This window comes from Pseudomonas sp. NyZ201 (genome assembly GCF_049860765.1).
Classification (GTDB): domain Bacteria; phylum Pseudomonadota; class Gammaproteobacteria; order Pseudomonadales; family Pseudomonadaceae; genus Aquipseudomonas; species Aquipseudomonas bharatica.
In genome coordinates, this window is the sequence record NZ_CP187557.1 from 4,247,721 (window position 1) to 4,305,391 (window position 57,671).

Here is a 57,671-nt window from a genome sequence, read left to right on the forward strand (position 1 = left end):
CCCCGGCGGCCAGCGTCACCGGCGGCAGGTCCGCCGTTTCGTTACGCCGGTCGATTTGTGCCTTGCGGTAGTCCCTGCGCGCCTGCTCCGCGATTCGTTGCTGTTCTGACTGTGACATTGTGGTCACCCCTCTCCATGTGTCCAGCCATTCGCTGACACGGCGGATGCCGCTCCGGAACGAACAGCCGTGGGGCCATTTAATACCCCCGGATGGATTGGCGTAACTGACAGAATTAACAGGTGCGCCCGGCGCGCAGGGCAGAAAAAGGCCGCCCCGAAGGGCGGCCACGAAGTGAGGGTGTGGAGGTCAAGCCAGGCAGGCTCACGGGCTTGAATGTTGATATCAGGACTTCCGATGCCCAACGGGATCACGAATCTCATCGACACGTGGTCGCCCCGGCAGCGGTCTACCGTACTTATCGGTCAGCCCTTGCGTGTAGCTTTCCAGCCCCGACGACTTCGGCGACTGCTTATAGACATTCTCGAGAAGTGCTTCATGCCTCTCCCGGCTCTGATACAACTCGCTCGCCTCCTTCATCGACTGCAGTTCCTTGGCCTTCTGCTTGGCCGAAGTGTTGCTGCTGATACTCTGCTTGAGACTGCCGCTCTTGGCCTGGCCACCGGCCACCGGCGTGTCCGGAGCGTCGACGGGAGCCGGCGTATGTTTGCTGTTCCCCTTCGCCCTGTAGGCCGAGTACCCCAATCCCAAGGCCATCACGCCGGAAAATACAGCCACGATGATCCAGTCGGCCTGGGCACGCCCCTTCGCGGTGGCGGCCTTGATACTGGCATAGGCCGTGAAGACGCCCGCGAGCAGAGAACCGCCCAGGTACCAGACGTTGTGCCCCGTCGGATCACTCGCATTCACCGGATCGCCCTTGCAATAGGCATAGGCATTCGGGCCTCCGCGGCCAAACGGGCTCCATTCGTCAGGGCTGCAGAACTTCATCAGGACAGGTCGGTAGAACCGGTAGCCTTTCCCAGCAGTTGCCCACCCGCCTCCTCGTCCAGTTCGCCATTGAAGGCCAGGCGGGCCTGCACCCGGGTGCTGCGATGGCCGTGGGCGGTATAGGCCATGTCGGTGATGCCCTCGCCGGCCACGTGCTCGCTGAGCACGCTGTTCTTCTGGTCGCAGCCCAGCAGCAGGCTGATGTCGCCTGCCTGGTGCTCCGCCAGCAGGTTGCCTGCGCCGCGCATGAAGGTACTGCCCTGCTCGCCCTGGAGCAGGTTGGCCAGCTCCTCCTCGCGGTAGAAGCGCTGCTCGGCGCCCTGGGCGCCGGACAGGCTGGCCAGGCGGTCGAGTGGATCGTAGCGGTAGCTACCGGACAACGCGCCATTGCCATCGCCAACCCCGAGCAGGCGCCCGAGGGCGTCGTAGTTCAACTGCCGGGCCTGTTCGTCGCGCACCAGGTTGCCGTCCTCGTCGTACTCCAGATCGATACGCGGCGGATACGGTTCATCGCTGTTGATCACATGGGTCAGTTGGGTCGGATCGGCGGGGTTGTCATAGTGGTAGTCGGCACGGTTCTGACCGCCGGGGAACACCGTCATTACCCGGGTGATGTTGTCCATCCCGTCGAAGCGGAACAACTGCGCCTGCACCGCCTGGCCGTAGGCGTCCAGGGGCGGCGAGCCATCGCACTGGTAGTCGGTCAGGCGATTGCGCTCGTCGTATCCGTAGCGCTCCTCGCGCACCAGCGTCTCCCCCTCGTGGTGGATGCGCTTGGTCAGGCGATCCACCGCGTTCCACTCCTGGGTCAGCTGCTGGGTCAGGTCGCCGAAGTCGAAGCAGCGCGAGGTCTCCCGGGAGAAGTCGTCGTAGCCGATCTGCACATGCAGCTGCTCGCCGTTATCGTTGGTCTTGATCCACTCCAGTCGTCCCAGGCCGTCATAGTGGAAGGTCGAGGTGGTGGACCCCAGCACGGTACACGTCAGGCGGCCGGCCGTATCGTACTCGTAGGTCTGGGTCTGCCCGAATACATCGGTATAGCTCAGCAAGCGCCCGCGCAGGCTGTACGCGTAGTGCATGGCGTACTCCTGGCCATCCTCGCTGCGCGTCTCGCTTTTCAGCTCGCCAGTGCTGAAGTATTCGCGCACCAGCGACTGGCCCTGCTCCGTGCAACTGAGCAGGCGGGCGTTCTTCTTGTCGTACACATAGTCGGCCGCCACCTCCGGCGACAGTTCGCGACGCATTGGCTCATCGCCCAGTTGCGGCAGGTACTCGTAGGCGATCACCGCGCCGGCCGGGGTGGTCACCGTGGCCGGTTGCATGCGCCCCGGCTGGTAGGTGAACAGGCGTTCGCGGCCGCCGGTCACCGAGCGGGTCATCCGCGACAGGCCGTCGAAGTCCTGCTGGCCGAGCTCGACCTCATCGACACTGATGTGGGTCGGCAGGTCTTCATCACTGTGGGTGACGAAGCGCCGGCGAACCACCGCCAGGCCAGGCAGGACGTTCTCGACCAGACGGTCGAAGGCGTCGTAATGGTAGAGGGTGGTCTGGTCCCGACCGTCCACCTCGCGTCGGGTCCGGCCCAGGCCGTCGTAGAAATATTCGTGCAGGCTGATCCGCACCGGCTCGGCCTCGGTATCGAAGCGCTCGACCCGGGCCGGCTTGCCGAACAGGTTGACGCGGGTCACGGTCTGCCCGCTGACCTGCTCGCCGTCGATGCTTTCCCGCCAGGCCCGGCTGATCGGCCCGATCCACTCGGTACTGCCGATGGGGTCGTGCTCCTCGAACACCACCACCTTGTCCGGCCCTGTGTCGCTGCGCTGCTGCCCCCAATCGTCATAGGTAAAGTGGTGCACCAGCGGCAACTGCTCCTCCAGCAGCCAATCGAATTCGCACTCCTCGACCTTCTGCCCCAGGCCGTCGAAACGCGCGGTATAGGTGGTGCGCCAGGCAATGTCGGCACCGTCGGCGCCATCGACGTCCTGACGCTCCTCCAGTATCGGGCGGTTGAGGCCATCGACCGTGGTCCGGGTCTGCACGTTCTTGACATCGGTCATCACCTGGATCGCCCGCTGGCCGTCCAGCCGGGCCAGGGTGTAGGCATAGTGGCGGGTGGCTTCGTAGTCGCTATCCGGGGCCACGGTTTCGGACGTGACCCGGCGCAGGGTGTCATAGCTGTAGCGGATCACCACATCGTCATCGTCGTGGGTCTGCACCGGCTCGCCGATCAGCAAGGCATGCTGGAGCACCAGGGTCTTGCTGGTCTTATCGAAGCCGGTGAGGGTCTCGGTGGTCTGCAGCACACCCTCCGTGGCCAGCACCTGGTAGTGATAGTCGGTGAAGGTCGGCTGGCCATTGTAGGTTTCACTGTCGCTGGCGATGCGTCCGTGCAGGCTGGCATCGTCCGGCTTGTCGAAGTGTTCGTGGCGGGTTTCCTTGAGCACGGTCGCGCCCTCGCTCAGGGTTTCGCTCTCCAGCGCCAGCCAGGCGTTCTTCTGCACCGAGGCCAGGGGTTCGAGGCGAACGTAGCGGTATTGGGTGCGCAGCACCGGCGCATCGCAGGCGCCATCCGGCGCCGGAGTGACCACCTGCTCCTTGAGATGACGGACGAAGCCATCCGGATCCTCGGGGCAACCGTCCTCCCCTGCCGCCTTGTACCAGGTGCTGCTGGTGCTTACGCCATCGGGCCGGACCTCGAGGGTCGGGTTGCCATCGAGGTCGAATTCGCTGATCTGGGTCTCGGTGCGGTGGCGGTTCGGCTCGCCGTCGATCGACCAGCGGGTTTGCACCGAGCGTGGCAACTGGAAGTTCGCCGGCTGGTTGTCGAAGTCGGTGTCCAGGGCGTGGTAGGTGGTGCTAACGGTTTTCACGCAGCGCCCCTGGCGGGTTTCTTCCTCGGTCATCAGGTGGAACCGGTTGAAGGTGTACTTCACCGTGCGCACCACCTTGCCATCGAGCACGTGGCTGGCGACCGAGCCGTAGTCGTAGGTGTAGTCGACCTTGTACAACTGGTCGAGACCATCGTCCTGCCAGTTGATCGAGGAGCCGTTGCCGATGAAGTTCTCGGTGGTATAGGCGTAGGTGGTTTCCTGCGCCGTCAGGTCCGGCCCGGGCACTATGGTGTGGCGGGTCACCCGCGGCAGGTTGGGCCGTCCGGTGCTGCCCGGATAGGCATGGCCACCATCGAGGTATTCGAGGGTTTCGCTGCCGCCCAGCGGCGTGCCGACCGTCTTGACACAACTGATACCGCGAACCGTCTCGTAGGTCAGGCGCCAGCACGCCAGTTCCGGCACCGGCAGCACGATCTCGGTGACCCGGCCACCACTCAGCTTCATCACGAAGCGCGACAGCGGCTTGTCATCGAAAGGCGGCAACAGCAGCTTGACCTCCGCGCTGTCACGCACAAGGCGCAGCAACTCGCCGCTGGCGTCCGCGATGCTGGCCAGGCGATAGGTCGTCTCGAACACGGCGTAGCTCAGTTTGACCGCATGTCCGCTCGGCGCCAGGATCTCGCTAGGCAGGGCGATGCGCCGCGAGCCGCTGCCAAGCTCCTTGAGCACTTCCACCAGGCCGCTCTTGTGCACGATGCGCCAGACGCCGTTGCCCTCGTCGAAGAAGCGGAAGGTATCGAGCTTCTTCTCCTTGATCGACGGCTCCTTGCCATCGCCGGTGACCTTGTAGCTTTCCCCGGTATGCAGCGACAACATGTTGTTGACCGGGTTGAACTCGCTCAGGCGCAGGTTCCAGCCCAGGCCATAGCCGCTGTCGAGCAGGTTGAGCGGATTGAAGTCGAGCTTGATGGGCACGTTCGGGCCGATCAGGGCATTGGCCTTGAGCTCGGGCAGGTCGATGGACAGGGTGTACTGCCCGGTCCGCGGGTCGACGCTGTTGTTCATGAAACTCATGAAATTGAAGGCGTTGGAATGCACGGCGGAAGAAGTGGTCATGGTCTTTGGTCCCCAACGGAGAGAGATCAGGTAGCGCGGGCCCCGGTCGCTGGCCGGCGCCGCCTGGATTGCAGAGCGGTTACTGGATCTTGAGGACCAGCGTGTTGCGGCTGTCCTCCTTGGTCGGTGACTCGTAGCCCACCGCCAGCCGATGGCGATTGCCATACGCATCCAGCAGGACGAAGATCACCGGTTTGTCCAGCTTCTCGCGGAAGCGCTTGTTCGGATCGCCTTCGGCCATGTCGTCGTACCAGTACCGCATGTCCGCCACGCGGTGGTTGCTCACCAGCAACTGGCCCGGGGCCGGCGTGAAGTCAGCTTCGAACTCCTCGCGGATCGGCGTGCCCAACGCATCGCGTCCCAGCCTCTGGAAGTAGGCGTCGAAGGACAGCCGGGACGGCGGCGCGTTGTAGCCGGGGAATGGGTACGGATAAAAGGCGTAGCCGGTGTAGCTGAAGAAGGTCTCGGCCATCTGCTCGCTTTCCCACTGCATGGTCGAACAGTTTTCCTCGATCTGCAGGGTGGCGAAAGGTACCGGCCGGCCCAGGCTCTGGTAGTTGATGTACCAGTAGTCCAGCGAGTCCATGTAGTAGTCGAAATCGTCGTCGCTGTCGGGATCCTCACCGCCGGGAGGGCCCTGCCAGACCCGATCGCGCACGATGTCGAAGTCATGGCCCGGACCGACCACCGGGTCCACGAAGGGTGGCTCAACGCCGGTCAGCTCGATGCTGGTGTCCTCGTCGCCTTTATCCGTGGACTCCCAGACTCCGCCGAATTTGTCGGTAAAACGCACGAAGACCTTCTGCGTGTCCCGCACCGTCGTATGCAGGTACAACTCGCGATACCTCGTCCTGCCGTTGCGCGGCACCGGCACGGGCTGGCGCTGCAGTGGGCCGGCCGCCGTGGTGGGGAACAGGGCGAAGCGGTTGGCATTCTTGTGGGTGAAGCTCACTTGACCACTGCCGTACTCGATGCCTTCCTGCTCGTCAGCGAGAAATCCAATGTCGTCGCCGGTGTACATGTCTACCAGGCGGATCGACGCGACCTCGGCATCGTCCAGGGGGACCTCGTACTTGTCACCATCGAAATCGACGGTCGTGGTCTCCACCTCCACCACCAGGGGAATCTGCTGGTAGCCATTGGTATAGGCGCGGGTCAGGTTGTTGGGCGCCCTGATCTTGAAGGTCTCAAGCTTCGACCAGTGCGGCAGTTCCTTGCGGGCCGACAACTGCACCACCGCGTAGCCGGTGGCCAGGACCCTGTCCTCATAGACCAGCTGGCAGAGCACCAGGCTGATCACCGAGGTGGCCTGGTCTGGCGGGGTGAATACACCGTGGGCGTCCACGCTGCCTTCGCCGATCACGCTCCAGCGTTGGTACTGTGCCTCGATATCGGTGCTGAACGACGCCGTCTGGCCACGGGCGACGGACGGCACGAACACCGGTTCGACCAGCGCACCCGGGCTGCCGCCCAACACGATCATGGTCGACTCGATGGCCTCGCCGCTCAGTTTGTCGCGGCACTGGATCTTCTGCACGTTGATCAGCGTATCGACCTTGTCCGGCGGCGTGTAGATCGCATGGCCCGGGCCCTGCACCTGCAGGCTGCCGATGCCCGGTGCGAGCAGCGTCCACTCCAGTTCGCCGCCACTCTGGCTCGAGACATGGATGTCCACCGGCTCCCGCCCGCTGAGCAGGGACTGCGCCCGGGGCTGCACGCTCATCAGTTCGAAGCGGCCGAGGACCATGGCCGAGCTTTCATAGGGCGTGCCATCGATCATGTACTTGGCCGTGACCACGGCAGGCACGCTGTCCTGGCCCATGCGTTTTTCCGCTGGCGCGGTATACAGCCCGCTGCTGCTGATGCTGCCCGCGGAGATCGGGCTGCCCAGGCTGCGCGTGCTCCACTGCACATTCGTTACCAGGCTGCCATCGGCGGCGCGCACCTGGAACTGGCGTTCCTGGCCCGGCTTCACCGCCCCCAGCAACGGCTCGATCACCGCGCTCTGCTGCGCCGGCTGGATTTTGCCCAGCACCAGCAGGTCGTGCGGCTCGTGACGCCCGTCCGGGGTTTCGCTGAACTGGTTGCGCGCCGGGAAGCCCAGGCGCTCGAGCACCTCCAAAGGACGCTCGCCGACCCAGTCGCGCAGTTCCGCGTTCAGCACCAGCGTCGCGTTGTACAGGGGCTCGCCGCCCTTGCTCATGTCACTGGGGATCAGGTAGGGGAAATCGTCGTTGTGCGCCGGTTCGCCACCGTTGCTGTCGATGCCCTTGAGCCGGGTGAACAGCAGCAGCGCACCGTCACCGTCGGTGGAACCGGGCGCCGGCTGGGAGTACACATGGATTTCCCTGGGGCTCAAGGGGTTGTAGCCATTGAGGTCCATCAAGCCCATCTCGAAGATGCGCACGCTGCGCGGCTGCTGCTTGATGAAGTCGAGCAGCAGCGCGCCCATGGCTTTCTGTGCCCGTTCTTCGACCAGCACGTTGCACAGCGGTCTTTCACCCTTTTCCAGGTCGAGGACGAAGCGACCGCGGCGGTCGACATCGCCGACCAGCGTCGAGAGGTCAAGGTCCATGGCCAGGGTGAAGCCGTCGGCCTCGGTGAAATCGAAGCAGGTCAGCAGCCGCGGCATGCTGTCCATCAGGTTCTGCACCAGGCTGAAGCTGCCGCCGATCACCTCGACCGACAACCTGACCCGGGCCATGGGCAGCGCTGCCGGTTCGAAGGAAATCCGCGGCGCGCCGAAGGTCAGGTTGCGGAAGGTGGCTAGCATGCTTTGCTCTTCGGTCAGCGACACCGTGCCACTGAACGGCGGCATCAGGCGGAAATCGCTGAGCCCGCTGACGTATTGATGGCGCAGCAGGTGATTGATACGGTCGCGACTGAAGGCGGCGATGGCGCCCCAGCCGAGGGTGACCGGCTTGTCGCGCATGCGCGCCAGCAGTGCTTGCAGGGTATGTTCCGACATGATGGTGACTCCCTCTCAGGGCTTGCCTGGCTTGTGCTCCAGGCACTTGGCCTGGACTTCGAGCGCCTGTTTGATATCCAGAAACGGGATCGGCAGGATGATGTGGCCCCTGGCTTTGAAAATGCTGATCGAATACAGCGCCTCGACCACGGCGAACTTGTGCTTGCCGGCCGGGTCGATCTTGAACAATCCATCAGGAGTGACGGTTCCGGATCCGGCAACCACCGTAAGGGTCAGGTTTTCATCAGGTGGCAGATCGTCCATTTCATGCTTAAGGCGCAGTTGCACCTCGTCCGGATTGTCGGTCTTCTCGTAGCGAATGGTCAGGCTGCCGGGAACATGAGTCACCACGACGTAGCTGGAAACCTTGGAGCCCGTGCTCTTGTTCTCCACCACCACTTCCTCGACGAGGATATGGACGTCCTGCTTCGGCCCGGGCTTGAACGCCTTGTCACCGAACTCGACGTTGCTCGGCACGATCTGCGAACCGGAACTGGGATCGGCGATCGACCAGACCAGCTCGCCGTCACCCAGGGTCCCCGCCGACATTTCCCGGAGCACCGCGCTTTCCACGCCCATGGACACCACCAGCGGGTTGAGGGCGATGTCCCGGCTGACGATGCTGACCAGCGCACTCTGGCGGTAGTTACCCGCCGTGGCCGTGACCCTGACCCGGGTGAAGCTGCCGTCGAGCTCGCTCTTCTTCGGCGCGGTATACACCCCGCTGGTGCTGATGCTGCCGACCTTGTCGGACGAACCCGGGACCTTCTCCACCGACCAGGTAACACCGTTGACCGGCGGCACCGTCCTGAACGTCACCTGGCCTTCGGGGCCGACCTTCTCGTTCATGGGCGTGATGGAGAAGTGGGTAAGGGAGGGAGAAACATCGCCGATCAGGAACATATCGCGAGGCTGGTGCACGTCCTCGAGCACCACCACGTTGTCGCCCTTGAACAGGATGCTGTTGAGGCGGAACACATCGATGGCCGACGCTGGCTCGGAGAATCTCGCCAGGGTGTCGAACAGCCGCTGCGACAGCAGCGGCTCGAGGAAATCGGTGATTTCCCCGAAGTTTTCGATCAGCGGAGGATACCCATGCTCACCGGGACTCACCTTCAGGCGCTTCATCGGGGTCTCATTCAGGGCGACCAGGCTCACCATGCCCGTCGCACTGTCGAGCCGGGGCTCGAACGAGCGGATTATGTGCCAGGCCACATCGGCAGCCCAGTACTGTTGCTGACCGTTCTGAAATACGACCATCAGGTAGAACTGGGCAAAGCCCTTCCAGTCCAGCGTGATACGGCCGTCAGCGAACTTGCAGGTCATGGTCACGTCGTCGCTGGCCAGCGGGAAGGCGGGCTTGCGCGCGGTGATCTCCTTGAAGGTCACGCTGCTGCCGGTGATTTCCGGCCCGCTGGCAACACCCCGCAATACCCGCATATGATCGATGACGCCTTCCTGATAGCTGACCAGTTCGAAGTCATACTCGCTGCCTTCATCGGCCAGGGCCCGGCAGCCCTCGGAAAAGATCTTGGCCATCAGGAAGTCGTGGCCCAGCAACATGCTCGCCGAGAAACCATCCGGGATCAGGTACGGCTGGTCCTCGTCCTTGACCGCGATCTTGCCGTTGTCCTGGCCCAGGGTAGTGATGAACACCAGCACCGCCCCCGCCCCCCGGTTGGCGGAATGCACATCCTTGCCTCCGGGCGCCGCATGGGTGCGGATAAAGAACTCCTGGGGCACCAGGTACTGCCCGGGAACCACCTTGAGCTCGTTGAGCACGTGGATCTGCTCGTCCTCCGGCAGGCCCTTGAAATAGTCATTGAGGAATTCCCCGCCGATCTTGCGTTCACGGTCGGTCGCCGCGAAGGTCAGCATGATGACTTCGAAGTCATGGTTGAGGTCGAGGTAGATCTTGCCGTCCTCGCTGATTACCCCCTCGGTCCCCTTGAGCTCGATGTCCAGGTATACCAGCGGTCCCTGCAGGGCATCGATGGAACTGATCCCGGCCACCTTCAGCTGGCCGGAGTCCGACTCCTCCAGGGACACCTGCGAGCCACCGATGACATGCATGGTCAGCCGGGCTTTCGATTTGTCGATGCTGGCGTTCTCGAACGACAGCCGCCCGGCATCGAGGATGTAGTCGTAGGTCAGCTCGCGGGTCTTGCCCGAGGTCGGCACGTCCATGTTGATGGGTTTCAGGTAGGTACCGGCGGTGAAGCGCTCGATGTACTCCTGGAGCAGTACGGTATTGGTTCTGGTCCGATCGTAGGCGACGATGCAGTTGAAACCGCCGGTCCGCGAACCGCCGCGCAACCACTCCAGCATGTCGCCAAGGGAAGCTCTGGATTCCATGGTGTGTATCCTCTTTCAGTGCAGGGCTGCATAAGCAGGCGTTGGCCTGCGGTCAGGGTCTCAGGGGCAGGTTCAGGTCCTTGAAGGGGTAGTAGCTGCCGCCGCCGTCGAAACTCACCCTGGCGGTCAGGGTGAAGTTCTGCCCCATCTGCAAGGATTCGAGGAACATGCGGACCAGCCTCGCCTCGATCTGCTCCGCCGCCACTTCGGCGGCGGTCACAGGCGCGGCGTTGCGTACCATCAGGTTGACCGGCTGGCCCCCCGCGTCCACTCCGCTGGCCTCGATGCTCAGCAACTGGCCCACGGCCATGAAGTACCACCTGGCCAGGACCAGGTCGGCCCCGGCAGCGGGAACCCTGGCCAGTGACAGGGCCCCGGAATCGGCCTGGGCGATTTGCACATTGCCGTAGAGGCTGCGCGCGATCGGTTCGATCCGCAGGTTGAAAGGCACCGACTTGAGTGGCTCTTCGCCCTCTGGCGTCAGCTGGTAGAACACTTCGAAACGCTTGGTCTCGCCCGGGCCCATGTTGGCCGCGATGGCCGTGGACGGAATGCGGAAGCGGCGTTCCCGGCCGTCGACCGGGGTGTCGGCGATATGCTGCCCACCTGCCGGATGACCGTCCCAATGCACGGCCAGGCGATCGCCCGGGCCCAGCGGGAAGCTGTCCGGCACGTCGACGTAAGCGCCCGTGCGGGCATCGAAGGCCAGCAACACGCCCTTGTTTTCCCCGGCGCCGCCCTCGGCCGTGGCGTACTCGACGTTTGGCGGCAACAGGTTCAGCGGCGCGCGGATGTCCAGGGCCAGGTCTTCGCTGCTGTGGGCCACGCCCTCACGGGCATACTGGTGGAACACCCGCACCTGGCTGCCGATATTGGCCTGCAGCCAGTGAGCCTCGATCGGCACCTCGATCACCCCGCTGTCGATCACCGAAGTGTCGATGCGCAGCGACTTGATCACGCTGTCGGCCTCGCGTCCGCCAATCCAGTGCACCAGCAGGCGGTCGCCGTCCTGCATGTCCGGCCAGGGCGCGATGCGCAGGTACAGGCCATCGGGAAAATGCCCGGGATCGAGGCTGTCGTCGTCATGCCCCTCGACCTGCGGCGCCGGCAGGCGCGCGGAGTCCGCCAGGCGGATCTGGAAAGTCTGCACGGCCGAGTCACTGGCCTGCTCGCCTGACGCGTATTCGACCCGGTAGCTGACCTCGGCATGACCGCCCTCGATCCAGCTCAACTGGCTCTTGGGCACCTGCCAGGTCAGCGGTTTGCCGACATCGGCGGCGCTCAGCTCCTTGGGCTGCGACCAGGTCTCATCCAGCTCCCCGTCGTCGTAATAACCGGCAAAACTGAGGGTCACCTTGTCTCGCGGACGCATGGCCAGGTAAGGCGGGACCACCGCCGCGGTGGTGCTGCCGATGACGCTGTCGGGGTCCAGGGCCAGGTCATGGGAATCGCGCATCTGCGCCACCGGCAACACCGCTGCCTGCCGCGGGCGTACCCCGACGTAGCAGAACTGGCGCAGCGACTCCGGACCGCGCTCGCCGCCCAGGGGCGCGACCGAGTAGGAGTACATGGCCCAGCCCTGGTCCAGGGCGTTCAGCAGGCTGCCCCTGATGGCGACCGCCACGCCCATCTCCGGGTCGTAGTTGGAGTCGTCGACTTCGATCACTTCGCCGGCGTAGTCGTAGGCTACGCTGTCCTGGCCGCAGCCACGCCACACGGGAAAGACCTCGTCGCCCAGGGCGACCCCCGGGTACTTGATCCAGGTGGGCAGATTCCCCTCCAGGTCATTCAGGTCGATGGTGTCGTCCCGCAACAAAGGGATGGACGGTTTGGGTAAATCACTCATGAGTCATTCCTGTCAGTGGCCGGAATCAACCGGCAGGCATTCGCTTGCAGTGGAGTTTTTGTACACCCCGCTGCGCGTTGCCGGTACTGGCAGAACTATCAGGTTGCCAAATGCGCAACGGCAGTTACGCTTGATCGGCACGGCGCTCGCCAATACGCCCCGAACAGCGCCGGGAAAGTTATCGTTGCGCAGGCGGGCAAATGGAAAAGCCTTGCCAGGACGGCTTTGGAAGTTCAATGAAGGGAATCGGCAAGAGCATATAACCGTTCGACTTTATGGTTTCCGTCCAATGAACTTTGGCGATCACTATTGAATAGCGGAACGGCGATGTTGCACCGGGGGTAAATACGCCCGACGTTGCATCGACCGTGCCGGCACCCAGCAGTACTTGCCATTCCCGCGGATATTCGCCGGGTACTTCCTCGCCCTCGTGGAACGCCTTGAGTGCGATGGTCTTGCCATCGGCTGCCGGTGTCGCGGTGATCTGCAGGGTGGGGGAGATATGGGTCAGCAGAACGTGCACGGTTCGCGAGCGCCGGGTCGGGTCGTGGGTAACCTTGATCTCGTCGATCGACCAGATAACCCCGTCCTGTACCGGACCAGGAAAGTAGGTCTTGTCGCCATCCGCCATCTGGCTGGGCACGATGCGCGCGCCAGAGCCCGGGTTGACCAGGGTCCAGGTCAGCGAGCCCGGATCGCGGGCCCCGGCGACCATTTCCCGGCCCATGCTCGAGCCGGCGCTGTGCACCATCACCAGCGGGTTGACGCTGATCGCGCCGGGCAGCACGGTGACCAGCGCGCTGCTGGTGTAGCCGGCGGCCGAGGCGCTGATGCGCACCCGCAGAAACGGTCGGTCGAGCTCGCGCGGGGCGGTGTACAGGCCCAGGGCATTGATGCTGCCCACCGGACCGCTCTCCCCCGCCGGCCCTTCCACCGTCCAGGTCACGCTGCGCAGCGGCAGGGTGTAGAACATCCGCGTCTCGCCCGGGCCCATGAGCCGTTCCGCCGGCTGCACGAAGAACACCTGGGAGAACGGCGCTATGGTGCCGAACAGCGCCAGGTCGCGGGTAAAGCCGATCTTGTCGAAACTCAGGTGCTCGCTGCCGCGGAACAGTAGCCGGGTCATCTTGTCCAGGTCGATGGAGACGAACTTCGACTTCGCAAGGTCAAGCCAGGTCTTGAGGTGATCGAGCACGGCGTCGCGCATCTGTGCGCCCAGCTCCGCCTTGAACCTGTCGACGATCTCGGGCGCTACGCCGGTGCTCTTGATCGCGAACCCACAGGTATTTTGCGCAGCGCCACTCACTTCGACGATCTGCAACTGCCCTTCGCTCCTGATCAGGCTTAGCCGGTACTGGCGCTTGATCAGAAAATCGACCTTGCCGACCGCGACCAGCCGGGTGCCGGAGTCCAGTTCGAGACGGACGTCGGGGTTATATTCGCCCTGCCAGTGCAGGACGACATCGCTGTTGGAAAAGGTCAGCTTGAACTGACACTGCGCCGAAGCCAGCGGCACCCTGATCGTGCAGGTCGCGGAGGCGAAGCTCGCCGAGTGGCGACTGATATGGGAGCCCTTGGCAATGCCGGAGGCTGCGTGCAGGTAGAAGGCCGCCCCCTGCGGCGGCGACTCCAGGCGCGCGACAAATGGCGTGGCGGTGTCCGTGAGCACGGCGCATGCCGGAATGAACATCCGCTGCAGCAAGAACTGTTGACCCAGCAACATGGCAAAGGAATAACCGCCCTCCAGCAGGTAGCGCAGGTCCCGGTCGGTGGGCGGCTCGCCACCGTTGTCGTAGCCACGCATCCTGACCATGAACAGCACCGCTCCCGCCTCGGGATGGCCCGGCTTGCCATGGATGCGGATCTCGAAATACTCCGGCTGCAGGAACTCGCCCGGAGGTACCAGCAGCTCGCCGAGGACGAAGATCTTTTGGTCGTCGTCCAACTCCGCGAATTTCTCCTGGAAGAATTCGCCGCCGATCAAACGCTCCCGCGTCGTGTCGGCGAAACTCAGCTCGAATTCGCCACCCTCGGACAGGTCCAGCACCACCTGGCCCAGTGGATTGGTGGCTCCGGACGTGCTCCTGAGCGCCAGCTTCATGTACAGGGAGGGGCCGGCCAGCACATCGATCTCGGCGATCCTGGCGAGCTTCGGCGAACCGTCGTCGGCGGCCTCCACCGAGAGCTGCGAGCCACCCACCACCTTCATGCGCAAACGGGCCCTGGGGTCGCTGTAGGTCGACTGGTCGAACGACAGCCGCGGGCAATCGAGGGTGTAGTCGTAGATCAGTTCGCGGGTGAGCGGCGAGGTATCGATCTGCGCGGTAAACGGCGGCAGATAGCTGTCGCTGGTAAAGCGCGCCATGTATTCCCGTAGCAGCAGGGTATTGACCCACTTGCGGTCCCAGGCCAGCAGGCAACCCCAGTCGTAGGTGCGCGGTGCCTCGCGCAACCATTCGAGCAGTTCCAGGTAGGCATCGGACATGGTTCCTCCAGGCAGTCGCTGCCGGGTGCAGCGCTCTCAGTACAGCCCTGCCCGCCGCCCGCCGCAACCTAGCAGTTCTGCCAAGTAGGCAAGCACCCCCACCGGGTATTAACTGAACCGACCCATTTACCGGACGTTCCGGACTGCAAGGAGCCAGACATGAAACTACCAATCCACGCTGCCCGACCACTGGGCCAGGCTTTGCTGGCGCTGTCGCTGGCCACGGTACTGACGGCATGCGCCCAGGCCCCTGCGCAGCATGCGCCGAGGGCTCAGGTCACTGTGGAGCCGCTTGGGTGGTCTGAAGCGCAAGATGAATACAACAGCAAGTTTCACTGCCCCACAGATCAGTTCCTTATTGCCAGGTGGCACGAGGGCAGCGAGAGGGGACTTACCCAATACCGATGTGGCAAGGCGTTCCAATACCAGGCGATTCCGATCAAGGACCCCAAGTTGATCCAGGCGCTGCATGAGGCGGCCGGGATCGAGTTCATCTGCCCGAAGAACCAGGTCATGACCGGGCGCGAGCACGACGGCGACGAAAACGGTGAGACCCGGTATTACTGCGGCACCCCGATGGACTATTGGGACAGACCCCTCCAGGTCATACACGACGAATGGTTTTGGACACCGAAGGAGCACCTCGAGCATACCGCCGCATGCCCCGAGAATATGTTCATGGTCGGTCGCTATCACAAAGGTGACGAGGAAGAACCGACCCGGTACCTCTGCGCCAGGGTGTTCTGAGCATTTCTGCATACCTTTCAAAGGACACTTTCACCATGCCCCTGAAAACCTTGCTGTGCAGCCTGGTGCTCGGCCTGGCCCTGCCCGCCGCCGCTGCAGAGCCTCCGGCAGAAAACCCGGGCGACGATAGCGCGCCCCCCGTGGAGACCGCGACGCCCTCCCCGCAACCCGCGGCCACCAAATCCCTGACCGAAGGGATCGCCGGCTTCATCAGCGTCGTGGACGAGCATGAACAGTTGTGCTTTCTCCCCGTGCCCAGCGCCGGCAGTGGACTGACCCGCAGGTATGAGTTCACGGCGGACGGATCGCCCTGTTCCGGGCTCAATGACCGGGCCTGGTCCGTCATGTTCGAGGACCTGCCGTCGGCAACCGAAATACTCCTGACCGATAGCAGGACCTGCAAGACCACGGGGTCGAGCGAAACCATCGGCAAGTTCTGGGTCAAGCTCAGGACCACCAAGAAGGTGACCATTACCGAGGAGATACAGCTCCCGTTCTTCTTCCGTTTTGCCAACAACAAGCTCATCAAGCCTGGCCTGCTGCTGGTGGACAAACACCTGCAAGGCGACAGCGTCGATGCGCTGAATGCCCTGTCCTGCATCACCGTTACCACCTCCCGGGCCACCCTGCCCAAGCCGGTGCTGCCCATCACCTTTACCGACCAGCAGTGGCAGCAGTTGACCGAGTACGACTCGAAGTTCAAATGCGGTGAAAACCGCGTGATGCTCGGTCGTGAAGCCTCTGGCACCGAGAAACCGACGGTCAGGTACCTGTGCGGCGTACCGATGCAGGGCACCCGGGAAGTCGTGCTGAAGAACCAGAAGATGAGCCCCTCCGGCATGCATGGCGTAACCCACGAATACGTCTGCCCGCTCAACACCCTGATGACCGGTCGCGAGCAGGACGGCGACCATCTCGGCGAATCGCGCTACTGGTGCGCCGAGGCCTGGATCGGCGAAGAGCGCCTGGAAGTGCTGACCCTCGATCACTGGTGGGGGCCCCACACCGAGTCCGGCCACGCGTTCAGTTGCACTGGCAACACCGTCATGGCGGGCATGTCCAGGTACGGCCGGGAAGACACCAAGACCTGGTACCGCTGCGCCAGCCTGTTCCAGCTTTCTCCACCTTGAAACGCACGCGCCTGCAAAGCGATGGCGACACCGGCATGCCTGCGCCAGCGGGCCCGGCGCCGGGGAGTCGCTTAACCCCTGTCCGAGGACGCTTTTATCATGACCCCGAGAACCTTGAGAGTCAGTCTGTTGCTCGCCGTGGCCCTGCTTGTGATCGCAGCGCAAGCGCCGGCGCAGGAATCCCTTGCCCCGCCCGCAACGCCTGCCCAGACGATTCCTCCGGATGAGATAGCCGGCTACATCACGGCCTACGACGAGAACGACCGATACTGCTATGTGCCGGTACCCGTGGAGGGTAGCGGCGTAACCCGGGTCTATGACTTTTACGCCGGAAACGCGGGCTGTAACGACCTGAACGACAAGGCATGGTCGGTCGCCTTCGAGGATTTGCCGTCGGCAACCCAGATCCTCCTCACCGACAACCCCACCTGCACGACATCCGGCACCGACGTTGCCGTCGGCAAATTCTGGATCAAGCTCAAGACCACCAAGAAGGTGACCATCACCGACACCGTGCAGCTCCCGTATTTCTTCCGGTTTTCCAAGAACACGCTGGTCAAGCCGGGCCTGCTGCTGGTGGACAGCTACCTGAAAGGCAGCAGCACCGATGCGCTGAACGCCCTGTCCTGCGTCAGGATCACCACCTCCCGGGCAACCCTGCCCAAGCCCACCGTGCAGGTACGCCTGATCGAGCAGAACACCCAGTGGGTCAACTGGGACCAGGGTTTCACCTTCCATTGTGGCGGCAACCGCATGCTGCTCGGCCGCGCCCATTTCGGCGACGAAGAAGACCCTAACGAGTTCCGCTGCGGTACCCCCATGCAGGGTGATACCGCCATTACGATGAAAAACCCCACGACGTGGGCCAGGCATGAGTTCAGGCATTACTTCGTCTGCCCTGTAAACACCGTGATGACCGGACACGAGCACGATGGCGACGAGCGCGGCGAGACCCGCTACACCTGCGCCGAAGCCTGGGCCGGCGATACCCCGCTGTACGTCCTGCCGGATGACTTCCGCACGCCCTCGCTGGAGGAAAACCATCACCGCTTCGCCTGCGGGGGCGACAAGGTGCTGATCGGCCGGGCCCATTGGCACGACGAAATGGGCGAGACCTGGTACCAGTGCGGCACCGTCTACCAGCAGTCGCCGCCCTGACAGCCAGCCCGATACCTTGCGCCACGCTTTTCATTCATTCGATCAAGAGGTGCCCTGGACATGACAACCCACAGCAACGTCAGCTCCAATGCATTCAACTACCTTGACTTCTTCAAGAGCAACGTCGATCCACGCACCGGGCAGTACACCCTGTCCATCGATCTGCCGAACCTCAAGGCCAATGCCCTGAGCGGGCCCGACCTGCCGCTCAAGCTCGATTTCAGCCCGCTCAACCTCGAGGACAGCGGCTACGGTATCGGCTGGAACCTGCGCCTGAGCCAGTACGTGATCGCCAGGAACATGCTCTCGCTCTACACCGGCGAAAGCTTCAAGATCACCGGCGACGGCGCGGAACCCTCGATCGCCGAGAAACGCCTCGACAGCTTCCGCTTCTTCGACGATGGCAACGATACCTGGCGCGTGGTGCACCACAGCGGCCTGGTGGAAGTGCTCACCGCCCAGGGCGGCGCGGGCAAGCGCGTGGCCTTGCCGACCCTGATCTACGGCCCGGGCGGCCACGCCATCAAGCTGACCTGGGCCGACTTCGCCAATGGCGAGCGGCGCCTGGCGAAGATCGAGGACGCCCGCGGCGAGCTGCTGCGCATCGTGCGTGACAGCGAAAACGTCAAGGTCCTGCTGCCGCCCTTCGACGACCAGCCGCAGAGCCGTTTCCTGATGAAACTGAGCGGCGACCGGGTGCGGGAAATCATCCTGCCGGTGGCCGAGCAGGCCTCCTGGCGCCTGGACTACATCACTGTTCGCGGGCTGACCTGCATCAAGGAGGTCAAGACCCCGATGGGTGCCCATGAAACCCTGGAATACCTGGATGGCGGCCATGCCTATCCGGGCTCCAGCGGGCGCCCCAACCTGCCCCGGGTGACCCGCCACCTGGCCAGTCCCGGCCCCGACCTGGCGGTCCATGAAGCTACCTACACCTACAGCACCAACAACTTCCTCGGCAACGGCTCCGGCATCAACTGGATGGACGACGGCCTCGACCAGCTGTACAAGGTCGACTTCACCTACGACTACTCGACCACGGTCCAGCAATGGCTGGACGGCAAGCCGGTGCGCCAGGTGAAGCACACCTACAACCGCTTCCACCTGCAGGTCGAAGAGGAAACCCGCCAGGGCAAGTGCGTGTTCACCAAGGTCATCGACTACTACGCCGAGAACAAGCCCTTCGACCAGCAACCGAAGCAGTTCCAGATGCCCCGTTCGGTGCAGCACACCTGGCGCCTGGAGGGCGACTCGAGCAAGATCCAGCATGAACTGCAACTCAGCGAATACGACGAGCATGGCAACAAGACCCTGGAGGTCCGGCCCGATGGCGTCAGCACGCGCACGGTCTTCTACGATCCCGCCGGCGAGGACGGTTGCCCGAAGGACCCGTTCGGTTTCACCCGCAACGTCAAGGAAGTCATCGTCACCCCCGCGCCGCAGGCCTGCGGCGATGCACCGGTGATGATCACCCGCTATCGCTACAGCCAGCACGCACCGCTGAACGGTGCGCCGGGAAGCGACTGGCTGATGGTCAGCGAGGAGTCGCTCTTCGAGCGCCGCGGCGACAAGGAAACCCTGCTCAACCATAGCCTGCGCACCTACTACGAAACCCCGGACAACCCGCAACTGCATGGTCGTCCGCTGCGCCAGGTCAACACCCTCAACGGCACCAGCAACAGCACCGACTACCACTACGGCAAGGCGCGCAACAAGCTGCTGGACCAGGAAAGCCTGCAAACGGTGGAAACCTTTACCGGCTACGACGGCGAGCAGAAGGTGTACACCAGCGACCAGGCGCTGAACAGCGGCCAATTGCTGCTCGGCCATGACCCCAACGACGTACAGGTGCGCTTCGAGTATGACAACCTGCGTCGGCTGACCACGGAAACCGTGGCCCCCGGCAGCGACTTCGAGGCCAGCCGCAGCTACGCCTATCAACTGGTCCACGCCGACGGGCAACAGGCCACCCGCACCGTGACCGACGTCAAGCAGGTGCTGACCCGCGACCACTACGACGGCCTGGGCCGCGTGTTGCTGAGCGAGGTCAAGACCGGGGCCACCTGGCAACGCACCTACAGCGCGGTCTACGATGGCCTCGGCCAGCTCAGCGAGGAAACCCGGTATGACCGGCTCGAAGACCGCGAGCTGAGCCTGACCACCCGTTACGCCTACAACGACTGGGGCCAGCGCTGCCGCGTCACCGGCCCGGACGGGGTCAGCCTGGTCACCGAGACCACGCCGTTCGGCGAAGGCGGCAAGCTGCAGCGCAGCTGGCGTGAAAGCGTCGGCGACAAACCGCTGGTGAGCATGCTGAGCGTCACCCAGTACAACGCCTTCGGCAAGATCGACTGGACCGAGCGCCACGACGACGAGGACAAGGTAGTCGGTCGTCAGGTGTATATCTACGATGGCTACGGCGAGTGCATCCGCGCTGACGAGGAACTCGCCCTGGAAACCCGCAGCACCCATTTCCAGTACGACTCGCGGCGCCGGGTGGCGCACACCCGCCTGCCGGACCAGACCGTGGTCGAGCGCAGCTTCGCCGAGCACAGCCGCGGCGAATTGCCCACGGCGATCCGTGTGATTCCCGGCGACGACCAACAGACCACCCTGCTCCTCGGCGAACAGCAATTCGACGGCCTCGACCGCCTCACCCGCCTGACCGTCGGGCCACGTAGCGAACGCTACGAATACGATGACCAGACGCTGCGGGCCAGCCGCCTGATCACCCCGGCGCAGGCCACCATCGAGTATTTCTACGAGCAGAACCTGAGCGACCAGCCGAAGACGATCATTGTCGATGGCCAGACCTTCACCTACGGCTTCGACCGCGACGATGCCGGGATCAAGAGCGCCACCAGCGACGCCGGCGAGCGGGCCTATACCTACAACGTCCTCGGTCATCTGAAATCGGAAAGCTGGACCGACAGCAATGGCGAGGTGCATGAAACCCACTACGAGACCTCGCTGCAAGGCCTGCCGCTGAAACGCACCGACAACGCCGTCGACACACTGTACACCTACGATGATGAGGGTCGCGTGCAATGCATGACCCAGGGCCAGTTGCAGGCCGAATTCGAATACGACGACAACGGCCGGCAATACCGCACCACCACCCGCGACCTCGGCAGCGAAGACAGCCTGGTCAGCGAGAACACCTACGACAGCCTCGACCGCGTCTGGATCCGGACCCTGCTGCTCAACGACAGCCCGGCGCGAACCCTCACCCACACCTGGCGCGATGACGACCAGCTGGTTGGCCGGCACCTGGAAATGGACGGCCGCAGCCTGTTGCTGGAAGAGTACGTCTACGACCAGCGCGGGCGCCTGACCGAACATCACTGCTCGGGCGAACGCCTGCCCAGCGATCGCTATGGCAACGCCATCACCGACCAGATGTTCCGCTTCGATGCCCTCGGTAACATCAAGCGCTGCATGACCAGTTTCGCCAATGGCGAAACCAACATCGCGAACTTCACCTACGCCGAAGACGACAGTTGCCAACTGATCAAGGTGACCAATTCCTACGTGGAAGGCGGTTATCCCGGCGAGCAGACGTTCGCCTACGACGATGACGGTAACCAGCTCAATGACGAGGCCGGGCAACGCCTGCGCTACGACGCCCAGGGCCGCCTGCTGGAAGTGACCAGCGCCGACGGCAGCGAGTCCCTGGTCAGCTACCGCTACGACGGCCACCAGCACCTGGTCGGCGCACGGATCGGCGGGCAGGCGGAAACCCTGCGTTTCTACCAGGGCTACAGCCTCAGCCACACCGTCCAGGACGGCGTGCAGACCCAGTACTTCAGCCATGCCGGCCAGCCGCTTGGCCAGCAGCAACTGAATGACCACGAACGCACCATGCTCCTGCTCACCGATGCCAGCCCCAGCGTGATCGGCGCCAGCCTCGCCAGCGGCCTGCGCGAGGTGGTGTACAGCGCCTATGGCGAGCTGGCCGACGAGCAGCGCCTGGAATCCCTGATGGGCTTCAACGGCGAACTGCGCGAAGTCGCCACCGGCTGGTACCTGCTGGGCCGCGGCTACCGGGCCTACAACCCGTCGCTGATGCGTTTCCACAACCCCGACTCGCGCAGTCCGTTCCTCGAGGGCGGGCTCAATCCTTACACCTATTGCCTGGGCAACCCGATACGTTTCCGCGATCCGACCGGGCACCGGGCCGAAAACCCAAGGCGACCCGACCCGATCTACAGGCCGCCACCCCCGGAACCGGGCGCAGCGAGCTTCCTGGAAAAATGGGGGCCGGCGGCGGGGCTTATCCTGGGGGCGGTGGTGATGGCGGTTTTCACCCCCTGGACAGGTGGCTTGACCATACCGCTGGTGGTAGGCGCCATAGGGGTGGCTGTTTCGGCTGCAGGCGGCGCGCTCGCAGTAGTGGCAACACTGAACGAGGATCGGGAGATGCTTACGCTCGCCACGATCCCGGTGACTGTCGGTGGCGCCATCTCCGCAGCAGGCGGGGCGCTCGACAGGTGGGGGCCGAAAGACAAGTGGGGATGGCCCAAGTCCGAAAATAAACCGGACCAGCCAGTGATCAAGCAGACCGCTGGCACTGGAGATGATGCAGCAACGCCGATGATCGACCAGAACGCCCAGCAAGGAGGCTCCGTGAGTCACAGTGGCAAGGGGATAGCGTACGTCATTAGTCACCGTTTCCGGCGCAAACCAACGGTTCATAAGAACACAAACACAGAGGAATCTTCCACGACAACTGGGCCAGTGGAGGGCGGCGGCCCAGCAAACGGAGCTAGCGACGGGCAGGTTGGCTCCGGCGGGCCTGGATCAGGGAATGGCGGCAAGGAGGCGTCGATACCAAGCACACCGCGTACCCCAGACAGCACCCTCCACACCAAACCACACACCGGACCTGTCTTGCACATGACTTCCGGCGCCTTTGAAAAGAACACCTCGGGCAAATGGGTGCCGACGACGGGCGGCCCAGTCGCCAAGTTCAACACGGATCTCACTATCAACCCTAAATAGGGTTAGTCGAAACGCCGGGGCCGAACGTGGTTCGGCCCCGGTTGTTTTACCGACACCAACTTCTCTCACCACCCAACACCGCTATTCAACAGTCTCCGTCTCCTTTTCCTACATACCTTTAAAAAACACCTGCATAAACTTCCCTCCCTGTAGGCCATTACCCTGTAAACACGGGAACAGTCCTACAAAAAGTAACAGAAACAACTGAAGTCCAACTTCGGACAACCCTCTTCAATTCGAGTCGATAACATGAAACGAACTTTCCTGGCCGCTGCCTTGTTGCTGGCCGGCACTTCCGCGTTCGCCAATACCGGCACCATCAACTTCAACGGCAAGATCAACGGCAGCACCTGCCCGATCGAAATCGTCAACCCCGACAGCGGCGCGGTCGGCAACCTGGTGCAGATGGGTGCACCGCGGGTCGCCGACTTCCCCAACCTGGGCGCCGAGGCCGGTGGCCGCAGCTTCTCCATGCGCGTTCCCGGCGGCGCCGCCTGCGGGATCGACCCGGACAATCCGAATACCGCCACCGTGACCTTCACCGGCGTGCAGGGCGGGGCCGGCGCCGACAATTCGCTGTATGCAATCAAGACCGTCGGTGGCGCCGCCACCGGCGTGGCCGTGGCGCTCAAGGACCGCTCCGGCAACCCGGTGAAGAACGGTGAGGCCTCTGCGGCCTATCCGCTGAACGCCGCAGGTGCCACCGAGATGTTCTTCACCGCCGTGTACAAGTCCACCGCCGCCGCGGTGACCCCGGGCGCGGCCGATGCCGACGTGTCCTTCGTCGTCAACATCAACTGACGGCCCTTGCCCGCGAGCGTTCCCCCCTTTCGCTCGCGGGCTCCGTACTGCACAGGTAGTCCCCATGTCCATCCCGACCCTGCGCCGGCTCGCCGGCGCCACCCTGCTGCTGCTCGCCGCCTGGCAGCCGGGGGCGCACGCCGCCCTCAGCCTCAATGCCACCCGCGTGGTCTTCGACAGCGACAAACGCAGCGTCTCGATCGTGGTCAACAACCCCAGCACCAGCACCTTCGCCGTGCAGACCTGGGTCAATACCGAGGCCGACGACACCACCACCGCCGTGCCGCTGATCGCCTCGCCGCCGCTGTTTCGCCTCGATCCCGGCGCCGAGCAACTGGTGCAGATCAACGGCCTGCCCGCGCGCCTGCCCGAAGACCGCGAATCGCTGTTTTTCTTCAATGTCCAGGAAATCCCCGAGGCCCGCGGCGGCCAGGCCAATGTGCTGAACATTGCCCTGCGCACGCGGATCAAGCTGTTCTACCGGCCCAGCCAGCTCACCGACAAGCCGATGGACAGGCTCAAGGACCTGCGCTGGTCGATCGAGCGCAGCGACGGCAAGCCGCAACTGGTGGTGGATAACCCGACGCCCTTCCATTACTCGTTCAGCCGCCTCGAAGTGCACCACGGCGAACACACCCTGCGCCCGCTGGAGGCGCCGATGGCCGCGCCGCTGTCGAAGCAGCGCTATCCACTGCCAGCCTCCGGCCTGGGCGGCAATCCCCGGGTCACCTTCGCCGCGATCAACGACTACGGCGGCTACAGCAAACCCGTCACGGTGGCCCTGCCGTCCGACCTCTGAACCCCGCCCTTTCAGCGCCAGGAGCATGACCATGCATTCCTCTCCACGGCGATGGAGCCTGATCTCCCGCCCTCCCCTGTTTCACCTGCTGCTTGCCGGTGGCGGCCTCGGCCTGTCCACCTCCCAGTCGGCCCAGGCCCAGAGCATCCCGGGCTTCGAGGCGAGCTTCATGCACCAGGCGCCCGGCCACGACCACGAAACCGGCGCCCTAGCCCTGGACAACCTGGCCAGCCAGCGCACGCTGGCACCGGGCAGCTACCCGGTGGAGGTGCTGGTCAATGGCGACAGCCTCGGCCAGCACCAGGTCGACTTCAGCGCCAGCCCGCGCGGCGGCCTGCAGCCCTGCCTCGACGCCGACCTCGTCGGCCGGTTGGGCATCCGCCCCGACAGCCTGGAACAGCCCGGGCAATTGCTGGACGAGTGCGTCGACCTGCCAGCCGTGGTGGAAGGCGCCCAGGTGGATTTCGACGGCAGCCGCCTGCAACTGGCGATTTCCATTCCGCAGTTCTATCTGCGCCGCGATGCCAGCGCCGGTCTGTCCCAGGATGACTGGAACCATGGCATCAATGCCGCCTTCCTCAATTACCAGGTCGCCGCCCAGGAAGGCCGCAACCGCTTCGCCGGGGCGACCAGCAGCCAGGACCTGAACCTCAGTACCGGCCTCAACCTCGGCCCGTGGCGCCTGCGCAGCAACCAGTCGTTGCGCCAGGACGAAGACGGCAAGCGGCGCTGGACCAGCGCCTACACCTACGTGCAGCGCGACCTGCCCGGCACCCACGCCAACCTGACCCTGGGCGAAACCTTCACCAGCGGCGACGTGTTCCGCAGCGTGCCCATCAGCGGCGCCTTGGTCGCCTCCGACCTGGGCATGCTCAGCGATCGCCAGCAAGGCTATGCACCGATCGTGCGCGGCGTGGCCTACACCCGGGCCCGCCTGGAAATCCGCCAGAACGGCTACCCGATCTACACCACCTACGTCAGCCCCGGCCCCTACCAGATCGATGACCTGGGCACCCTCGGCGGCAGCGGCGAACTGGAAATCATCCTGACCGAGGCCGACGGCCAGGTGCGCCGCTTCACCCAACCCTACTCGACCCTCAGCAACCTGCTGCGCGCTGGCGTGTGGCGCTACAGCCTGGTAGCAGGGCGCTACAACGCGTCGTCCCGGCTCGACGATCCCCTGCTCTGGCAAGGCACCCTGGCGGCTGGCGGGGCCTGGGACTCGACCCTGTATGGCGGCCTGATGGGCAGCAGCTTCTATCGCGCCGGCAACCTCGGCCTGGCCCGCGACCTGGGCGCCCTGGGGGCCGTGTCCTTCGACCTGACCCGCTCCGAATCGCAAAGCGACGCCAGCGCTGGCCAGATCAGCGGCATGAGCTATGCGGTGAAATACGGCAAATCCTTCGCCACCCGCACCAACCTGCGTTTCGCCGGCTACCGCTACTCCACCGAGGGCTACCGTGACTTCGACGAAGCCGTCAGCGAGCGCAGCCGCCACCGCAGCTTCCATGGCAGCCGGCGCAGTCGCCTGGAAGCGGCGATCTACCAGAACATCGGCAGCCGCAGTGCGATCAACCTGACCCTGTCGCAGCAGGACTACTGGAACAGCGCCTATGAGCAGCGCCAGTTCCAGTTCAACTTCAACACACAGTACAAGGGCGTCAGCTACAACCTCTACGCCTCCCAGTCACTGAGCGACGAGCGCTACGGCAACGATCGGCAGATCGGCCTGAGCATCAGCCTGCCGCTGGACTTCGGCCGCTCCACCAGCGCCACCTTCGACGTGCTGGAAAATGGCGGACGCTACAGCCAGCGCGCCAGCCTCAATGGCAGCCTCGCCGACACGCACGTCAGCTACCGTGCCTCGCTCGCCAGCGATGAACAGCAGCGCCAGTCCGCCGCTATCGCCCTGGGCTACCAGGCGCCCTACGCCAGCCTCGGCGCCGGCCTGACCCAGAGCAGTGACTTCCGCTCGCTGTCGTTCAACGCCAGCGGCGCCGTGCTGGCCCATGGCGACGGCCTGACCTTCGGCCCGTACCTGGGTGAGACCATGGCCCTGGTGGAAGTCCCGGACACCGCCAACGTCGGCCTCCTCAACAGTCACGAAGTGCGTACCAATGCCCGCGGCTTCGCCCTGATGCCTTACCTGCGCCCCTACCGGACCAACCGTATCGCCCTGGAGACCGACCTGCTCGGCCCGGAGGTGGAGATCGTCAACGGCACGACCCAGGTCGTGCCGCGGCGCGGCGCAGTGATCAAGGCACGCTTCGAGGTGCGCAACGTCAACCGCCTGTTGCTGACCCTGCACGATGCCGACGACCAGCCCTTGCCCTTCGGCACCCAGGTACGCAGTGCCGAGGGCGAGGTATTGGGCCTGGTCGCCCAGGCCGGCCAGGTGATGCTCAGTACCGAGGTCGCCAGCCAGGTCCTGGACATCCGCTGGGGCAACGACAGCCTCGACCAGTGTCGCCTGCCGATCGACACCCGCCATATGACCGCGAGCCAGGGTTATCACCTGCAATCGCTGACCTGCCAATGAGCCCATCGAGTCGACCATGATCCTACGTCTGCGCCCCCTGCTGGCCTGTGCCGGCCTTTTCCTGAGCAGCCAGCACGCCTTCGCCGAGGACCCGTACCCCGGTGACCAATACTGCGAATGGCGGCCCAACACGCCCGTCGGTCCCATGACCCACACCAACTTTCTGGGCACCTACTATGTGCCCAGGGACGCACCGGTAGGCACCTTCATCAGCCCGCCCGGGGTGAAGTGGCCTGTCACCAACAACCTGCTTGCCATACCCCAGTGCTTCCGCGATGTCGGCCCGCACAGCCTGTACATTTCCGTCACGGCCAGCGTCCCGATCCATCCCGGGCCGTTGCCCCCGGTGCTTGGCGACGACGTCACCGGCAGGGTCCTGCAGACCAACATTCCCGGGGTCGGCGTGGTGATCAAGCTCGGTCTTCCATTCAACTGGCCGTACGCGACCAATACCTGGAAAACCGTGGGTCCGCCCATCGTTCCCTTCGAAGGCTACGTCGATCACAACACCGTCGGCTACCTGCTCATGAGCAGGTTGAATCCCTTCATCACGCTGATCAAGACCGGTGACATCCCACCCGGCATCAATGAGCTCGACGGACGCGAACTGTGGAGCTCCACCGCAACCAGGATTGGCAAGGTGGCAGGCCATCACCTGTACGGCACGGTGATCCAGTCCCAATGCGGGCTGCCACCCAACCCGGTGAGCGCGGACCCGGTGGAACTGGGCGAATGGGACAACACGGACTTTACCGGCCCCGGTTTTACCACCCCGGCGGTGCCGTTCAGCATCACCCTGACCGACTGCGAGGACGACCCGGAGGGCGCCGTCGCCACCGCACATATCCGCCTGGAGGGCACCAAGGGCTCCACACCGATCGACGCGCAACGGGGCATCTTCGGCCTGACCGACGACTCGACCGCCGAGGGCGTGGGCATCCAGATGCTGATGGCAGATGGCATCACCCCGGTGCAATTGAACGAGGACGTGCCGCTGCGGGTGATTTCACCAAGCGGCGATACCGTATTGCCGTTCTCGGCGCGCTTCTACCAGACAGAAGCAAGCCAGGCGGTGAAGCCGGGATCGGCCAAGGGGGCGCTGAACTTCACCATTACCTACCAATAGGTGGCGTGGGCCAGCGATGAGGCCATAAGCCACGCCAGACGCCTCAGGGATGACGCAGGCTCTCCAGGGTCATCAGCCCCTTGAGCAGCGCTTCACCCTGCAGTTGCGCCAGGCTGGCAGTGCCCATCGGATCGCCCGATTGACGGTTGCCGTGCACCAGCAGGCCGAGCAAGGTACTCACCAGCGGCTGGTGGCTGACCAGCAGCACATGCTCCAACCCCAGGGCATCGAGCCGGGCGATGGCCTGGTCGGGATCGCTGTCCGGCGTCAGCCACGGCACCGTCTCTACCGGCTGGCCAAACCCCAGCGCCTCATGCACCAGCGCCGCCGTCTGCTGCGCCCGCACATAAGGACTGGCAACAATCGCATCGAGGGGCTGGCCCATCAGGTGGGCGGCACTGCGCAGCACCTGCTTGCGCCCGTGCTCGGTGAGGTTGCGCTGGTCGTCGCTGCGGGCATGGGCTTCGGCCTCGCCGTGGCGCAGGATCCACAGCTTCACAGCTTCGGCTCTTCGTCACGCACCGGGTGCGGTGCCGGCGGCACGCTGTGGGCCGCCTCGCACTCGGCCGGGCGCGGTGCCGGCCAGTCGGCGAACGGCCACGGTTTCTGCTCGGTGTGGAAGCTGCCGAAACGGCCGATCTGGGCGAGGTACTGGCTGAGGCTGTCGCCGAAGTTCATCAGGCCGGCATTCGGCGCGCCGTACACCAGGCGATAGATCAACTGCACCAGCACCAGCAGGCCGAGCAGGGTCTGGGCGACCTGCCAGACCAGCAGGAACAGGAGCATCCAGAGAACGCGAAGGATGATGGACTCGTGCTGCATCTGCTTGGGGGACTCACTCATGTCGTGCTCCTGTGACTCAGTTGAAACCGCTGGTGGAAATGAAATCGACATCGGTCTTCGGCTCGCCGCGCATCAGCAGCTCGATGACCTGGGCCAGGGTCCGGCCCTCGAACAGGATCGCATGCAACCCGGCCACCAGCGGCATGTACACCTGCACCTGCTGGGCCTTGGCCTTGAGCACCTTGAGGGTGTTGACGCCTTCGGCCACCTCGCCCAGCCGGTTGACCGCCTCGTCCAGGCTCAGGCCCTGGCCCAGGGCGTAGCCGACCTGGTAGTTGCGGCTCTTGGGCGAGGAACAGGTGACGATCAGGTCGCCGACCCCGGCCAGGCCGAGGAAGGTCATGGGGTTGGCGCCCTGGCTCACGGCGAAGCGGGTCATCTCGGCCAGGGCGCGGGTGATCAGCATGCTCTTGGTGTTCTCGCCCATGCCCAGGGCCACGGCCATGCCGGCGATGATCGCGTAGACGTTCTTCAGCGCCCCGCCCAGCTCGACGCCGAAGCGGTCGGCACTGGCATAGACGCGGAAGGTACGCCCGTGCAGCACGGCCTGGACCCGCTGGCAGAGTTCCTCGTCCTCGCTGGCGACCACGGTGGCGGTCAGCGCATGCTCGGCGATTTCCCGCGCCAGGTTCGGCCCGGAGAGCACGCCGATGCGCGCCTTGGGCGCGATGTCTTCGAGGATCTGGCTCATCAGCTTGAAGGTCTGCGCTTCGATGCCCTTGGTCAGGCTGACCAGCATCCTGCCTTCGAGCAGCCCGGCATGGGGCGCCAGCACGCTGCGCAGGGCGCTGGACGGCAAGGCGACGAAGATCAGTTCGCTGCCTTCGAGGACCGGCAGCAGGTCGCTGACCGGTTCGACACCAGGGTGGACCTTGATGCCCTTGAGATAACGCGGGTTTTCCCGGGTCGTGCGCATGGCCTCGGCCTGGGCCGGGTCGCGCATCCATTGGCGTACCGCGACACCGTTTTCCGCCAGCAGGTTGGCCACGGCGGTGCCGAAACTGCCGCCCCCCAGAACCGCAACAGGTTGCTGTTCAGTCATATCCAATCCGTCAGAGCCATTAATGAGTGGCGAAGCCGGCATTATACGGAGCGTCGAAGTCTCCACCAGCGCCAGATCACTGGAAAATGCCGGCTACTCGGTTAACATGCCGGTTTCGTTTACCGATCAAGGCCGCCCCGTGTTCCCTGGCCCACGCCCTTCACACCCTTTGTTGCTCCTGGCCGCCCTGGTCGGCGGGCCGGCGGTTGCCGACGATCTGTTCGTCGATAGCCAGGCCCTGCCCCAGGTTCTGACCGCCACCCGCCTGAAACAATCCCCGGCCGCCGTGCCCGGGAGCATGACCGTGCTCGACGCCGAGCTGATCAAGGCCAGCGGCGCCCGCGACATCCCCGAGCTGCTGCGCCTGGTGCCGGGGATGATGGTCGGCTACGGCGCCGGCAACCAGGCGACGGTCAACTACCACGGCAGCAACGTCAACGACGCGCGGCGCATGCAGGTGCTGATCGATGGCCGCTCGGTGTACCGCGCCGGCCTGGCCACCGTGGACTGGAGCGATATTCCGCTGGCCATGGAGGATATCGAGCGCATCGAGGTGTTCCGCGGGCCGAACACGGTCAGCTACGGTGCCAATGCGCTGATGGCGGTGGTCAATATCCTTACCCGCAGCCCGGCCGACAGCCACGGCACGCGGCTCAAGGTGACCCGCGGCCAGCGCGGCATCGACGACTTCTACGCCAGCCAGGGCATGGGCTGGGACGGCGGCGACCTGCGCCTGTCGCTGTCGGGCATGCAGGACGACGGCTTCGACCATAACGCCACGGGCGGCGACTACCGCGACAGCCGGCGCCTGACCCGCTTCAACATCAGCGCCAGCCACACCCTTGATCTCAACCAGAGCCTCGACTGGCAACTCTCGGCCAAGGAAGGCAGCGACCAGCGCCCCTACACCTACCAGCCGGTCTTCCCCTACGTCACCGAGCGCGGCAACGATGCCGACGTCAAGGCCAAGGACTACGCCGGCTCGCTGCGCTGGAACATCGATTTCGACCCGGGCCACAGCCTCTATGTACAAGGCTCGGCGCAGCACTGGGATCGCCAGCAGGTGTGGCGTGCCTGCGATGCGCAACTCGCCTTCAGCCCGGAACTGACCCGCCTCTGGCAATTGAACCCGAACTACGCCGAGCAGGTGGCGCGCAACGCCAACAACCCGCCGCCCAATGCCGACCCGGTGCTCCAGGACCTGGCCCGACAGGTCGGCAATCAATGGAACAGCGGCGGCAAGAACGTGGTGTGCGGCGACGTCGACCAAAGCACCCGGGAAACCCGCTACGACCTGGAGATCCAGGACACCCTGAGCCTGGCCGACAACCTGCGCCTGCTCAGCGGCGTCAACTACCGCTACGACCGCGCCGACTCCGAGACCTATTTCAACGGCAGCCTCGACGACCAGACCTGGCGCCTGTTCGGCCAGCTCGAATGGCGGCTGGACGAGCACTGGATCGTCCAGGGCGGCGCGATGTACGAGAATTCGCGGCTGGCCGGCGATTCGCTGACCCCGCGGATCGCGGTGAACTACCTGATCACCCCGCGCCACGGCCTGCGCGCGGTGTACTCCGAGGCGGTGCGCTCGCCGGACATGTTCGAGAACAACGTCAACTGGAGCTACCGGGTCAGCAACCTGACGCCGCCGGCCTTCGGCCAGAGCACCGCCGAGTACTTCGTCAAGACCCGCGGCCCGGGCAACCTCGACCAGGAACTGATGCGCTCGCGGGAAGTGGGCTACAACGGCTACTTCGCCGACCTCGACCTGAGCGTCGATATCAAGCTGTTCCACGACCGTATCACCGGCATGATCAGCGAGCCACTGCGCAACAACCAGTACATCGCCAGCAACAGCAACGAAGCGCGCTTCACCGGCAGCGAGACGCAACTGGACTGGCGGGCCAGCGCCAACGATCGCGTGCGCCTGACCTACGCTTATGTCGACGCCGAAGCCAGCAACCCCGCCGACCAGCGCCTCAGTGCACGCAACAGCGGCTCCGCCGGCTGGATGCGCGACTGGGGGCGGGGCTGGTCCAGCGCCCTCTTCTATTACGGAGACGACGCCCTGAACCAGTACCGTTTCGAGCGGGTCGACCTGCGCGTGGCCAAGCGCATCGCCCTGCCCCGGGCCAGCCTGGAACTGTCCGGGACCTTGCAGCAGCGTCTCGACGACCAGCCCACCGCCAATGTCGACAACCGCTACGACAGCCGCCACCTTCTGTATTTCAGCGCGGAGCTGGAGTTCTGATGAGGTTCTGGCGGCGCTGGCTGCTGCTGGTCCTGCTCTGGCCGCTGGTGTCCCTGGCCGGCGGCGAGATCCTCCTGACCGGTGCCCAGGACAGCAGCGGCGTGCGCGAATTCGTCGAAGCGCTCAAGACCCGGCGCCCGGCGGACACGGTGCGCTTCGTGCCCCTGGCGCAACTGCCGGAACCGGCCCGGCTGCGCAGCGACACGCGGCTGATCCTGCTCGACCCCGAAGCGCTGGACTGGCGCATGCGCGAGCCGGCCGGGCCGCCGGCGCTGGTGCTGCGCATCAGCCGGGTCCAGGCCCGGCAGCGCCTGGGCGACCTGCGCCCGGCGTACCTCAGCCTGCTTTGGAGCGACCCGCCCCTGGCCCGGCAACTGCATCTGGTCCGCTACCTGCTGCCCCAGGCCCACCGGGTCGGCGTGCTGTACAGCGAGCAAAGCCGCTTCCTCCTCGATGAACTGCGCCAGGCAGCCCGGCCGCTGGGCATGGAGATCGATGCGCAACCCTGGCCCGACCTGCGCGACAACCGCCCCCTGCAAAGCCTGCTCAAGGAAACCGACGTTCTGCTCGGCCTCGACGATCCCTCGCTGTACAACCCCAAGACCGCGAAAAACCTGCTGCTCAGTGCCTACTCAAGGCAGATGGCGCTGGTCGGGCCGAATGCCGGCTTCGTCCGCGCCGGCGCCCTGGCCAGCACCTTCAGCGACCAGAACGCCTGGCTGGCGGTGATCGATCGCCTGCTCGACCAGCCCCCGGAAAAATGGCCGCGCAGCCATTACCCGGAGTATTTCAGCGTAACCGGCAACCAGCAGGTCGCCCGGGCCCTGGGCATCGAGGCGATCGACCCCGATGCCGCCAGGCAGGCCGTGTCCGCAGGAGAATCCGCCCGATGAAAAGCTGGGATATCAGTACCCGTACCCAGATCATCAGCCTCGGCCCGGCCCTGGTGCTGACCTTGCTGCTGATCGGCTTTTTCACCTTCGTGCGCATCCAGGACCTGCGCCAGGAACTCAACCATACCGGCCAGTTGATCGCCAACCAGCTTGCCCCGGCCTCGGAATACGGGGTGATCTCCGGCAACGACGAAGTGCTCGAAGGCCTGATGCGGGCGACCCTGACCATCCCCCATGTGCGCTTCCTCGAAGTGCAGGACAGCGCCAACCACATCCTGGTCTATGTCGAGCAGCCGGACGAACACGTCAACCGCGCCCAGCAGGTGGAAGTGTTCCAGGCGCCGATCCGCCTGCAGCGGATCAGCCTCGATGGCGACTTCCTGCACAATGGCGAGCAACCGGCGAGCATCGTCGCCGACGATTACCTTGGCCGGGCGATCGTCGGCATGTCCGATGACGCCTTCAGCCAGCGCCAGCAGGAAATCGTGATCAAGGCGGCGATCCTCGCCCTGTTCGCCCTGGTCTTCACCTTCCTGCTGGCGCGCCGCCTGGCCCGTAGCCTGTCGACCCCGATCGCCGACATGGGGCATGCGGTCAAGGCCATCCAGAAAGGTGATTTCGACACGCTGTTGCCGGTGGTGGACGACAACGAGCTGGGGCACCTGGCGCAACATATCAACAACCTGGCCAGCGGCCTGGCCCAGGCCTCGCGCGAACAGCAGGAGGCCATGGCGCAGATGATCCAGGCCCGCGAGGAAGCCGAGCAGGCGAACAAGGCCAAGTCGGAATTCCTGGCGATGATGAGCCACGAGCTGCGTACCCCGATGAACGGCGTGCTGGGCATGCTGCAACTGCTGCAGACCACCGAACTGAGCGATGAGCAGGCCGAATACACGCTGGTGGCCAGCGAGTCCACCGGGCACCTGCTCAAGGTGATCAACGACATCCTCGACTTCTCGCGGATCGAACGCACCGGGCTGCAACTGGAACAGATCGATTTCAACCTGGCGGAACTGATCGGCAGTTGCGTGCAGTCCTTCCTTCACGCCGCCCAGCAGCGTCACCTGGCGCTGCAACTGGAAATGCCCGAGGGCCTGGAGCGGTTGCAGGTGTGCGGCGACCCGACGCGGATCCGCCAGGTACTGGTCAACCTGATCGGCAACGCCCTGAAGTTCACCGAGCAGGGCAGCGTGCGGGTGGTGCCGCGCTGGCAGGTGCTGGACCGCCAGCTGATCTGGTTCACCTGCGCGGTGCAGGACACCGGCATCGGCATCGAAAACAGCCGCCTGGAAGCCATGTTCGTCGCCTTCCAACAGGCCGACAGCTCGATTTCCCGGCGCTATGGCGGCACCGGCCTGGGCCTGTCCATCGCCCGCAACCTGGCCGAACGCATGGGCGGCAGCCTGCGGGCGGAAAGCCGCGAGGGCCAGGGTTCGACCTTCACCCTGGAAATGCCCCTGACCCTGCGCCCGCACGACCGTCCGCAGGCATTGCCGGCCAACGTTGCCGGGGCGGACGACGGCAAAGGGCAGTCGGTATTGCTGGTGGAGGACAACCCGGTCAACCAGGCGGTGATCCAGGCCATGCTGCGCAGCCTGGGGCTGGAGGTGATCGTTGCGGCCGACGGCGCCCAGGCCATCAGCCTGGTGGCCCGGCAGCGCTTCGCGGCCGTGCTGATGGACTGTCGCCTGCCGATCGTCGATGGCTACGAAGCCACCCGGCGCCTGCGCCAGTTGCCCCAGGGCCGCGACCTGCCGATCATCGCCCTGACCGCCAACGCCCTGCAGGGTGATCGCGAGCGTTGCATTGAAGCCGGGATGAACGATTACCTGGCCAAACCGTTCAAACGCAATGAATTGCAGGAGATTCTGCAGCGCTGGCTACCCGCTCAGGCAAGCGCGACTGGCGAATAATGCAAAATTGCGGCAGTCTTACACGCCGAACCGATCTGCAAGAAAGGTCTGTCGGAAAAATTTCAGTGCACAGGTGTACATCTTCGTTCGCTGTGCTGTGACTTTCACTACAACGCAATAGTCTATGAGTAGGCTGCCGCCCCGGAGCCAAGGGCTTTCGGAGGGCGGATCGGGAAGAACCGGTCCCTGCCGCACGAGGATTATTGAGGAGCTCGCATGACCAAACAAAACGCCTTTACCCGGGAAGACCTGCTGCGCTGCAGTCGCGGTGAGCTGTTCGGCCCAGGTAACGCGCAACTGCCCGCCCCCAACATGCTGATGGTGGATCGCATTGCCCACATCAGTGAAGAGGGCGGCAAGTACGGCAAAGGTGAATTGGTCGCCGAGCTGGATATCAATCCGGACCTGTGGTTCTTCGCCTGCCACTTCGAAGGCGATCCGGTGATGCCGGGCTGCCTGGGCCTCGACGCCATGTGGCAGCTGGTTGGCTTCTTCCTTGGCTGGCAAGGCCTGCCGGGCCGCGGTCGCGCCCTGGGTTCGGGCGAAGTGAAGTTCTTCGGCCAGGTGTTGCCGGAGGCGAAAAAGGTTACCTACAACATTCATATCAAGCGCGTCCTGAAGGGCAAGCTGAACATGGCCATCGCCGATGGCTCGGTCAGCGTCGACGGTCGCGAGATCTACACCGCCGAAGGTCTTCGCGTCGGTGTATTCACCTCCACTGAAAATTTCTAAGGGTTATTCGCATGCGCCGCGTCGTAATCACCGGTCTGGGCATCGTTTCCTGCCTGGGCAATGACAAAGAGACCGTCTCCGAAAACCTGCGTAAAAGCCGTCCGGGCATCCGTTTCAACCCGGAATACAAGGAAATGGGGCTGCGCAGCCAGGTTTCCGGTTCCATCGACCTCAACCTCGAAGAACTGATCGACCGCAAGGTCTATCGCTTCGTCGGCCACGCCGCTGCCTACGCCTACCTGGCGATGCAGGACGCGATCAAGGACTCCGGCCTGACCGAAGAGCAGATCTCCAACCCGCGTACCGGCCTGGTGGCTGGCTCCGGCGGCGCCTCGACCCTGAACCAGATGGAAGCGCTGGATACCCTGCGCGAGAAAGGCGTCAAGCGCGTCGGTCCGTACCGCGTGACCCGCACCATGGGCAGCACCGTTTCCGCGTGCCTGGCCACGCCGTTCAAGATCAAGGGCATCAACTACTCGATCTCCTCGGCCTGCGCCACCTCCGCACACTGCATCGGCACCGCCATGGAGCAGATCCAGTGGGGCAAGCAGGACATCGTCTTCGCCGGCGGCGGTGAAGAAGAGCACTGGAGCCAGTCGTTCCTGTTCGATGCCATGGGCGCCCTGTCGACCAAGCGCAACGATGAGCCAAGCAAGGCTTCGCGCGCCTACGACGCCGACCGTGACGGCTTCGTCATCGCCGGCGGTGGCGGCATGGTGGTGGTCGAGGAGCTGGAACACGCCCTGGCCCGTGGTGCCAAGATCTACGCGGAAATCGTCGGCTACGGCGCCACTTCCGACGGCTACGACATGGTTGCCCCGAGCGGCGAAGGCGCGATCCGCTGCATGCAGCAGGCGCTGTCCACCGTCGATACTCCGATCGACTACCTGAACACCCACGGCACCTCGACCCCGGTCGGCGACGTCGCGGAAATGAAGGGCGTGCGCGAAGTGTTCGGCGACAAGGCCCCGGCCATCAGCTCGACCAAGAGCCTGTCCGGTCACTCCCTGGGCGCTGCCGGCGTGCACGAAGCGATCTACTGCCTGCTGATGATGGAAGGCAAGTTCATCGCCGGTTCCGCCAACATCGACGAGCTGGATCCGGAAGTCGCCGACCTGCCGGTGGTTCGCGAAACCCGCGAAAACGCCAAGATCGACACCGTGATGAGCAACAGCTTCGGCTTCGGCGGCACCAACGCCACCCTGGTGCTCAAGCGCTGGGAAGGCAAGTAAGGGCTAGCCCGCTTGCACTAAAAACGCCCCGACTGGTTCGGGGCGTTTTTGTTTCTGAAGCACACTGCGGACCCTGTGGGAGCGGGTTCACCCGCGATTGCGGTAGTGAATCTACCATAGCAATCGCGGGTGAACCCGCTCCCACAGGGTCCGTGTGAAGCCTTACACCGAGAAGCGCCGCACCAGCCCGTTCAGGTCCACCGCCAGTTGCGATAGCGCCTGGCTGGCCTCCACCGTTTGCGACGCTCCCGCCGAACTCTGCAACGCCAGGTCGCGGATATTGGTGAGGTTGCGATCCACCTCCCGCGCCACCTGCGCCTGCTGCTCCGAGGCGCTGGCGATCACCAGGTTGCGCTCGTTGATCCGGCTGATCGCCGTGGCAATCTCTTCCAGCGCCGCCCCGGCCGCGTGCGCACCATCCAGGGTGCTGCGCGCCCGCTCGCGGGTTTGCTGCATGCCATCCACCGCGCGGTCGGTGCCCTGCTGGATACCATCGATCATCTGCTCGATTTCCCGGGTCGACTGCTGGGTCCGATGGGCCAGCGCCCGCACCTCGTCGGCCACCACGGCGAACCCGCGCCCGGCATCGCCGGCCCGCGCCGCTTCGATCGCGGCGTTGAGCGCCAGCAGGTTGGTCTGCTCGGCAATCGAGCCGATGACGTCGAGCACCTTGGAAATCCCGTGCACCTGCTCCGCCAGTTGCCCCACTTCATCGACGTTCAGGCTCACGCCCGCCGCCAGTTCCTCGATGGACACCACGGTCTGCTGGACCTGGGCCACACCCTCGCGGGCAATACGATCGGACTCCCTCGACGCCTCGGACGTGGCCACGGCATTGCTGGCCACCTCCTCCACCGCCGCAGTCATCTGGTTGACCGCCGTCGCCGCCTGTTCGATTTCCTGGGTCTGCTGCTGCAGGCCGCGGGTCGCATCCTCGGTGACCGCGCTCAGCTCTTCCGAGGCCGAAGCCAGCTGGTTCGACGAGTCGGAGATGCGCCCGATGGTGTCGCGCAGGCTTTGCTGCATCTGCTTCAACGCCACCAGCAGGCGCGCCGGTTCGTCGCGGCCCTGGATACTGATCTGCGGAGTCAGGTCGCCGCTCGCCACCACTTCCGCAACCTGCAGCGATTGGGCCAGGGGCTTGACAATGCTGCGGGTCAGGACCAGCGCCAGCACCACCGTGAGCACGAGGGCGCCGATCAACAGGCCGATGACCCACACCCGTGCGGCGAGATACACCGCTTCGGACTGGCTGGTGGCCATATGAGCGTGCTGGTTGTTGAGATCGATCAACTGGTTGAGGGTGGTGGTGAGGTTGTCGGCGAGCTGGTTCATCTCGCCGTTGACCAGGGTTTCGGCGGCCTCGATGCGATCACTGGTGGCCAGGCCCACCACCTGGGCCTGCATGCCCAGGTACTGCGTCTGCAGTTCGATATAGCGGTCGAACAGCACGCGCTCCTCGGGCAGCACGATGAGCGCGTCGTAATCGGCCTGGGCCTTGCTCAGGGCCTGCTTCAGGGCGTCGATACGGGAGATGTTCTGCTGCTGCGCCGCCGGGTCGCGGTTGACCAGCAAGCGCAGGGTCAGGGCACGTATGCGCAGCATGTCCTGGCTCATGGTGCCGACACTGATCACGCTGGGCAGCCAATTGCTTTCCACCTGCTCGGACTGCTCGCGCATGCTCGACATCTGCACCAGCGAGAACAGCCCAAGGGTCACCACCAACAGCGCCAGCAGGCCGAAGCCCAGTCCGGCCCGGGGCGCTATGTTCAGGCTTCTCAAACTCATCGCACGGTTCCTTCCGAAGATGCTGCATCCGTCATGCAGCGGACACTTCTTTAGAAGGTATCGGACCGTCGACTTTTTGCGTAAGAAGAAATGGTGATATTAAATTGCCCAATCATCGCGACCACCGCATCGCCGGAATGATCAGCGAACGGTGAAACGTTTCTCCGCCAGCAGGCGATCACCCTGGAACACCATGAAGTGCCACTCGCCCGGAATCGCCTCGTGATGCTCGGTGAATTCGTAGGCCATCACGTCCTGCGGCGCAGCCGGGACCAGCTTCTGCACCACCTCGAATTTGTCGTGGCGCTTGCCGTCCGGGGTGACGATGCCCGGGGTGAGGTACAGCAGGGTCAGCGGGGTATCGTCGGCGGTCTTGCCTTCGAGGCGGTAGCGGATGCCGAATTTGCTGCCCAGCCTGGCCGGGACGACATCGGTGGCCTGGATCGCCTGGCTGTTCATGGTAATGACCCGTTCACCGGGCTGCGGGTTCTTGATGTTGGTCTCGAACACGCCGTATTCCACCGGTCCCTGCACCCGCACCTCGGCCTGGGCCAGGCCGGCGATGCACATCAGCCCGACCAGGGCGCTAAAACGGCTAGTCAACATGTTGCGCTTCCTCTGTTGTGGATCGCGGCAGACTATGACCCGGCCATGACAGGCTGATGACAATCGCGCTCAACGCGGCTTGGGCAGCACCGCGAGGAAGTTGTCCCTGGCCACCTTGTGCGCGATGCCCTCCGGCAAGGCGTCCAGGAACGGGGCGAAGCCCTGGAACTGCTCGCCCAGGCTGGAAAAACGCCCGACCACGTCGGAGCCGAGCATGAAGCGCTCGGGAAAGCGCTCGACCAGTGCCAGCCACGCCTTGCGCGGCGTGCCCTTGTCGTCCAGCAGGTAAGGTTGCAGCACGCTCCAGGACAGATCGACATACAGGTTGGGGTAATCCTCCAGCAGGCGGGTCAGGGTCGGCAGGAGAAAGTCCATTTTTTCCTGGTGCCGATGAATCTCCATGCTGCTGCCGGCATGGGCCCAGATGAAGCGGGTATGCGGGTGATTGCGCAGCGGCTCCTCGATTTCCGCCAGGTACAGCGGATTGCGCTCGCGCTTGGAGGTGATGTTGGAGTGCAACAGCACCGGCAGGTCGCGCTCGGCAGCCAGATGATAGATGCGGGTCATGGCCTCGTTGTTGGCCCGGGGCGTATCGCCGCTGGTGAGGGCCGTCAGGTCGTCATGGCGGGTGAAGACCTCGCCTATGCCCTGCCAGAGCCCTGGATGCAGCTCCAGCATGCGCTCGATATGGGCCACGGCATTCTTGTCCACCGGATTGATCCCGGACAGGAACGGATGGAACCGCTTGCGCTGCTCGGGCGGCAGCTTCTCGACGGCTGCTGCGACGTAGCTGTCGGTGGCGCTGTACCAGTAGGCATCGGCATCGTCGCCGGCGTAGTAGCGTGGACGCTTGGGTTCGTCCTCATGCCACTTCTTGGCGACCGGGATGCCGCTGATCATCGACTGCTCGATACCGGCCTTGTCCATGGCTTCGAGCAGCGCGGGCATGCCCTCGGTTTCCTGGAAGAAATCCACGTAGTGCAGGTGGGCGTCGCTGTAGCGGTAATCCCGTGCCTGCGCGGCGCCGACCAGCAGCCCGACGCACAACAGTGCGCCCAGGGTTCTTGCGAGCATCGCTGCCCTCCTTGCTCGTGCTTGGGACAGGGTAGACCGCGCGCCGACGGCAGCGGTTCGCTATGCTAGGCCGACTTCAACCTGGCTGGAGCCTGCCATGACCTCGCCCCTGGTAATCCGCCCCCGCGCCGAATCGGTCGAGGGCCAGCCCATCCTGCGCCCGCTGCCCTCGGCCAGGTGCCGCAGTGTCGGCCCCTTCGTGTTCTTCGACCATATGCTGCAGACCGACTACCCGCCGGGGCATGGCATGGACATCCGCCAGCACCCGCATATCGGACTGTCGACCCTCACCTACCTGTTCGAGGGGGAACTGCTGCACAAGGACAGCCTGGGCTCGTCGCAGCGGGTCAGGCCCGGCGAGGTGAGCTGGATGACTGCCGGCGCGGCCATCGCCCACGTCGAGCGCACACCGCAGGACCTGCTGGAAAAAGGCTCGCGACTGCATGGCCTGCAGATCTGGCTGGCATCGCCGAAAGAGGCGGAACAAGGCGCCGGGCACTATAGCCATCACCCGGCAGGCAGCCTGCCGGTCAGCGAAGCGCTGGGGGTGAAGATACGCATGATCGCGGGCAACGGCTTCTGCCTGGCGTCGCCGGTGCCGGTGCTCTCGCCCACGCTGTACGCCGAAGTATTCATGGAAGCCGCCACGACCTTGTGCGTGCCGGATGAGCACCAGGAACGGGCGGTGTATGTACTGGCCGGCGAAGTGCGGCTGGATGACGAGCTGCTGGAACCGCAGACGCTGGTGGTGCTGAACGAAGGCGAGGAAGCCAGTCTGTATGCCGAGGGCGAGAGCCATCTGGTGATCATCGGCGGCGCGCCGCTGGATGGGCCACGGCGGATGAACTGGAATTTCGTGGCGAGCGATCCGGGGTTGATCGATCGGGCCCGGGAACGATGGGCGGCCGGGGATTGGCCGGTGGTTGCGGGTGAGTCAGGGAGGATCGAGTTGCCCTGAAGTCAGCAATCGCCGGCAACGCCGGCTCCCACACTGTGGGAGCTGGCTTGCCAGCGATGAGGCCCTCAAGCCTTGAACACTTCTTCCAGCAGATTGTGCATCGCCGTGAACGCCCGCTTCGAGGTCCGTGCGTCATACATCATCTTGCCCGGCACATTCGCCCCCGGATCGGTGAACGAGTGCACCGCACCGCCGTAGCTGAGCAACTGCCAGTCCACACCGGCCGCGTCCATCTCGGCCTCGAAGGCTGGCAATTGCTCCTTGGGCACCAGCGGATCGGCCGCGCCATGCAGTACCAGCACCGCGCCCTTGATGTTCTTCGCATCCGCCGGGTCCGGGGTATCCAGGGTGCCATGGAAGGATATCGCCGCCTGCAACGGAGCACCGTCGCGAGCCAGTTCCAGGGCACAGCAGCCACCGAAGCAGAAACCGAACGCCGCCAGCTTGCCCGGGCTCAGCAGCGCCTTCGATTGCCCGAGCAACTGCGCCACGGCCGCCTGCATGCGCTTGCGCAGCTCGGCGCGGTCATTCTTCAGCGGCATCATCGCCGCACCCGCCTGCTCGGCATTCTGCGGCCGCACCGATTGCCCATAGAGGTCGGCGATCAGCACCACATAACCTTTCTCCGCTACCGCCCGGGCAATCCGCTCGGCACCTTCGCCGATGCCCATCCAGTTCGGCGCCATCACCAGCGCCGGCTGTGGCTGCGCGCCATGGGTGTAGACCAGGCGGCTTTCATAGGCTTCACCGCCGACGTGGTAGACCAGCGATTCGATCGTCACATTGCTCATCGATTTCTCCTTGCAAGAATGAAAAAAGCCCGCCGAAGCGGGCTTTCCTGCATCACATCAGACCGACAACTCGACCAGCAGCTTGTTCAGCCGGCGCACGTAGGCGGCCGGGTCCTTCAGGCTGTCGCCGGCGGCCAGCGCCGCCTGGTCGAAGAGGATATGCGAGAAGTCGGCGAAACGGTCTTCGCTCTGCTCGTTGTCCAGCTTCTCGATCAGCGGGTGGGTCGGGTTGAATTCGAAGATCGGCTTGGAATCCGGGACCTTCTGCCCACTGGCTTCGAGGATCTGGCGCATCTGCAGGCCAAGGTCCTGTTCGCCGATGGCGAGGATCGCCGGGGAATCGGTCAGGCGGTGCGACACGCGCACTTCGCTGACACTGTCACCTAGCGCGGCCTTGAGGCGCTCGACCAGGCCTTCCTTCTCCTTGGCGATCTCTTCCTGGGCCTTCTTGTCTTCTTCCGAATCCAGCTTGCCCAGATCGAGGTCGCCACGAGCGACATCTACGAAGCTCTTGCCATCGAACTCGTTGAGATAGCTCATCAGCCACTCGTCGATGCGGTCGGTCAGCAGCAGCACTTCGATGCCTTTCTTGCGGAAGACTTCCAGGTGAGGGCTGTTCTTGACCTGCGCATAGGACTCGCCGGTGAGGTAGTAGATCTTGTCCTGGCCTTCCTTGGCGCGAGCCAGGTAGTCGGCCAGGGAGACGCTCTGCTCGCCGCCTTCCTCGTGGGTGGAGGCGAAGCGCAGCAGGCCGGCGATCTTTTCCTTGTTGGCGAAGTCTTCCGCCGGCCCTTCCTTGAGGACCTGGCCGAAGTTCTTCCAGAACGCCTTGTACTGTTCGGGTTCGTTCTTCGCCAGCTTCTCCAGCATGTCCAGCACGCGCTTGGTCAGCGCCGACTTCATCGAGTCGATGATCGGATCCTTCTGCAGGATCTCGCGCGAGACGTTCAGCGACAGGTCGTTGGAATCGACCACGCCCTTGATGAAGCGCAGGTACAGCGGCAGGAACGACTCCGCCTGGTCCATGATGAACACGCGCTGCACGTACAGCTTCAGGCCGCGGGGCGCTTCACGCTGGTACAGGTCGAACGGCGCACGGGCCGGAACGTAGAGCAGCGAGTTGTATTCCAGCTTGCCTTCGACCTTGTTGTGGCTCCAGGCCAGCGGGTTTTCGAAATCGTGGCCGATGTGCTTGTAGAACTCCTGGTATTCCTCGTCCTTGATCTCGGTACGCGGACGGGTCCACAGGGCACTGGCGCGGTTGACGGTTTCCCATTCCTGGGCAGGCTTCTCCTCGCCTTCGGCGGCCGGTGCTTCTTTCGGCAGCTCGATCGGCAGGGCGATATGGTCGGAGTACTTCTTGACGATGTTGCGCAGGCGCCAGCCGTCGGCGAACTCTTCCTCGCCCTTTTTCAGGTGCAGGACGATGCGGGTACCGCGCTCGGCCTTGTCGAGGGTGGCAACTTCGAATTCACCCTCGCCTTTCGACGACCAGTGCACGCCTTCGGCGGCCGGCAGCCCGGCGCGGCGGCTGAACACGTCGACCTTGTCGGCGACGATGAATGCGGAGTAGAAGCCCACGCCGAACTGACCGATCAGGTGCGAGTCCTTCTTCTGGTCGCCGGTGAGGTTCTTCATGAAGTCGGCAGTGCCGGACTTGGCGATGGTACCGAGGTGGGCGATGACTTCATCGCGGCTCATGCCGATGCCATTGTCTTCGAGGGTGACGGTGTTGGCGTCCTTGTCGAAGCTGACACGGATCTTCAGGTCGGCGCCGCCTTCGAGCAGCTCGGGCTTGGCCAGCGCTTCGAAGCGCAGCTTGTCCACGGCATCGGAGGCGTTGGAGATCAGCTCGCGGAGGAAGATTTCCTTGTTCGAATACAGCGAATGGATCATGAGGTGCAGCAGTTGCTTCACCTCGGTCTGGAAGCCCAGGGTTTCTTTTTGAGTCTCCACACTCATGGTCTTCAAAACTCCGATCTGATGGCATTGATAGCGCTGGCGGGCGGCCTTGCGGACACGCATCCCGCCAGTCGCAACGGGATGAACAGCAGATGGGGCCATGGAGGACTATTTCAAGGGCGCGACCAGTTCTTTGATCTTGAAATGCGCCCGGGCCGTGGCAATGGGCTCGGCGGGGTCCGCCTGCCAGGCAGTGATCGCCACGTTGGTCACCCGGCGGCCCTGGCGCCACAACTGGCAACGGGCGAAGGTATCGCGCAAATGGCCGGCCCGCAGGTAGTCGATGGAGAAGTCGATGATCTTCGGAATGCTCGCACTTTCGCTGAAGACCAGCAGGTACAGCGCCGCCGACAGCTCCATGAAACCGGCGATCACGCCGCCATGGATCGCCGGAAGCAACGGGTTGCCGACGTTGTCCGGGTTGGCCGGCAGGCGGAACAGCAGGTCGTCGCCGTCACGGCTGCACTGGATGCCGATCAGCCCGGCATAGGGAATCAGCCCGAGCAGGGCCGAGTAATCGCCGCGGGCATGCGCCTCGCGCAGTTGCCGATGAACCTGGGCCGGGATCATTGCGCTTCTCCCTTGAGCGTGCGGGCGAAGTTGAGGCCACCCTTGATGTCCTTGCCCAGGCGCATGTAGGTACCGACCACCTGGGCGATGGGCTGCCCGGGGTCGGCCTGGTAGCAGGCGCCGCGAATGAAGATCACCTCGCGGCTGACCCGGTAGCAATGGGCATGGCCGAACAGGTCCTGGTGGGCGACTCCGGGGCCCATGTAGTCGACCCGCAGGTCGAGGGTCGGGCAAACCTCGAATTCCGGCAGGGCGCAGAGCGTGGCCATGCCCAGCGCCGTATCCATCAGGGTGGTGATCGCACCGCCATGAACCGCTCCAGTCTGCGGGTTGCCGACGATCGAGGGGGACCAGGGCATGCGCAGGGTGATGCCCTCCCCGTTCGCGCACTCAACCTGCATGTTCAATACCTGGCAATGACGTAACGCAGAAAGGAAACGTTCGGCCCGCCGCAGCAACGACGACTCGCTCTTATCCACAGCTATCTCCAAAAGTGTGCGGACCTGCACAGAGCAGACAAAAAGTCTATATGGATCCGTTACTTATATATGTGTATCGTGCGCGGAACTTAAATCCGAAGGGACAACTCAAAGGATTCAAGTAATGCTATTCCACAAGGAGAAACACCCCATGCGTAAACCTTTTGCTTATGCCGTCATGATCGCCGCCGCCCTGGGCCTCGCCGCTTGCGACAAAGCCAGCGAAAACAAAGCTCAGGATGCTCAACAACATGCCGAGCAAGCCCAGCAGAAGATGGACGAAGCTCAGGATAAAGTGAACGAGGCCGCTAAAGAAAACGCCGAAGCCGCCAAAGACTCCGCTGAAGCTGAACAAAAAGCCGCTGAAGAAGCTGCGAAGGAATCCGCTCCAGCTACTCCGGCGCCGACCGCTCCGGCAGAACCTGCCAAGCAGTAAGGCTTGCTGGAATAAAAAAACCCGACTTCGGTCGGGTTTTTTTATTGATCGGCAAACACTCAGAGCGAACTTTCGCTCTTCGCCATCTCCACGCTGGCTTCGGTCGGCGTATACACCATGACGTCCAATACATCCGAATGGAACTCACGGCGATACAACACCAGCACTACGCCCGCACTCATCGCCATGAATGCCCATGGGCTGATGAACCAGCTGAGCATGGCCATGCCGAAGTAATAGGAACGCAGGCCGAAGTTGAACTGGTTGGCCGCCATGGAAATCACCCTCGCCGCCCGCGCTGCAAAGGCCTTGCGCTCCTGCTCGCTGACCTGGCGCTCGCCGATCATCGGCGCCGACCCCACCAGCACCGCCGCGAAGTTGTATTGGCGCATGCACCAACTGAAGGTAAAGAAGGCGTAGACGAAGACGACCGCCAGGCACAGCAGCTTGATCTCCGACATGCTTTGCGAGGCCTGCTGCACCAGTGGCAGGTCGGCCAGCAATGACAAGGCGCGATCGGAAGCGCCGAGTACGGTAAGGATGCCGGCGAGAATGATCAGGGTGCTGGAGGCAAAGAACGACGCATTGCGTTCCAGGTTGCCGATTACGCTGGCATCGGCGATGCGGTTGTCGCGCAGCAGCATGCGGCGCATCCAGTCTTCGCGGTACAGGTGCATGACGCTGGCCAGGCAGGCGGTGTCGCGTCCCTTCCAGGTGGCATAGCGGGTATAGCCGCCCCAGCAGGTAATGAACCATAGGGCGGCAGCCAGGTTGGTCAGGTTGCTCAGAATGAAGCTCATGAAGGGTTCCGTTGGGCGGTGACGGCAGTTCGACGTCCACACACTCAAAAAGGACACTGCGCGGACCCTGTGGGAGCGGGTTCACCCGCGATTGCGACGGTGAATCCACTACCGTAATCGCGGGTGAACCCGCTCCCACAGGGTCCGTGTACGCTTTGAGAAGGCATGAAAAAGCCCCGCCTCCGGGGTAGGAGGCGGGGCTTCGGGTATCACCGTCGGCAGGCGCTGATGGCTTGTGGCCTCGCCTGCCCTGCGGCGCTACTTAGGCCGTCACTTCGCGCGGCTTGCCGAGCATGCGATCGCACACCACGGCAACCACCAGGGTCGCCACGCACGGCACCAGCCAGGCCAGGCCCTGCTCGCTCAGCGGCAGGTGTTCGGCCCAGGCCGGCAGCCAGTGCTCCAGGCCGGCGCCCTTCAGCGCGTCGATCACGCCGAACACCAGCGATACCGCCATGACCGGGGCCATGATGCGGGTCTGCGAGTGCCACATGCCTTTGCAGAAGCTCAGGCCGACCAGCACGATGCACGGCGGGTAGATGGCGGTCAGTACCGGGACCGAGAACATGATCAGCTTGGTCAGGCCAAGGTTGGAGACCAGCAGCGAGAAGCCGGCCAGCAGCACCACCAGCGCACGGTAGGACAGCGGCAGCAGGCGGCTGAAGTATTCGGCGCAGGCGCAGGTCAGGCCAACCGCGGTAACCAGGCAGGCCAGGGCGATCAGCACCGCCAGGAAACCGCTGCCCAGCGAGCCGAAGGTGTGCTGCACATAGGCATGCAGCACCACCGCACCATTGGTCGCGGTCGCAGCGATATCGTGGCTGCCGGCACCGAGGCGGAACAGGCTGATATACACCAGGGTCAGGCCGACACCGGCGATCAGGCCGGCGATCACCGCATAGCGGGTGATCAGGCGCGGCGAATCGACGCCACGGGAGCGGATCGCATTGACGATGACGATGCCGAACACCAGCGCGCCCAGGGTATCCATGGTCAGGTAACCCTGGATGAAGCCTTGCGAGAACGGCGCCGCCACATAGGCTGGCTGCGCTTCACCAAGGGTGCCCGCTGGCAGGGCGAACGCGGCGATGCCGAGCACGGCCAGGGCGATGATCTTCAATGGCGCAAGGAAGCGGCCGACGGTGTCGAGCAGCTTGCCCGGGTACATGGACACCGCCAGCACCACCAGGAAGTACACCAGGCTGTAGATGAACAGCGCGGTCGGGCTTTCGCCGGTCAACGGCGCCACGCCCACCTCGAAGGACACGGTGGCGGTACGCGGGGTGGCGAACAGAGGGCCCACTGCCAGGTAGGCAGCCGCCGCCAGCAGGCCACCGGCGACCTTGCCGATCGGGCTGCTCAGTTCGTCCATGCCGCCGCCGACCTTGGCCAGGGCGATCACGGTGACCACCGGCAGGCCGACTGCGGTGACCAAAAAGCCCAGCGCCGCCATCCACACGTAAGGACCGGACTGCAAACCCACGATAGGCGGGAAAATGATATTGCCGGCCCCGACGAACAACGCGAACGTCATAAAGCCAAGCGCCAGGATGTCCTGGCCTTTCAAAACTTTCATTTAAGGAAATACCACACTGCGTAAATCGGAATTTAGAGAGGGATTTCCCCTTGGGTTAGGGAAATGTTTTTTCCACCCTGATTGAGGCGGACTTTTATAGCGTGGCGCTTCCTTTTGGGCGGCGGACACGAAATGAACGCGCATGGTACTCAAATTGACGCTCTGGCGCACGGCCTCGGGGCGGATTGTCCGATGAGTGAACCAGAATGTCGCAAACGGTTGCGTCAAATCAAGCGACGCGTACCCTGTGGGAGCGGGTTTACCCGCGATGGCATCGGTGGGATCACTACCGCAATCGCGGGTGAACCCGCTCCCACAGGGTACGCGTCCAATTCACGCAAACGAAAAAGGCCACCCGAAGGTGGCCTTTTTCTGCCTGGTCAGCGAAGAAGTCTTACTTCTTCACTTCCCAACCGGTCAGCTCGGCCAGGGCCTTGCCGATGTCGGCCAGCGAACGCACGGTTTTGACACCTGCGTCCTGCAGAGCAGCGAATTTCTCGTCCGCAGTGCCCTTGCCGCCAGAGATGATGGCGCCAGCATGGCCCATGCGCTTGCCCGCTGGGGCAGTCACACCGGCAATGTAGGAAACCACTGGCTTGGTCACGTTGGCCTTGATGTAGGCAGCCGCTTCTTCTTCAGCCGAACCACCGATCTCGCCGATCATGACGATGGCTTCGGTTTTCGGGTCTTCCTGGAACAGCTTCAGGATGTCGATGAAGTTGGAGCCCGGGATCGGGTCGCCACCGATACCGACGCAGGTGGACTGACCGAAACCGGCATCAGTGGTCTGCTTGACGGCTTCATAGGTCAGGGTGCCGGAACGGGAAACGATACCGACCTTGCCTGGCAGGTGGATGTGACCTGGCATGATGCCGATCTTGCACTCGCCCGGAGTGATGACGCCCGGGCAGTTAGGGCCGATCAGGGTAACGCCCAGCTCGTCGCACTTGACCTTGGCGTCCAGCATGTCGAGGGTAGGAATACCCTCGGTGATGCAGACGATCAGCTTGATGCCGCCGAAGGCCGCTTCCAGGATCGAGTCCTTGCAGAAAGGAGCCGGAACGTAGATGACCGAAGCGTCAGCGCCGGTAGCTTCCACGGCTTCCTTCACGGTGTTGAACACCGGCAGGCCCAGGTGGGTGGTGCCACCCTTGCCTGGGGTTACGCCGCCGACCATCTTGGTGCCGTAGGCGATGGCCTGTTCGGAGTGGAAAGTACCTTGCGAGCCGGTGAAGCCCTGGCAGATGACTTTGGTGTCTTTATTGATCAGGACGCTCATTACTTGCCCTCCGCAGCTTTGACAACTTGTTGAGCAGCGTCGGTCAGGCTGGTGGCCGCAATGATGTTCAAACCGCTTTCTGCCAGTACTTTAGCGCCCAGTTCGGCGTTGTTGCCTTCGAGGCGAACGACGACCGGTACTTTAACGCCGACTTCCTTCACCGCGCCGATGATGCCTTCGGCAATCATGTCGCAGCGAACGATGCCGCCGAAGATGTTGACCAGGACGGCCGCGACATTGCTGTCGGACAGAATGATCTTGAAGGCTTCGGTAACGCGCTCTTTGGTAGCACCACCACCTACGTCGAGGAAGTTGGCTGGCTTGCCGCCGTGCAGGTTGACGATGTCCATGGTACCCATGGCCAGGCCGGCACCGTTGACCATGCAGCCGATGTTACCTTCGAGGGCAACGTAGTTCAGTTCGAACTTGGCAGCGTGGGCCTCACGGGCGTCGTCCTGGGACGGGTCGTGGAAGGTCTTCAGCTTCGGCTGACGGTACATGGCGTTGGCATCGATGTTGATCTTGGCATCGAGGCAGTGCAGGTCGCCGTCGGCCTTGATGACCAGCGGGTTCACTTCCAGCAGGGCCAGGTCGTGGTCCTTGAACAGCTTGGCCAGGCCAACGAAGATCTTGGCGAACTGTTGCACCTGCTTGCCTTCCAGGCCCAGCTGGAATGCCAGCTCACGGCCCTGGAACGGCTGGGCACCGACCAGCGGGTCGATGGTTGCCTTGAGGATCTTCTCGGGAGTGTCGTGAGCGACTTTCTCGATGTCCACGCCACCTTCGGTGGAAGCCATGAACACGATACGGCGGCTCGAACGATCGACCACAGCGCCCAGGTACAGCTCTTTGGCGATGTCGGTGCAGGACTCGACCAGGATCTTGGAGACTGGTTGACCGTTGGCATCAGTCTGGTAGGTCACCAGATTCTTGCCCAACCATTGTGCAGCGAACGCCTTGGCGTCTTCCTTGCTGCGAACCAGCTTGACGCCGCCCGCTTTGCCGCGACCACCGGCGTGGACCTGGGCTTTTACAACCCACTCGGTGCCGCCGATCTTGTCGCAGGCTTCTGCTGCTGCTTCAGGGGTATCGACTGCGAAACCCTTGGAAACTGGCAGGCCGTATTCAGCGAACAGCTGCTTACCCTGATACTCGTGAAGATTCATGCTTTTTACCGTCTTCGTTAGGTACTGCGCTTCGGCGCTGCGCCCGCGAGGGGTGCCGCGCCACCTGTGACCGCTTGCCCCCGGTATGCTCCGGGAGTTCGAGTCCGGCGGACTTTCCGCGGTGAGTCATGCACGCAAGACTCACGACGGGCCGTCCGCCGTGGTTTTCTTATGATTAACGCTTCTTACGGTTGGCTACGTGGATGGCACCGCCATTCACGGCCAGCGCGGCTTCATGCAGCGCTTCGGACAGGGTCGGATGGGAGAAGACCATCATGCCCAGGTCTTCGGCACTGGTGCCGAATTCCATTGCGATTGCACCCTGCTGCACCAGTTCGGCGGCGCTTGGGCCAATCACGTGTACACCCAGGACGCGGTCGGTCTTGGCATCGGCGATGACCTTGACGAAACCGCCGGTATCGTTGGCTGCCATCGCACGGCCGCTGGCCGCGAACGGGAAGGTGCCCACGTTAACCTCAACACCTTCTGCCTTCAAGGCTTGTTCGGTCTTGCCGACCCACGCGATTTCCGGGTGGGTGTAGATGACCGACGGGATCAGGTCATAGTTCATCTGGGCCTTGTGGCCCTTGATGCGCTCGACGACCATGATGCCCTCTTCCGAGGCCTTGTGCGCCAGCATCATGCCACGCACCACGTCACCGATGGCGTAAACGCCTGGCACGCTGGTAGCGCAGTGGTCGTCAACGAACACGAAGCCGCGCTCGTCGATGGTCACGCCGCTGTCGGCAGCCAGCAGGTCGGTGGTCACCGGACGACGGCCGACCGCGACGATCAGCTTGTCGAAGGTGATCTTCTGTTCGCCGTTGGCGTCGGTGTAGGTGACTTCGACTTCGTCGCCGTTGACCTTCGAACCGGTCACGCGAGCGCCCAGCTTGATGTCCAGGCCCTGCTTGGTCAGGGTTTTCAGCGCTTCCTTGGAAACCGCGGTGTCGGCGGCCATCAGGAAGGTGTCCAGGGCTTCCAGGACGGTGACTTCGGCACCCAGGCGAGCCCAGACCGAACCCAGCTCCAGGCCGATCACGCCGGCACCGATGACGCCCAGGCGCTTCGGAACCGATTGGAATTCCAGGGCGCCGGTGGAGTCGACGATGACGTTCTGGTCGACCGGAGCCGGCGGAATGTCGATCGGACGGGAACCGGAAGCCAGGATCACGTTCTCGGCTTCGATGATCTCGGTGCTGCCGTCAGGCTTGGTGACTTCGACCTTCTTGCCGGCCAGCAGCTTGCCGTGGCCCTGGATCGAAGTGACGCCGTTGGCCTTGAACAGGGTGGCAACGCCGCCAGTCAGGTTCTTGACGATACCGGCCTTGCGGCCAACCATCGCGGCGACGTCCATCTTGACTTCACCGGTGGAGATACCGTGGACGTTGAAGCTCTCCTTGGCTTCCTTGTACTTCCAGGAGCTGTCCAGCAGCGCCTTGGAGGGAATGCAGCCAACGTTCAGGCAGGTACCGCCCAGGGCCAGTTTGCCTTCGGCATCGGTGTATTTCTCGATGCACGCGGTCGTGAAGCCCAGTTGGGCGGCCTTGATGGCAGCCACGTAGCCGCCAGGACCTGCACCAATTACTACTACGTCGAACTTCTGGCTCATAAAAAGATTCCTTTATAGCTTCAAGCAGCAAGCCACAGGCTGCGCGGCGACCAGCTCCTGACCAGGAGCGCGACGCCTGCAGCCTGCGGCTGCGTATTAGATATCCAGCAGCAGGCGAGCCGGGTCTTCCAGCAGGTTCTTGATGGTTACCAGGAAGGTCACGGCTTCCTTACCGTCGATCAGGCGGTGATCGTAGGACAGCGCCAGGTACATCATCGGACGGATCACGACCTGGCCATTGATGGCCATCGGACGCTGGATGATGTTGTGCATGCCGAGGATCGCGGCCTGCGGCGGGTTGACGATCGGGGTCGACATCATCGAACCGAAGGTGCCGCCGTTGGTGATGGTGAAGGTGCCGCCGGTCATCTCTTCGATGGACAGCTTGCCGTCACGGGCCTTCTTGCCGAAGGTGGCGATGCCGTTCTCGATCTCGGCCAGGCTCATCAGCTCGGCGTTGCGCAGCACAGGAACCACCAGGCCACGGTCGCTGGAAACGGCGACGCCGATGTCCGAGTAGCCGTGGTAGACGATGTCGGAACCGTCGATCGAGGCGTTGACCGCAGGGAAGCGCTTCAGGGCTTCGGTAGCGGCCTTGACGAAGAACGACATGAAGCCCAGGCGCACGCCGTTGTGGGTTTTCTCGAACAGGTCCTTGTACTTCGAACGCAGGGCCATGACTTCGGTCATGTCGACTTCGTTGAAGGTGGTCAGCATGGCCATGTTCGACTGTGCTTCGACCAGGCGCTCGGCAACCTTGGCCCGCAGGCGGGTCATCGGTACGCGCTTCTCGGTGCGGTCGCCAGTGGCGGTGACCACCGGAGCGGCGGCAGCGGCGGCCGGCTTGGCAGCCGGGGCAGCGGCAGTCGCGGACTTCTTGGCGGCAACGGCGGCCACGACGTCTTCCTTGGTAACGCGACCACCCTTGCCGGTGCCGGCAACGGAAGCCAGGTCGATGCCGTTTTCTTCAGCCAGCTTGCGTGCGGCCGGGGCAGCGATCGGGTCGTCTTCGCCAGCGTCGGCGGCAGCAGCTGCCTGGGCAGGCGCGGCAGCCGGGGCAGCGGCAGGAGCGGCGGCGACGCCACCGGCCTCGATCGAACCCAGGACCTCGTCGGACAGGACGGTGTCGCCCTCGCCCTTGACGATCGCGCCCAGTACGCCATCAGCGGTGGCCAGGACTTCCAGAACGACCTTGTCGGTCTCGATGTCGACGATCAGCTCGTCACGCTTGACGGCTTCGCCCGGTTTCTTGTGCCAGGTGGCAACGGTGCCGTCGGCAACCGATTCCGGGAAGGTAGGGGCTTTGATCTCGATAGCCATTATCAGTGGTTCCTTAATTCGGTTTCAGGTGCGCGAGGCATTAAACGGTGAAGGCATCTTGCAGCAGTTTTTCCTGCTGCTCGGCGTGCATCGAAGCGTAACCACAGGCCGGGGCCGCAGACGCATCACGACCGGCGTACTCAAGGACCAGTGCCTTGTTGTGACGACCGAGGATACGGCGCATGTGGTGCTGGCTGCTGTACCAGGCGCCCTGGTTCATCGGTTCTTCCTGACACCACACCACGTCCTTCAGTTCGGTGTATGGCGCGAGGATTTCAACCAGATCGTCTTCAGGGAACGGATACAGTTGCTCGATACGCACGATGGCGATGTCTTCACGACCTTCGGCACGGCGTTTTTCCAGCAGATCGTAGTAGACCTTGCCGCTGCACAGGACCAGACGGGTGACTTTCTTCGGATCGAGGGTGTCGATCTCCGGGATCACGGTCTGGAACGAGCCTTCGGCCAGATCTTCCAGGGTCGAGATGGCCAGCTTGTGGCGCAGCAGCGACTTCGGCGTCAGTACGATCAGCGGTTTGCGCAGCGGACGGATCACCTGGCGGCGCAGCAGATGGTAGATCTGGGCCGGGGTGGTCGGTACGCAGACCTGGACATTGTGCTCGGCACACAGTTGCAGGTAACGCTCCAGGCGCGCCGAGGAGTGCTCGGGACCCTGGCCTTCGTAACCGTGTGGCAGCAGCATGGTCAGACCGCACAGGCGGCCCCACTTGTGCTCGCCGCTGGTGATGAACTGGTCGACCACCACTTGCGCGCCGTTGGCGAAGTCACCGAACTGGGCTTCCCAGATCACCAGCGCGTTCGGCGTGGTGGTCGAGTAGCCGTATTCGAAGGCCAGTACCGCTTCTTCCGACAGGAAGGAGTCGTACAGGTCGAACTTCGGCTGGCCGTTGAACAGGTTCTGCAGCGGCAGGTAGGTGCTGGCGTCCTTCTGGTTGTGCAGCACCGCGTGACGGTGCGAGAAGGTGCCGCGACCGACGTCTTGGCCGGTGATGCGAACCGGGTGGCCTTCGAACAGCAGGGTCGCGTAGGCCATGGTTTCGGCGTAGCCCCAGTTGATCGGCAAGCCACCGGCCTGCATCTTCTGGCGGTCTTCGTAGATCTTCGAAACCTGGCGCTGGACCAGGAAGCCTTCCGGCAGTTCCAGCAGCTTGGCGGACAGTTCCTGCAGGGTCTTCAGATCGAAGCGGGTGTCGTGACGCGCGGTCCAGGCATGGCCCAGGTACGGACGCCAGTCGACGAACAGCTCCTTGTTCGGCTCCTTGACCAGGCTTTTCACCACGTGCAGGCCGTTGTCCAGCGCATTGCGGTACTCGTCGACCTTGGCCTGGACGCGCTCGGCATCCAGACGACCCGCCTGCACCAGGCTGTCGGCGTAGAGTTCACGGGTAGTGCGCTGCTTGGCGATCTGCTGGTACATCAGCGGCTGGGTGCCGTTCGGCTCGTCGGCCTCGTTGTGGCCGCGGCGACGGTAGCAGACCAGGTCGATGACCACGTCACGCTTGAACTGCATGCGGTAGTCGACGGCCAGCTGGGTCACGAACAGCACCGCTTCCGGATCGTCGCCGTTCACGTGCAGGATCGGCGCCTGGATCATCTTGGCGACGTCGGTGCAGTACTCGGTGGAACGGGAGTCCAGCGGGTTGCTGATGGTGAAACCAACCTGGTTGTTGATCACGATGTGCACGGTACCGCCGGTCTTGAAACCGCGGGTCTGCGACATCTGGAAGGTTTCCATGACCACGCCCTGACCCGCGAACGCGGCGTCACCGTGGATGGAGATCGGCAGGACCTTGTCGCCAACGGTATCGTTGCGGCGGTCCTGGCGGGCGCGAACCGAACCTTCTACCACTGGCGAGACGATTTCCAGGTGGGAGGGGTTGAAGGCCATGGCCAGGTGCACTTCGCCACCGGCGGTCATCACGTTGGACGAGAAGCCCTGGTGGTACTTCACGTCACCGGAGCCCAGCTCGACCTTCTTCTTGCCTTCGAACTCGTCGAACAGCTCGCGCGGGTTCTTGCCGAAGGTGTTGACCAGCACGTTGAGACGGCCGCGGTGGGCCATGCCGATAACCACTTCCTTGGTGCCGTAGGAGCCGGAGCGCTGGATCATTTCGTCCAGCATCGGGATCAGGCTCTCGCCACCTTCCAGGCCGAAACGCTTGGTGCCCGGGTACTTGGTGCCCAGGTACTTCTCCAGGCCCTCGGCCGCGGTAACGCGCTCGAGCAGGTGGCTCTGGATGTCGGCGGAGAAGGACGGACGGCCACGCACGCTTTCCAGGCGCTGCTGGAACCAGCTGCGCTGCTCGGAATCGACGATGTGGGTGAACTCGGCGCCGATGGTGCGACAATATGTCTGCTGCAACGCCTCGAGGATTTCGCGTAGGCTCGCTTCCTCTTTGCCGATGAACAGGTCGCCGGCACGGAAGGTCGTATCAAGATCGGCATTGGTCAAGCCGTAATGATTGATCGACAGGTCTACTGGCGCAGGGCGCTGCCACAACCCCAGGGGGTCGAGCTTCGCAGCCTGGTGGCCGCGCATACGGTAGGCCTGGATCAGTCGCAGTACTTCAACCTGCTTCTTCTCATGCTCACTGCTCACGCTACCGGCGGACACCGGTTGGGCGCGGCGCTGGTTCTTTGCCAGCAGCACGAAATGGTCGCGGATCGTCGAGTGCGATACATCGGTAGCAGTGCTGCCTTCTGCGGGCAACTTCTGGAAGTAGGTGCGCCACTCTTCTGGCACGGCGTTAGGGTCGTGCAGGTAGAGCTCGTAGAGCTCTTCCACATATGCAGCGTTACCACCTGACAGGTGGGCGCTGTTCCACATGCGCTGCATCACGCTTTCTTGCATGCTTGGTCACCCTCGGTTAGGGGCCTCGATCGGCAGAACCACGTAAGCCTGGAGTCATCTCACCAAAACCAGGCCTGCAAGATCCCGCAGATTTACCGGGTACCAGCCCGGATGCCCCTGCTGGTCTCATATCTTCATAGGTAAAGCTCGGGCTTTTGACCCTCGCTCGGGTTGCACCTCGGTGCGGGCTGGGCGCCCGCACCTTGGCGTACTGCGGTTACAACATCTACATCACACTTGCAGAATCAGGTACCGCTTTGCAGCAGCATGTTGCGTACGTGACCGATCGCCTTGGTCGGGTTCAGACCCTTCGGGCAGACGTTCACGCAGTTCATGATCCCGCGGCAGCGGAATACGCTGAACGGGTCATCCAGGGACGCCAGGCGCTCCTGGGTCTTGGTGTCGCGGCTGTCGGCCAGGAAACGGTAGGCCTGCAGCAAGGCGGCCGGGCCGAGGAACTTGTCGGGGTTCCACCAGAACGACGGGCAGGAGGTCGAGCAGCAGGCGCACAGGATGCACTCGTACAGACCGTCCAGCTTGTCACGTTCTTCCGGCGACTGCAGACGCTCGATGGCCGGGGCCGGAGTATCGTTCTGCAGGAACGGCTTCACCTTCTCGTACTGCTTGTAGAAGATGCTCATGTCGACGACCAGGTCACGGATAACCGGCAGACCAGGCAGCGGACGCACCACCAACTTGTTACCTTTTACGACAGAGGACAGCGGCGTGATGCACGCCAGGCCGTTCTTGCCGTTGATGTTCATGCCGTCGGAACCGCAAACGCCTTCACGGCAGGAGCGACGGTAGGAGAAACCCTCGTCCTGTTCCTTGATCAGCGCCAGCACGTCCAGCACCATCAGGTCCTTGCCACCGGTATCGACCTGGAACACCTGGGTTTTAGGCGCCGAATCGGTATCCGGGTTGTAACGATAAACTTCAACTTGCAACATGGCGGCCACCCTTAGTAAGTCCGGACTTTTGGTTCGAACGCCGGTACGGTCTTCGGCGCGAAGTTGACTGCACGCTTGGCAACCCGCTTCTCACCCGGGAAGTACAGGGTGTGGCACAGCCAGTTTTCGTCATCACGGTCTTCGTAGTCTTCACGGGCGTGAGCGCCGCGGGACTCTTTACGGACTTCGGCCGCGATGGCGGTAGCTTCGGCGACTTCCAGCAGGTTCTGCAGCTCCAGCGCTTCGATACGCGCAGTGTTGAACGCCTGGGACTTGTCGTTGATCTTGACGTTGGCGATACGCTCGCGCAGGTCGGCCAGCTGGGCGATACCTTTCTGCATGTATTCGCCGGTACGGAACACACCGAAGTAGTTCTGCATGCAGCTCTGCAGCTCGCGCTTCAGGGTTGCCACGTCTTCACCGGTGGTACGCTCGTTGAGCTTGTTCAGACGGTTCAGGGCGACTTCGACGTCGGTGTCGCTGGCGTCGCGGTATTCGATACCGTCGGTCAGCGCCTTCTCCAGGTGCAGGCCGGCAGCACGGCCGAAGACCACCAGGTCGAGCAGCGAGTTGCCGCCCAGGCGGTTGGCACCGTGGACCGATACGCACGCCACTTCACCTACGGCGAACAGACCCGGGATGATCTGGTCCTGGCCGTTGGCGTCCTGGGTGATG

41 protein-coding genes (2 of these 41 cut by a window edge) are annotated in these 57,671 nt (G+C 63.7%); 15 read left to right on the forward strand and 26 right to left on the reverse strand.

Annotated elements, in window-relative coordinates:
* The 7 genes from ACPFMA_RS18850 to ACPFMA_RS18880 form a co-directional block, all read right to left on the reverse strand.
* Positions 1–118: the start of a hypothetical protein gene (locus ACPFMA_RS18850; RefSeq protein WP_425928454.1), read on the reverse strand. It extends 1,904 nt beyond the left edge of the window; the window shows 118 of its 2,022 coding nt (coding positions 1–118); the start codon lies at positions 116–118; its stop codon lies beyond the left edge, outside the window.
* Between the two features lie 225 nt (positions 119–343).
* Positions 344–949 (reverse strand): RHS repeat-associated core domain-containing protein, encoded by a 606-nt coding sequence (locus ACPFMA_RS18855; protein WP_425928455.1) that lies wholly within the window; start codon positions 947–949, stop codon positions 344–346.
* Positions 949–4,896 (reverse strand): RHS repeat domain-containing protein, encoded by a 3,948-nt coding sequence (locus ACPFMA_RS18860; RefSeq protein ID WP_425928456.1) that lies wholly within the window; start codon positions 4,894–4,896, stop codon positions 949–951. The genes ACPFMA_RS18855 and ACPFMA_RS18860 overlap by 1 nt, the downstream gene beginning before the upstream one ends.
* 79 nt (positions 4,897–4,975) lie before the next feature.
* Positions 4,976–7,864 carry a hypothetical protein gene (locus ACPFMA_RS18865; RefSeq protein ID WP_425928457.1) on the reverse strand — a complete coding sequence of 963 codons (2,889 nt, stop codon included), beginning with the start codon at positions 7,862–7,864 and terminating at the stop codon, positions 4,976–4,978.
* Between the two features lie 15 nt (positions 7,865–7,879).
* Positions 7,880–10,219, reverse strand: a complete 2,340-nt coding sequence (locus ACPFMA_RS18870; RefSeq protein WP_425928458.1) for a hypothetical protein — start codon at positions 10,217–10,219, stop codon at positions 7,880–7,882.
* Between the two features lie 52 nt (positions 10,220–10,271).
* Positions 10,272–12,065, reverse strand: a complete 1,794-nt coding sequence (locus ACPFMA_RS18875; RefSeq protein WP_425928459.1) for a hypothetical protein — start codon at positions 12,063–12,065, stop codon at positions 10,272–10,274.
* Between the two features lie 178 nt (positions 12,066–12,243).
* On the reverse strand, positions 12,244–14,550 hold the full coding sequence (locus tag ACPFMA_RS18880) for a hypothetical protein (protein WP_425928460.1): 2,307 nt from the start codon (positions 14,548–14,550) through the stop codon (positions 12,244–12,246).
* 159 nt (positions 14,551–14,709) lie between these two features.
* Between ACPFMA_RS18880 and ACPFMA_RS18885 the strand changes: the two genes are divergently transcribed.
* From ACPFMA_RS18885 to ACPFMA_RS18920, 8 genes are all read left to right on the forward strand, one after another.
* A complete protein-coding gene (locus ACPFMA_RS18885; protein WP_425928461.1) occupies positions 14,710–15,297 on the forward strand; it encodes a hypothetical protein in 588 nt (195 codons plus the stop codon).
* Positions 15,298–15,332: 35 nt separating this feature from the next.
* Positions 15,333–16,427: a hypothetical protein gene (locus ACPFMA_RS18890; protein WP_425928462.1), complete on the forward strand. Its 1,095-nt coding sequence runs from the start codon at positions 15,333–15,335 to the stop codon at positions 16,425–16,427.
* A gap of 99 nt (positions 16,428–16,526) precedes the next feature.
* Entirely contained in the window at positions 16,527–17,585 is a 1,059-nt protein-coding gene (locus tag ACPFMA_RS18895; protein WP_425928463.1) for a hypothetical protein, read from the forward strand.
* Between the two features lie 60 nt (positions 17,586–17,645).
* Positions 17,646–22,586 (forward strand): RHS repeat domain-containing protein, encoded by a 4,941-nt coding sequence (locus tag ACPFMA_RS18900; protein ID WP_425928464.1) that lies wholly within the window; start codon positions 17,646–17,648, stop codon positions 22,584–22,586.
* 249 nt (positions 22,587–22,835) lie between these two features.
* Positions 22,836–23,387 carry a fimbrial protein gene (locus ACPFMA_RS18905; RefSeq protein ID WP_420057011.1) on the forward strand — a complete coding sequence of 184 codons (552 nt, stop codon included), beginning with the start codon at positions 22,836–22,838 and terminating at the stop codon, positions 23,385–23,387.
* Between the two features lie 64 nt (positions 23,388–23,451).
* Entirely contained in the window at positions 23,452–24,186 is a 735-nt protein-coding gene (locus ACPFMA_RS18910) for a fimbrial biogenesis chaperone (RefSeq protein WP_420057012.1), read from the forward strand.
* 31 nt (positions 24,187–24,217) lie between these two features.
* Positions 24,218–26,725 carry a fimbria/pilus outer membrane usher protein gene (locus ACPFMA_RS18915; protein WP_425928465.1) on the forward strand — a complete coding sequence of 836 codons (2,508 nt, stop codon included), beginning with the start codon at positions 24,218–24,220 and terminating at the stop codon, positions 26,723–26,725.
* Between the two features lie 16 nt (positions 26,726–26,741).
* Entirely contained in the window at positions 26,742–27,851 is a 1,110-nt protein-coding gene (locus ACPFMA_RS18920) for a fimbrial protein (protein WP_425928466.1), read from the forward strand.
* Between the two features lie 43 nt (positions 27,852–27,894).
* Here the strand turns inward: ACPFMA_RS18920 and sixA are convergent, their stop codons facing one another.
* From sixA to ACPFMA_RS18935, 3 genes are read right to left on the reverse strand one after another with little or no spacing between them, the layout of a single operon-like run.
* Positions 27,895–28,350, reverse strand: a complete 456-nt coding sequence (gene sixA, locus ACPFMA_RS18925; protein ID WP_064301812.1) for a phosphohistidine phosphatase SixA — start codon at positions 28,348–28,350, stop codon at positions 27,895–27,897.
* Complete coding sequence (locus ACPFMA_RS18930; protein ID WP_425928467.1) at positions 28,347–28,694, reverse strand: DUF4389 domain-containing protein; 348 nt, start codon at positions 28,692–28,694, stop codon at positions 28,347–28,349. Before ACPFMA_RS18930 ends, sixA begins: the two co-directional genes overlap by 4 nt.
* A 16-nt stretch (positions 28,695–28,710) precedes the next feature.
* A complete protein-coding gene (locus tag ACPFMA_RS18935; RefSeq protein ID WP_009396455.1) occupies positions 28,711–29,736 on the reverse strand; it encodes an NAD(P)H-dependent glycerol-3-phosphate dehydrogenase in 1,026 nt (341 codons plus the stop codon).
* A gap of 106 nt (positions 29,737–29,842) precedes the next feature.
* Between ACPFMA_RS18935 and ACPFMA_RS18940 the strand changes: the two genes are divergently transcribed.
* The 5 genes from ACPFMA_RS18940 to fabB all read left to right on the forward strand — a co-directional run bounded on the left by ACPFMA_RS18940 (position 29,843) and on the right by fabB (position 36,757).
* Positions 29,843–31,987 (forward strand): TonB-dependent receptor plug domain-containing protein, encoded by a 2,145-nt coding sequence (locus tag ACPFMA_RS18940; RefSeq protein ID WP_205884580.1) that lies wholly within the window; start codon positions 29,843–29,845, stop codon positions 31,985–31,987.
* Positions 31,987–32,880, forward strand: a complete 894-nt coding sequence (locus ACPFMA_RS18945; RefSeq protein WP_064301815.1) for a hypothetical protein — start codon at positions 31,987–31,989, stop codon at positions 32,878–32,880. Before ACPFMA_RS18940 ends, ACPFMA_RS18945 begins: the two co-directional genes overlap by 1 nt.
* Positions 32,877–34,793, forward strand: coding sequence for a response regulator (locus ACPFMA_RS18950; protein WP_425928468.1), 1,917 nt, complete (start codon positions 32,877–32,879; stop codon positions 34,791–34,793). Before ACPFMA_RS18945 ends, ACPFMA_RS18950 begins: the two co-directional genes overlap by 4 nt.
* A 216-nt stretch (positions 34,794–35,009) precedes the next feature.
* The gene (gene fabA / locus ACPFMA_RS18955; protein ID WP_009396451.1) at positions 35,010–35,525 is read left to right on the forward strand and encodes a 3-hydroxyacyl-[acyl-carrier-protein] dehydratase FabA; all 516 of its coding nucleotides are present in this window, start codon (positions 35,010–35,012) and stop codon (positions 35,523–35,525) included.
* Positions 35,526–35,536: 11 nt separating this feature from the next.
* Positions 35,537–36,757: a beta-ketoacyl-ACP synthase I gene (gene fabB / locus ACPFMA_RS18960; RefSeq protein WP_009396450.1), complete on the forward strand. Its 1,221-nt coding sequence runs from the start codon at positions 35,537–35,539 to the stop codon at positions 36,755–36,757.
* Positions 36,758–36,919: 162 nt separating this feature from the next.
* On the opposite strand, the gene ACPFMA_RS18965 is transcribed toward fabB, so the two are convergent.
* The 3 genes from ACPFMA_RS18965 to ACPFMA_RS18975 form a co-directional block, all read right to left on the reverse strand.
* Complete coding sequence (locus ACPFMA_RS18965) at positions 36,920–38,545, reverse strand: methyl-accepting chemotaxis protein (RefSeq protein ID WP_064301817.1); 1,626 nt, start codon at positions 38,543–38,545, stop codon at positions 36,920–36,922.
* Between the two features lie 141 nt (positions 38,546–38,686).
* Positions 38,687–39,151 carry a DUF3859 domain-containing protein gene (locus tag ACPFMA_RS18970; RefSeq protein ID WP_064301818.1) on the reverse strand — a complete coding sequence of 155 codons (465 nt, stop codon included), beginning with the start codon at positions 39,149–39,151 and terminating at the stop codon, positions 38,687–38,689.
* Between the two features lie 69 nt (positions 39,152–39,220).
* Positions 39,221–40,225, reverse strand: coding sequence for an amidohydrolase family protein (locus tag ACPFMA_RS18975; RefSeq protein WP_425928469.1), 1,005 nt, complete (start codon positions 40,223–40,225; stop codon positions 39,221–39,223).
* 97 nt (positions 40,226–40,322) lie between these two features.
* On the opposite strand from ACPFMA_RS18975, the gene ACPFMA_RS18980 reads away from it, so the two are divergent.
* A complete protein-coding gene (locus ACPFMA_RS18980; protein ID WP_425928470.1) occupies positions 40,323–41,183 on the forward strand; it encodes a pirin family protein in 861 nt (286 codons plus the stop codon).
* A 65-nt stretch (positions 41,184–41,248) separates the two neighbouring features.
* On the opposite strand, the gene ACPFMA_RS18985 is transcribed toward ACPFMA_RS18980, so the two are convergent.
* The 4 genes from ACPFMA_RS18985 to ACPFMA_RS19000 all read right to left on the reverse strand — a co-directional run bounded on the left by ACPFMA_RS18985 (position 41,249) and on the right by ACPFMA_RS19000 (position 44,961).
* Complete coding sequence (locus tag ACPFMA_RS18985) at positions 41,249–41,974, reverse strand: dienelactone hydrolase family protein (protein WP_009396622.1); 726 nt, start codon at positions 41,972–41,974, stop codon at positions 41,249–41,251.
* A 57-nt stretch (positions 41,975–42,031) separates the two neighbouring features.
* Entirely contained in the window at positions 42,032–43,936 is a 1,905-nt protein-coding gene (htpG, locus tag ACPFMA_RS18990; RefSeq protein ID WP_064301869.1) for a molecular chaperone HtpG, read from the reverse strand.
* A gap of 108 nt (positions 43,937–44,044) precedes the next feature.
* A complete protein-coding gene (locus tag ACPFMA_RS18995) occupies positions 44,045–44,506 on the reverse strand; it encodes a PaaI family thioesterase (protein ID WP_064301821.1) in 462 nt (153 codons plus the stop codon).
* The gene (locus ACPFMA_RS19000) at positions 44,503–44,961 is read right to left on the reverse strand and encodes a PaaI family thioesterase (RefSeq protein WP_425930610.1); all 459 of its coding nucleotides are present in this window, start codon (positions 44,959–44,961) and stop codon (positions 44,503–44,505) included. Before ACPFMA_RS19000 ends, ACPFMA_RS18995 begins: the two co-directional genes overlap by 4 nt.
* Before the next feature lie 175 nt (positions 44,962–45,136).
* Here ACPFMA_RS19000 and ACPFMA_RS19005 point away from each other — a divergent pair, with 175 nt between their 5' ends.
* Positions 45,137–45,421 (forward strand): hypothetical protein, encoded by a 285-nt coding sequence (locus tag ACPFMA_RS19005; protein ID WP_037059233.1) that lies wholly within the window; start codon positions 45,137–45,139, stop codon positions 45,419–45,421.
* A gap of 59 nt (positions 45,422–45,480) precedes the next feature.
* Here ACPFMA_RS19005 and ACPFMA_RS19010 read toward each other — a convergent pair whose 3' ends face one another.
* From ACPFMA_RS19010 to sdhA, 9 genes are all read right to left on the reverse strand, one after another.
* The gene (locus ACPFMA_RS19010) at positions 45,481–46,221 is read right to left on the reverse strand and encodes a DUF599 domain-containing protein (protein WP_064301823.1); all 741 of its coding nucleotides are present in this window, start codon (positions 46,219–46,221) and stop codon (positions 45,481–45,483) included.
* Positions 46,222–46,483: 262 nt separating this feature from the next.
* Positions 46,484–47,797, reverse strand: a complete 1,314-nt coding sequence (gene brnQ / locus ACPFMA_RS19015; RefSeq protein WP_009396304.1) for a branched-chain amino acid transport system II carrier protein — start codon at positions 47,795–47,797, stop codon at positions 46,484–46,486.
* A 394-nt stretch (positions 47,798–48,191) separates the two neighbouring features.
* Positions 48,192–49,076 carry a succinate--CoA ligase subunit alpha gene (sucD, locus tag ACPFMA_RS19020; RefSeq protein ID WP_004376004.1) on the reverse strand — a complete coding sequence of 295 codons (885 nt, stop codon included), beginning with the start codon at positions 49,074–49,076 and terminating at the stop codon, positions 48,192–48,194.
* Positions 49,076–50,242, reverse strand: coding sequence for an ADP-forming succinate--CoA ligase subunit beta (gene sucC / locus ACPFMA_RS19025; RefSeq protein WP_009396303.1), 1,167 nt, complete (start codon positions 50,240–50,242; stop codon positions 49,076–49,078). Before sucC ends, sucD begins: the two co-directional genes overlap by 1 nt.
* 175 nt (positions 50,243–50,417) lie before the next feature.
* A complete protein-coding gene (lpdA, locus tag ACPFMA_RS19030; protein WP_064301824.1) occupies positions 50,418–51,854 on the reverse strand; it encodes a dihydrolipoyl dehydrogenase in 1,437 nt (478 codons plus the stop codon).
* Between the two features lie 96 nt (positions 51,855–51,950).
* The gene (odhB, locus tag ACPFMA_RS19035; protein ID WP_425928471.1) at positions 51,951–53,174 is read right to left on the reverse strand and encodes a 2-oxoglutarate dehydrogenase complex dihydrolipoyllysine-residue succinyltransferase; all 1,224 of its coding nucleotides are present in this window, start codon (positions 53,172–53,174) and stop codon (positions 51,951–51,953) included.
* Between the two features lie 40 nt (positions 53,175–53,214).
* Positions 53,215–56,046 (reverse strand): 2-oxoglutarate dehydrogenase E1 component, encoded by a 2,832-nt coding sequence (locus tag ACPFMA_RS19040; protein WP_009396300.1) that lies wholly within the window; start codon positions 56,044–56,046, stop codon positions 53,215–53,217.
* 245 nt (positions 56,047–56,291) lie between these two features.
* On the reverse strand, positions 56,292–56,996 hold the full coding sequence (locus tag ACPFMA_RS19045) for a succinate dehydrogenase iron-sulfur subunit (protein ID WP_009396299.1): 705 nt from the start codon (positions 56,994–56,996) through the stop codon (positions 56,292–56,294).
* Between the two features lie 11 nt (positions 56,997–57,007).
* Positions 57,008–57,671 carry the end of a succinate dehydrogenase flavoprotein subunit gene (sdhA, locus tag ACPFMA_RS19050; protein WP_009396298.1) on the reverse strand. Its footprint extends 1,109 nt past the window's final position, so only the last 664 of its 1,773 coding nucleotides appear in the window; its start codon lies off the right edge, out of view — the gene reads right to left on this strand; its stop codon occupies positions 57,008–57,010.

Bases quoted from the DNA above. Each gene is read 5' to 3' on its own strand.
- ACPFMA_RS18930 (WP_425928467.1), bottom strand. From the start codon at position 28,694: ATGAGTGAGTCCCCCAAGCAGATGCAGCACGAGTCCATCATCCTTCGC.
- sucD (WP_004376004.1), bottom strand. From the start codon at position 49,076: ATGAGCGTCCTGATCAATAAAGACACCAAAGTCATCTGCCAGGGCTTC.
- lpdA (WP_064301824.1), bottom strand. From the start codon at position 51,854: ATGAGCCAGAAGTTCGACGTAGTAGTAATTGGTGCAGGTCCTGGCGGC.
- ACPFMA_RS18885 (WP_425928461.1), top strand. From the start codon at position 14,710: ATGAAACTACCAATCCACGCTGCCCGACCACTGGGCCAGGCTTTGCTG.
- ACPFMA_RS18935 (WP_009396455.1), bottom strand. From the start codon at position 29,736: ATGACTGAACAGCAACCTGTTGCGGTTCTGGGGGGCGGCAGTTTCGGC.
- ACPFMA_RS18940 (WP_205884580.1), top strand. From the start codon at position 29,843: ATGCCGGTTTCGTTTACCGATCAAGGCCGCCCCGTGTTCCCTGGCCCA.
- brnQ (WP_009396304.1), bottom strand. From the start codon at position 47,797: ATGAAAGTTTTGAAAGGCCAGGACATCCTGGCGCTTGGCTTTATGACG.
- ACPFMA_RS19005 (WP_037059233.1), top strand. From the start codon at position 45,137: ATGCGTAAACCTTTTGCTTATGCCGTCATGATCGCCGCCGCCCTGGGC.
- ACPFMA_RS18870 (WP_425928458.1), bottom strand. From the start codon at position 10,219: ATGGAATCCAGAGCTTCCCTTGGCGACATGCTGGAGTGGTTGCGCGGC.
- htpG (WP_064301869.1), bottom strand. From the start codon at position 43,936: ATGAGTGTGGAGACTCAAAAAGAAACCCTGGGCTTCCAGACCGAGGTG.
- odhB (WP_425928471.1), bottom strand. From the start codon at position 53,174: ATGGCTATCGAGATCAAAGCCCCTACCTTCCCGGAATCGGTTGCCGAC.
- ACPFMA_RS19010 (WP_064301823.1), bottom strand. From the start codon at position 46,221: ATGAGCTTCATTCTGAGCAACCTGACCAACCTGGCTGCCGCCCTATGG.
- ACPFMA_RS18970 (WP_064301818.1), bottom strand. From the start codon at position 39,151: ATGTTGACTAGCCGTTTTAGCGCCCTGGTCGGGCTGATGTGCATCGCC.
- ACPFMA_RS18905 (WP_420057011.1), top strand. From the start codon at position 22,836: ATGAAACGAACTTTCCTGGCCGCTGCCTTGTTGCTGGCCGGCACTTCC.
- ACPFMA_RS18920 (WP_425928466.1), top strand. From the start codon at position 26,742: ATGATCCTACGTCTGCGCCCCCTGCTGGCCTGTGCCGGCCTTTTCCTG.
- ACPFMA_RS18965 (WP_064301817.1), bottom strand. From the start codon at position 38,545: ATGAGTTTGAGAAGCCTGAACATAGCGCCCCGGGCCGGACTGGGCTTC.
- sucC (WP_009396303.1), bottom strand. From the start codon at position 50,242: ATGAATCTTCACGAGTATCAGGGTAAGCAGCTGTTCGCTGAATACGGC.
- ACPFMA_RS18860 (WP_425928456.1), bottom strand. From the start codon at position 4,896: ATGACCACTTCTTCCGCCGTGCATTCCAACGCCTTCAATTTCATGAGT.
- fabA (WP_009396451.1), top strand. From the start codon at position 35,010: ATGACCAAACAAAACGCCTTTACCCGGGAAGACCTGCTGCGCTGCAGT.
- ACPFMA_RS18975 (WP_425928469.1), bottom strand. From the start codon at position 40,225: ATGCTCGCAAGAACCCTGGGCGCACTGTTGTGCGTCGGGCTGCTGGTC.
- ACPFMA_RS19045 (WP_009396299.1), bottom strand. From the start codon at position 56,996: ATGTTGCAAGTTGAAGTTTATCGTTACAACCCGGATACCGATTCGGCG.
- ACPFMA_RS18875 (WP_425928459.1), bottom strand. From the start codon at position 12,065: ATGAGTGATTTACCCAAACCGTCCATCCCTTTGTTGCGGGACGACACC.
- ACPFMA_RS18895 (WP_425928463.1), top strand. From the start codon at position 16,527: ATGACCCCGAGAACCTTGAGAGTCAGTCTGTTGCTCGCCGTGGCCCTG.
- ACPFMA_RS18995 (WP_064301821.1), bottom strand. From the start codon at position 44,506: ATGATCCCGGCCCAGGTTCATCGGCAACTGCGCGAGGCGCATGCCCGC.
- ACPFMA_RS18945 (WP_064301815.1), top strand. From the start codon at position 31,987: ATGAGGTTCTGGCGGCGCTGGCTGCTGCTGGTCCTGCTCTGGCCGCTG.
- ACPFMA_RS18865 (WP_425928457.1), bottom strand. From the start codon at position 7,864: ATGTCGGAACATACCCTGCAAGCACTGCTGGCGCGCATGCGCGACAAG.
- ACPFMA_RS18950 (WP_425928468.1), top strand. From the start codon at position 32,877: ATGAAAAGCTGGGATATCAGTACCCGTACCCAGATCATCAGCCTCGGC.
- ACPFMA_RS18980 (WP_425928470.1), top strand. From the start codon at position 40,323: ATGACCTCGCCCCTGGTAATCCGCCCCCGCGCCGAATCGGTCGAGGGC.
- ACPFMA_RS18890 (WP_425928462.1), top strand. From the start codon at position 15,333: ATGCCCCTGAAAACCTTGCTGTGCAGCCTGGTGCTCGGCCTGGCCCTG.
- ACPFMA_RS18915 (WP_425928465.1), top strand. From the start codon at position 24,218: ATGCATTCCTCTCCACGGCGATGGAGCCTGATCTCCCGCCCTCCCCTG.
- ACPFMA_RS18910 (WP_420057012.1), top strand. From the start codon at position 23,452: ATGTCCATCCCGACCCTGCGCCGGCTCGCCGGCGCCACCCTGCTGCTG.
- ACPFMA_RS19040 (WP_009396300.1), bottom strand. From the start codon at position 56,046: ATGCAAGAAAGCGTGATGCAGCGCATGTGGAACAGCGCCCACCTGTCA.
- ACPFMA_RS18855 (WP_425928455.1), bottom strand. From the start codon at position 949: ATGAAGTTCTGCAGCCCTGACGAATGGAGCCCGTTTGGCCGCGGAGGC.
- ACPFMA_RS18880 (WP_425928460.1), bottom strand. From the start codon at position 14,550: ATGTCCGATGCCTACCTGGAACTGCTCGAATGGTTGCGCGAGGCACCG.
- ACPFMA_RS18985 (WP_009396622.1), bottom strand. From the start codon at position 41,974: ATGAGCAATGTGACGATCGAATCGCTGGTCTACCACGTCGGCGGTGAA.
- ACPFMA_RS18900 (WP_425928464.1), top strand. From the start codon at position 17,646: ATGACAACCCACAGCAACGTCAGCTCCAATGCATTCAACTACCTTGAC.
- fabB (WP_009396450.1), top strand. From the start codon at position 35,537: ATGCGCCGCGTCGTAATCACCGGTCTGGGCATCGTTTCCTGCCTGGGC.